At 41.3% G+C, this 55,805-nt stretch carries 61 protein-coding genes, 1 tRNA gene and 1 pseudogene (1 of these 63 running past the window's edge); 37 read left to right on the forward strand and 26 right to left on the reverse strand.

The features are described 5' to 3' along the window. Positions 1-697: transposase (locus ABWK04_06745; protein MEZ0361571.1), on the forward strand; the 697-nt coding region annotated here is incomplete at its 5' end. Here ABWK04_06745 and ABWK04_06750 read toward each other — a convergent pair. The 5 genes from ABWK04_06750 to ABWK04_06770 are packed head-to-tail and all read right to left on the reverse strand — an operon-like array spanning position 686 to position 5,030. Further along, a complete protein-coding gene (locus tag ABWK04_06750; protein MEZ0361572.1) occupies positions 686-1,678 on the reverse strand; it encodes a homocitrate synthase in 993 nt (330 codons plus the stop codon). The genes ABWK04_06745 and ABWK04_06750 overlap by 12 nt on opposite strands. Beyond that, the gene (locus tag ABWK04_06755; protein MEZ0361573.1) at positions 1,675-2,769 is read right to left on the reverse strand and encodes an aminotransferase class V-fold PLP-dependent enzyme; all 1,095 of its coding nucleotides are present in this window, start codon (positions 2,767-2,769) and stop codon (positions 1,675-1,677) included. Before ABWK04_06755 ends, ABWK04_06750 begins: the two co-directional genes overlap by 4 nt. Then, positions 2,759-4,555: an aldehyde ferredoxin oxidoreductase family protein gene (locus ABWK04_06760; GenBank protein MEZ0361574.1), complete on the reverse strand. Its 1,797-nt coding sequence runs from the start codon at positions 4,553-4,555 to the stop codon at positions 2,759-2,761. The genes ABWK04_06755 and ABWK04_06760 overlap by 11 nt, the downstream gene beginning before the upstream one ends. Further along, positions 4,552-4,773, reverse strand: coding sequence for a 4Fe-4S dicluster domain-containing protein (locus ABWK04_06765; protein ID MEZ0361575.1), 222 nt, complete (start codon positions 4,771-4,773; stop codon positions 4,552-4,554). Before ABWK04_06765 ends, ABWK04_06760 begins: the two co-directional genes overlap by 4 nt. 2 nt (positions 4,774-4,775) lie before the next feature. After that, complete coding sequence (locus tag ABWK04_06770; protein ID MEZ0361576.1) at positions 4,776-5,030, reverse strand: MoaD/ThiS family protein; 255 nt, start codon at positions 5,028-5,030, stop codon at positions 4,776-4,778. Between the two features lie 133 nt (positions 5,031-5,163). Here ABWK04_06770 and ABWK04_06775 point away from each other — a divergent pair, with 133 nt between their 5' ends. The 10 genes and pseudogenes from ABWK04_06775 (at position 5,164) to nifX (ending at position 15,994) form a co-directional block, all read left to right on the forward strand. Continuing rightward, the gene (locus tag ABWK04_06775; protein MEZ0361577.1) at positions 5,164-6,723 is read left to right on the forward strand and encodes a sigma 54-interacting transcriptional regulator; all 1,560 of its coding nucleotides are present in this window, start codon (positions 5,164-5,166) and stop codon (positions 6,721-6,723) included. A gap of 165 nt (positions 6,724-6,888) precedes the next feature. Continuing rightward, complete coding sequence (gene nifH, locus ABWK04_06780) at positions 6,889-7,728, forward strand: nitrogenase iron protein (GenBank protein MEZ0361578.1); 840 nt, start codon at positions 6,889-6,891, stop codon at positions 7,726-7,728. A gap of 11 nt (positions 7,729-7,739) precedes the next feature. Next, on the forward strand, positions 7,740-9,194 hold the full coding sequence (nifD, locus tag ABWK04_06785; protein MEZ0361579.1) for a nitrogenase molybdenum-iron protein alpha chain: 1,455 nt from the start codon (positions 7,740-7,742) through the stop codon (positions 9,192-9,194). A 3-nt stretch (positions 9,195-9,197) separates the two neighbouring features. Further along, positions 9,198-10,839 (forward strand): annotated as a pseudogene (locus ABWK04_06790) (DUF3364 domain-containing protein). Positions 10,840-10,845: 6 nt separating this feature from the next. After that, positions 10,846-11,424, forward strand: a complete 579-nt coding sequence (locus ABWK04_06795; GenBank protein MEZ0361580.1) for a Crp/Fnr family transcriptional regulator — start codon at positions 10,846-10,848, stop codon at positions 11,422-11,424. Next, positions 11,418-11,867, forward strand: coding sequence for a NifX-associated nitrogen fixation protein (locus ABWK04_06800; protein MEZ0361581.1), 450 nt, complete (start codon positions 11,418-11,420; stop codon positions 11,865-11,867). Before ABWK04_06795 ends, ABWK04_06800 begins: the two co-directional genes overlap by 7 nt. Continuing rightward, entirely contained in the window at positions 11,864-12,931 is a 1,068-nt protein-coding gene (locus ABWK04_06805) for a DegT/DnrJ/EryC1/StrS family aminotransferase (protein ID MEZ0361582.1), read from the forward strand. The genes ABWK04_06800 and ABWK04_06805 overlap by 4 nt, the downstream gene beginning before the upstream one ends. A 12-nt stretch (positions 12,932-12,943) precedes the next feature. After that, positions 12,944-14,293 (forward strand): nitrogenase iron-molybdenum cofactor biosynthesis protein NifE, encoded by a 1,350-nt coding sequence (gene nifE, locus ABWK04_06810; GenBank protein MEZ0361583.1) that lies wholly within the window; start codon positions 12,944-12,946, stop codon positions 14,291-14,293. After that, positions 14,287-15,651: a nitrogenase iron-molybdenum cofactor biosynthesis protein NifN gene (gene nifN, locus ABWK04_06815; GenBank protein ID MEZ0361584.1), complete on the forward strand. Its 1,365-nt coding sequence runs from the start codon at positions 14,287-14,289 to the stop codon at positions 15,649-15,651. Before nifE ends, nifN begins: the two co-directional genes overlap by 7 nt. Then, entirely contained in the window at positions 15,620-15,994 is a 375-nt protein-coding gene (nifX, locus tag ABWK04_06820) for a nitrogen fixation protein NifX (protein ID MEZ0361585.1), read from the forward strand. Before nifN ends, nifX begins: the two co-directional genes overlap by 32 nt. On the opposite strand, the gene ABWK04_06825 is transcribed toward nifX, so the two are convergent. Both ABWK04_06825 and ABWK04_06830 read right to left on the reverse strand, forming a co-directional pair. Further along, positions 15,991-16,596: a hypothetical protein gene (locus ABWK04_06825; protein ID MEZ0361586.1), complete on the reverse strand. Its 606-nt coding sequence runs from the start codon at positions 16,594-16,596 to the stop codon at positions 15,991-15,993. The genes nifX and ABWK04_06825 overlap by 4 nt on opposite strands. Next, on the reverse strand, positions 16,596-17,003 hold the full coding sequence (locus ABWK04_06830) for a cupredoxin domain-containing protein (protein MEZ0361587.1): 408 nt from the start codon (positions 17,001-17,003) through the stop codon (positions 16,596-16,598). The genes ABWK04_06825 and ABWK04_06830 overlap by 1 nt, the downstream gene beginning before the upstream one ends. Before the next feature lie 131 nt (positions 17,004-17,134). On the opposite strand from ABWK04_06830, the gene ABWK04_06835 reads away from it, so the two are divergent. Beyond that, positions 17,135-18,058 (forward strand): polyprenyl synthetase family protein, encoded by a 924-nt coding sequence (locus tag ABWK04_06835; protein ID MEZ0361588.1) that lies wholly within the window; start codon positions 17,135-17,137, stop codon positions 18,056-18,058. Here the strand turns inward: ABWK04_06835 and ABWK04_06840 are convergent, their stop codons facing one another. Genes ABWK04_06840 through ABWK04_06855 form a run of 4 tightly spaced genes read right to left on the reverse strand, consistent with a single transcriptional unit; the run spans position 18,059 to position 22,082 of the window. Further along, positions 18,059-18,442 (reverse strand): lytic transglycosylase domain-containing protein, encoded by a 384-nt coding sequence (locus ABWK04_06840; GenBank protein ID MEZ0361589.1) that lies wholly within the window; start codon positions 18,440-18,442, stop codon positions 18,059-18,061. Further along, positions 18,435-20,456 (reverse strand): S8 family serine peptidase, encoded by a 2,022-nt coding sequence (locus ABWK04_06845; protein ID MEZ0361590.1) that lies wholly within the window; start codon positions 20,454-20,456, stop codon positions 18,435-18,437. Before ABWK04_06845 ends, ABWK04_06840 begins: the two co-directional genes overlap by 8 nt. Before the next feature lie 34 nt (positions 20,457-20,490). Continuing rightward, positions 20,491-21,888, reverse strand: a complete 1,398-nt coding sequence (lpdA, locus tag ABWK04_06850; GenBank protein ID MEZ0361591.1) for a dihydrolipoyl dehydrogenase — start codon at positions 21,886-21,888, stop codon at positions 20,491-20,493. Beyond that, positions 21,885-22,082 (reverse strand): hypothetical protein, encoded by a 198-nt coding sequence (locus ABWK04_06855; GenBank protein ID MEZ0361592.1) that lies wholly within the window; start codon positions 22,080-22,082, stop codon positions 21,885-21,887. The genes lpdA and ABWK04_06855 overlap by 4 nt, the downstream gene beginning before the upstream one ends. Positions 22,083-22,176: 94 nt before the next feature. Between ABWK04_06855 and hfq the strand changes: the two genes are divergently transcribed. Genes hfq through ABWK04_06870 form a run of 3 tightly spaced genes read left to right on the forward strand, consistent with a single transcriptional unit; the run spans position 22,177 to position 24,799 of the window. After that, positions 22,177-22,389 (forward strand): RNA chaperone Hfq, encoded by a 213-nt coding sequence (gene hfq, locus ABWK04_06860; GenBank protein MEZ0361593.1) that lies wholly within the window; start codon positions 22,177-22,179, stop codon positions 22,387-22,389. Continuing rightward, on the forward strand, positions 22,389-23,501 hold the full coding sequence (gene hflX, locus ABWK04_06865; protein ID MEZ0361594.1) for a GTPase HflX: 1,113 nt from the start codon (positions 22,389-22,391) through the stop codon (positions 23,499-23,501). Before hfq ends, hflX begins: the two co-directional genes overlap by 1 nt. Then, the gene (locus ABWK04_06870; protein ID MEZ0361595.1) at positions 23,501-24,799 is read left to right on the forward strand and encodes an adenylosuccinate synthase; all 1,299 of its coding nucleotides are present in this window, start codon (positions 23,501-23,503) and stop codon (positions 24,797-24,799) included. The genes hflX and ABWK04_06870 overlap by 1 nt, the downstream gene beginning before the upstream one ends. Positions 24,800-24,814: 15 nt before the next feature. Here ABWK04_06870 and ABWK04_06875 read toward each other — a convergent pair whose 3' ends face one another. Genes ABWK04_06875 through ABWK04_06900 form a run of 6 tightly spaced genes read right to left on the reverse strand, consistent with a single transcriptional unit; the run spans position 24,815 to position 28,085 of the window. Then, positions 24,815-25,753 (reverse strand): dihydroorotate dehydrogenase, encoded by a 939-nt coding sequence (locus ABWK04_06875; GenBank protein ID MEZ0361596.1) that lies wholly within the window; start codon positions 25,751-25,753, stop codon positions 24,815-24,817. Further along, positions 25,750-26,691: an NAD-dependent epimerase/dehydratase family protein gene (locus ABWK04_06880; protein ID MEZ0361597.1), complete on the reverse strand. Its 942-nt coding sequence runs from the start codon at positions 26,689-26,691 to the stop codon at positions 25,750-25,752. Before ABWK04_06880 ends, ABWK04_06875 begins: the two co-directional genes overlap by 4 nt. Continuing rightward, positions 26,688-27,422: a twin-arginine translocase subunit TatC gene (tatC, locus tag ABWK04_06885; GenBank protein ID MEZ0361598.1), complete on the reverse strand. Its 735-nt coding sequence runs from the start codon at positions 27,420-27,422 to the stop codon at positions 26,688-26,690. Before tatC ends, ABWK04_06880 begins: the two co-directional genes overlap by 4 nt. Continuing rightward, positions 27,376-27,672 carry a twin-arginine translocase TatA/TatE family subunit gene (locus ABWK04_06890; GenBank protein ID MEZ0361599.1) on the reverse strand — a complete coding sequence of 99 codons (297 nt, stop codon included), beginning with the start codon at positions 27,670-27,672 and terminating at the stop codon, positions 27,376-27,378. The genes tatC and ABWK04_06890 overlap by 47 nt, the downstream gene beginning before the upstream one ends. 24 nt (positions 27,673-27,696) lie before the next feature. Further along, positions 27,697-27,906: a twin-arginine translocase TatA/TatE family subunit gene (locus ABWK04_06895; protein MEZ0361600.1), complete on the reverse strand. Its 210-nt coding sequence runs from the start codon at positions 27,904-27,906 to the stop codon at positions 27,697-27,699. A 2-nt stretch (positions 27,907-27,908) separates the two neighbouring features. Further along, a complete protein-coding gene (locus ABWK04_06900) occupies positions 27,909-28,085 on the reverse strand; it encodes a twin-arginine translocase TatA/TatE family subunit (protein ID MEZ0361601.1) in 177 nt (58 codons plus the stop codon). A 158-nt stretch (positions 28,086-28,243) separates the two neighbouring features. Here ABWK04_06900 and ABWK04_06905 point away from each other — a divergent pair, with 158 nt between their 5' ends. From ABWK04_06905 to ABWK04_06935, 7 genes are all read left to right on the forward strand, one after another. Continuing rightward, positions 28,244-28,453 (forward strand): cold-shock protein, encoded by a 210-nt coding sequence (locus ABWK04_06905; GenBank protein ID MEZ0361602.1) that lies wholly within the window; start codon positions 28,244-28,246, stop codon positions 28,451-28,453. Positions 28,454-28,491: 38 nt separating this feature from the next. Then, on the forward strand, positions 28,492-29,721 hold the full coding sequence (locus ABWK04_06910; GenBank protein ID MEZ0361603.1) for a folylpolyglutamate synthase/dihydrofolate synthase family protein: 1,230 nt from the start codon (positions 28,492-28,494) through the stop codon (positions 29,719-29,721). Then, positions 29,718-30,290 (forward strand): ribosome biogenesis GTP-binding protein YihA/YsxC, encoded by a 573-nt coding sequence (gene yihA, locus ABWK04_06915; protein MEZ0361604.1) that lies wholly within the window; start codon positions 29,718-29,720, stop codon positions 30,288-30,290. The genes ABWK04_06910 and yihA overlap by 4 nt, the downstream gene beginning before the upstream one ends. Continuing rightward, positions 30,277-30,951, forward strand: a complete 675-nt coding sequence (locus ABWK04_06920; protein ID MEZ0361605.1) for a Ni/Fe hydrogenase subunit delta — start codon at positions 30,277-30,279, stop codon at positions 30,949-30,951. The genes yihA and ABWK04_06920 overlap by 14 nt, the downstream gene beginning before the upstream one ends. Next, positions 30,942-32,213, forward strand: coding sequence for a Ni/Fe hydrogenase subunit alpha (locus ABWK04_06925; GenBank protein MEZ0361606.1), 1,272 nt, complete (start codon positions 30,942-30,944; stop codon positions 32,211-32,213). The genes ABWK04_06920 and ABWK04_06925 overlap by 10 nt, the downstream gene beginning before the upstream one ends. 108 nt (positions 32,214-32,321) lie before the next feature. Next, positions 32,322-32,957: a bacterio-opsin activator gene (locus ABWK04_06930; GenBank protein ID MEZ0361607.1), complete on the forward strand. Its 636-nt coding sequence runs from the start codon at positions 32,322-32,324 to the stop codon at positions 32,955-32,957. Positions 32,958-33,025: 68 nt separating this feature from the next. Next, positions 33,026-36,364 (forward strand): translocation/assembly module TamB domain-containing protein, encoded by a 3,339-nt coding sequence (locus ABWK04_06935; protein MEZ0361608.1) that lies wholly within the window; start codon positions 33,026-33,028, stop codon positions 36,362-36,364. Here the strand turns inward: ABWK04_06935 and ABWK04_06940 are convergent. The 4 genes from ABWK04_06940 to xth are packed head-to-tail and all read right to left on the reverse strand — an operon-like array spanning position 36,342 to position 39,412. Further along, positions 36,342-36,872 carry a CDP-alcohol phosphatidyltransferase family protein gene (locus tag ABWK04_06940; GenBank protein ID MEZ0361609.1) on the reverse strand — a complete coding sequence of 177 codons (531 nt, stop codon included), beginning with the start codon at positions 36,870-36,872 and terminating at the stop codon, positions 36,342-36,344. The genes ABWK04_06935 and ABWK04_06940 overlap by 23 nt on opposite strands. Beyond that, positions 36,853-38,187 (reverse strand): apolipoprotein N-acyltransferase, encoded by a 1,335-nt coding sequence (lnt, locus tag ABWK04_06945; protein MEZ0361610.1) that lies wholly within the window; start codon positions 38,185-38,187, stop codon positions 36,853-36,855. Before lnt ends, ABWK04_06940 begins: the two co-directional genes overlap by 20 nt. After that, complete coding sequence (locus ABWK04_06950) at positions 38,184-38,609, reverse strand: EamA family transporter (protein MEZ0361611.1); 426 nt, start codon at positions 38,607-38,609, stop codon at positions 38,184-38,186. The genes lnt and ABWK04_06950 overlap by 4 nt, the downstream gene beginning before the upstream one ends. Beyond that, a complete protein-coding gene (gene xth / locus ABWK04_06955) occupies positions 38,606-39,412 on the reverse strand; it encodes an exodeoxyribonuclease III (protein ID MEZ0361612.1) in 807 nt (268 codons plus the stop codon). The genes ABWK04_06950 and xth overlap by 4 nt, the downstream gene beginning before the upstream one ends. 61 nt (positions 39,413-39,473) lie before the next feature. Here xth and ABWK04_06960 point away from each other — a divergent pair, with 61 nt between their 5' ends. From ABWK04_06960 to gcvPB, 3 genes are all read left to right on the forward strand, one after another. Further along, positions 39,474-39,746, forward strand: a complete 273-nt coding sequence (locus ABWK04_06960) for an HU family DNA-binding protein (GenBank protein MEZ0361613.1) — start codon at positions 39,474-39,476, stop codon at positions 39,744-39,746. Positions 39,747-39,833: 87 nt separating this feature from the next. Further along, a tRNA-His gene (locus ABWK04_06965) sits at positions 39,834-39,909 on the forward strand. Between the two features lie 15 nt (positions 39,910-39,924). Next, positions 39,925-41,364, forward strand: coding sequence for an aminomethyl-transferring glycine dehydrogenase subunit GcvPB (gene gcvPB, locus ABWK04_06970; protein MEZ0361614.1), 1,440 nt, complete (start codon positions 39,925-39,927; stop codon positions 41,362-41,364). On the opposite strand, the gene dnaN is transcribed toward gcvPB, so the two are convergent. After that, a complete protein-coding gene (gene dnaN / locus ABWK04_06975; protein MEZ0361615.1) occupies positions 41,351-42,436 on the reverse strand; it encodes a DNA polymerase III subunit beta in 1,086 nt (361 codons plus the stop codon). The genes gcvPB and dnaN overlap by 14 nt on opposite strands. 16 nt (positions 42,437-42,452) lie before the next feature. Between dnaN and ABWK04_06980 the strand changes: the two genes are divergently transcribed. From ABWK04_06980 to ABWK04_07000, 5 genes are read left to right on the forward strand one after another with little or no spacing between them, the layout of a single operon-like run. Continuing rightward, positions 42,453-44,906: a CBS domain-containing protein gene (locus tag ABWK04_06980; protein MEZ0361616.1), complete on the forward strand. Its 2,454-nt coding sequence runs from the start codon at positions 42,453-42,455 to the stop codon at positions 44,904-44,906. 39 nt (positions 44,907-44,945) lie between these two features. Beyond that, the gene (locus tag ABWK04_06985) at positions 44,946-45,806 is read left to right on the forward strand and encodes a permease (protein MEZ0361617.1); all 861 of its coding nucleotides are present in this window, start codon (positions 44,946-44,948) and stop codon (positions 45,804-45,806) included. A 27-nt stretch (positions 45,807-45,833) separates the two neighbouring features. Then, entirely contained in the window at positions 45,834-46,187 is a 354-nt protein-coding gene (locus tag ABWK04_06990) for a roadblock/LC7 domain-containing protein (GenBank protein MEZ0361618.1), read from the forward strand. A 10-nt stretch (positions 46,188-46,197) separates the two neighbouring features. After that, positions 46,198-46,890, forward strand: coding sequence for a DUF4388 domain-containing protein (locus ABWK04_06995; protein MEZ0361619.1), 693 nt, complete (start codon positions 46,198-46,200; stop codon positions 46,888-46,890). Further along, a complete protein-coding gene (locus ABWK04_07000; protein MEZ0361620.1) occupies positions 46,890-47,438 on the forward strand; it encodes an ATP/GTP-binding protein in 549 nt (182 codons plus the stop codon). The genes ABWK04_06995 and ABWK04_07000 overlap by 1 nt, the downstream gene beginning before the upstream one ends. Here the strand turns inward: ABWK04_07000 and argC are convergent. Genes argC through rplM form a run of 3 tightly spaced genes read right to left on the reverse strand, consistent with a single transcriptional unit; the run spans position 47,435 to position 49,313 of the window. Continuing rightward, positions 47,435-48,457 (reverse strand): N-acetyl-gamma-glutamyl-phosphate reductase, encoded by a 1,023-nt coding sequence (gene argC, locus ABWK04_07005; protein ID MEZ0361621.1) that lies wholly within the window; start codon positions 48,455-48,457, stop codon positions 47,435-47,437. The two genes, ABWK04_07000 and argC, sit on opposite strands and share 4 nt — an antisense overlap. Continuing rightward, positions 48,442-48,882 carry a 30S ribosomal protein S9 gene (rpsI, locus tag ABWK04_07010; protein ID MEZ0361622.1) on the reverse strand — a complete coding sequence of 147 codons (441 nt, stop codon included), beginning with the start codon at positions 48,880-48,882 and terminating at the stop codon, positions 48,442-48,444. The genes argC and rpsI overlap by 16 nt, the downstream gene beginning before the upstream one ends. After that, the gene (gene rplM / locus ABWK04_07015) at positions 48,879-49,313 is read right to left on the reverse strand and encodes a 50S ribosomal protein L13 (protein MEZ0361623.1); all 435 of its coding nucleotides are present in this window, start codon (positions 49,311-49,313) and stop codon (positions 48,879-48,881) included. Before rplM ends, rpsI begins: the two co-directional genes overlap by 4 nt. Before the next feature lie 129 nt (positions 49,314-49,442). On the opposite strand from rplM, the gene ABWK04_07020 reads away from it, so the two are divergent. The 6 genes from ABWK04_07020 to lpxD all read left to right on the forward strand — a co-directional run bounded on the left by ABWK04_07020 (position 49,443) and on the right by lpxD (position 54,433). After that, the gene (locus ABWK04_07020) at positions 49,443-49,634 is read left to right on the forward strand and encodes an ArsR family transcriptional regulator (GenBank protein ID MEZ0361624.1); all 192 of its coding nucleotides are present in this window, start codon (positions 49,443-49,445) and stop codon (positions 49,632-49,634) included. A gap of 182 nt (positions 49,635-49,816) precedes the next feature. Next, complete coding sequence (gene tig, locus ABWK04_07025) at positions 49,817-51,106, forward strand: trigger factor (GenBank protein MEZ0361625.1); 1,290 nt, start codon at positions 49,817-49,819, stop codon at positions 51,104-51,106. Further along, on the forward strand, positions 51,090-51,689 hold the full coding sequence (clpP, locus tag ABWK04_07030; GenBank protein MEZ0361626.1) for an ATP-dependent Clp endopeptidase proteolytic subunit ClpP: 600 nt from the start codon (positions 51,090-51,092) through the stop codon (positions 51,687-51,689). Before tig ends, clpP begins: the two co-directional genes overlap by 17 nt. A 33-nt stretch (positions 51,690-51,722) precedes the next feature. Then, positions 51,723-52,958: an ATP-dependent Clp protease ATP-binding subunit ClpX gene (clpX, locus tag ABWK04_07035; GenBank protein MEZ0361627.1), complete on the forward strand. Its 1,236-nt coding sequence runs from the start codon at positions 51,723-51,725 to the stop codon at positions 52,956-52,958. Between the two features lie 18 nt (positions 52,959-52,976). Then, on the forward strand, positions 52,977-53,462 hold the full coding sequence (locus ABWK04_07040; protein ID MEZ0361628.1) for an OmpH family outer membrane protein: 486 nt from the start codon (positions 52,977-52,979) through the stop codon (positions 53,460-53,462). Next, positions 53,459-54,433, forward strand: a complete 975-nt coding sequence (gene lpxD, locus ABWK04_07045) for a UDP-3-O-(3-hydroxymyristoyl)glucosamine N-acyltransferase (protein MEZ0361629.1) — start codon at positions 53,459-53,461, stop codon at positions 54,431-54,433. Before ABWK04_07040 ends, lpxD begins: the two co-directional genes overlap by 4 nt. On the opposite strand, the gene ABWK04_07050 is transcribed toward lpxD, so the two are convergent. Beyond that, the gene (locus ABWK04_07050) at positions 54,430-55,524 is read right to left on the reverse strand and encodes a radical SAM protein (protein ID MEZ0361630.1); all 1,095 of its coding nucleotides are present in this window, start codon (positions 55,522-55,524) and stop codon (positions 54,430-54,432) included. The genes lpxD and ABWK04_07050 overlap by 4 nt on opposite strands. A gap of 103 nt (positions 55,525-55,627) precedes the next feature. Here ABWK04_07050 and ABWK04_07055 point away from each other — a divergent pair, with 103 nt between their 5' ends. Beyond that, positions 55,628-55,805: the beginning of an aconitate hydratase gene (locus tag ABWK04_07055; GenBank protein ID MEZ0361631.1), read on the forward strand. The gene runs 1,802 nt beyond the window's last position; the window shows 178 of its 1,980 coding nt (coding positions 1-178); it begins with the start codon at positions 55,628-55,630; the stop codon falls past the right edge of the window.

Below are 55,805 nucleotides of genomic sequence, written 5' to 3' on the forward strand. Positions count from 1 at the left end.
CTTTGTGCCGAGAGAGGAAAGAGCTATTTTAGAAAAACCTGTGGCAATAGACTTTGGAGTGAAAGACAAGCTAACACTTTCTAATGGTATAAAGATTGACTTTGAGGTGGCAGAAAGCAAAAGACTTAAAAGGCTACAGAGAGAGCTTGCAAAAAAGAAAAAAGGCTCAAAGAATAGAGAGAAGACAAGACAAAAACTGGCAAGAGAGTATGAGAGGATTGAAAACAGAAGAAAGGATGCTATAAACAAGATTATCGCTTTTTTAAAGCTCTACAGCATGGTAGTATTTCAGCAAGACAGCATCAGCTCATGGCATAAAGGCTGGTTTTCAAGAGCGGTTCAATACTCAGGGATAGGAAAGTTAAGGGAGAGGTTGAGTTCCAGCCTCCTGCCTGTCCTTGAGATTGACCGCTTTGAACCAACTTCAAGAGTATGCTGTGAGTGTGGGGCATATTTTGAAAATCTTAAGCTTTCTGACAGGACAGTTTTCTGTCCTGAGTGTGGCAACCAGATAGACAGAGACTTAAATGCGTGTCTTGTGATGCTTAGAAAGGTCTCACCCGCCTTAAGGGTGGTAGGGTTGGACCGACCCAAGCTTACGCCTGCGGAGAGGTCCGCCTCTGCACGAATACTGGGTTCTAACCCCTATATTCGTGTAAGCTACCTCGTTGAAGCAGGAAGCTCCTCAAGTTATTGAGGAGAGGAGGTCACAGAGTTTAGACCATTTTCCCGAATAGAGACCTAAGGATACTGTGGCTTCTTCACCTATAAGCGAGGGATCAAAAGGTAAGTAAGTGTCCTTTGCCTTTTTAAGCCCATCTATGTGTATGCTTGACTTGTTGGTAAAAGCGTTTTTTCCAAGAAGAGGTTTGTTTGGGTTTACATCAATGTTGCATAACTTTATAAAGTTCTTTATTATCTGGTAGAGGATGTCTGCTTTTATACCCGTGTCTATACCTTGAATAAGCTCAAGATAAAAGACCACTTCCTCAAGAGGAGTTATACCGCACCGTTCACCCAATCCAAGCAAAGAAGCGTTTATGTATTTAGCTCCGGCAAATACAGCGGTTATGGAATTTGCTGTTGCCATGCCAAAATCATTATGGAAATGCACTTCCACATCCGAAAGAGGAGACACTGCCCTAACAAGGTAAATAGTTTGTAAAGGGTTTAGTATTCCTACCGTATCCGAGAGTCTTACCCTGTCCGCTCCATCCCTTTTGACATAATCAACGAACCTTAGGACAAATCCTGTATCAGCGCGGGACACATCTTCAAGACCCACCGAGATATAAAGACCCTTGGATTTTATAAAAGGGATTATTTCTTCTGCAAGTCCCAGCACATAGTCCCTTGTCTTCCCAAATTTCTTTTCTATCATAATGTCGGAAGATGGGAAAGCTATTTCTACTCTTTTAGCACCGCATTCTAAAGACTTTTCCAAATCCTTTATATTTGCCCTGTTCCAAGCAATTACTTTATCGCCAAACTTACTATTTACCAATTCCTTTATGTAGCTCCTTTCCTCTTCACTGTGTGCAGGGACACCCACCTCTATTTCATGGATACCTGCTTGGGCAAGAAGGAAAAAAAGCTCTCTTCTTTGCTTGTAAGAAAGTTCAATGTTAGCGGATTGCATACCCTCCCTCAAGGTTGTGTCCGTTATAAAAATTCTCATAGTGTATGCTCCACACGTGCCAGTATGTTGCTTAGATGGTTTAAAAATGTACTTACTTCCTTTAAAGAAGTGAAGGGTGGAATTCTAAAAGAAAGTGCATCTTCAAAACCCGCCTTTTGTTTTATCCTTTTCTTTAAACCACTTACCATGCATGGAGAAGAATAGCCTAAGAAAATTCCACCTCTTTCCATAAAGGATGCAAGCACCTCCATACTTGTCTCTTTTAAACCATAAGAAAAAAGCCCGGGAGCTTTACATCCCTTTTTGAAGATGGGTGGTAGAAACATCCTTTCTTCCAAGTAATGGTCGTTTGTCTTGAGATTACTTTCTATGGCTTCCCTCCACTCTACCAAAACCTTTATGGATTGAGCTAAAGTGTATATGCCAAAAAGATTTTCCTCCCCAGCTCTCAATCCCCTTTCCTGAGTCCCACCTTCTATAAGAGGTTTTAGCCTGATGCCTTTTTTAATGTATAAGAATCCTACCCCTAAGGGTCCCAAAAGAGATAAACTATCAAAACTTGCCATATCAAGGTCCTTTATGTTTACGAGAGAGTCTGGATAATAAACGCCCCAGAAATCAAAATGGCAGAGAATGTCTGGCTTGCTTTCCTTAGCCACCTTCAATATTCCCTTTACATCCCTGAGGGTAGCAGTTTCCCTACATACCGCACCCATGGTAATGAGCAGTGTGTCATCATCCATATATTCCTTGACCTTCTGCGGTTCCACCCAACCACTGCTGTCCGTAGGAATATATATAACTCTAAACCCCTGTTTTTCTAAAGTTTTTAGTGGATGGATTATGGAAGAGTGTTCAAAATCTGTTGTGATAATGCTTCCTACTTTATCAAAAAGGCATCCCTTTATGGCAAGGTTGTTGCTTTCTGTAGAGCTTGAGGTGAAAATGACCTCTAAATTGGCACATCCCAGAAAGTCGGATATGATACCTCTTGACTTAACGAGTATTTCCTTTGACTTCATGGAAAGGGCGTGCAACCCTAATGGGTTTATAAAGAAGTATGGCAATTGGCGAGATATCCCTTTAATTACATTAGGAAATGGTGTTGAAGATAAGGGGTCAAACATCATCTGCAAATTCCTCTATGCCAAGTTTTATAAGCGTTTCCCTCTTTGGTATTCCTTCTCTATCCCAGCCGAATGCTTCGTAAAACTCATCAAGCATAGCATCCAGATCCTTCTGTGTAGTTCTTTGTCCCCTTTCTGTTGTCTCTTCCTTAATCCTTTTTGGTAGTGTGTCGTCCTTTCTTGAAAACCCTTCTCTTACATTGAAGAGCCTCTCAAGGGTGTAAATCCTTTCCCCTATCTTATAGAGGTCTTCTATATCTATATTCCAGTCCATAACTGCGTTTACCATTTCTAAAATTTTCTCGTTTAGTTTAAGCCCTACAACCCTTTCAGCGCTGAGGCAGTATATAATGCTATTTACTATACTTGTCCATACGGCAAGGTCTTTGCCGACTTTCCCCTTGCCTTTACACCTTCCTATGGGTATTATGTTGTTTTCTTCCATGCCCGGTCTTATATCGCAGTGAACAGGTCCTCGGTTTGATACTGCATAAGCAAGTGCTTGTGTCTTTATTGCTCTGGGAGAGTGTCCTGCTATCTCCATTCCCTTTACTGTCATCAGAAAGTCTTCACCCACACCCAATAACTCTGAAGCCCTTTGAGAACCCTCGGCAAGTATATCTCCTATACCTTCCCTAAAGGCTATTTTTTTGAGCAATTTCTTAACTGCATCTGTATTTCCAAAGTGAAGGTCAAGGTCATCAAGCTCCCTCTTACCAAGAAGCCCTTTTTCAAAGCATTCCATAACCCATGCCACTACACCACCGGCTTGAATTTGTCCAAGCCCAAGCTCATCGGTCAGCCGGTCAAGGCTTATAAGTTCCTCAATGTCCCCGTTGCCTATTATCGTCCCCATAGAAAAAACGCCTTCATATTCTGGTCCTACAGTAAAGGCGTCACCTCCCACCGTGTACTTTCCACAGGGAACTATACAACCAAAACAAGACACATCTTTGATCACCCTTTTCCTTAAGGCTTCACCACTGATGCTTTCAGCACGGTCAAAGGTTTCTCTCATCCAGTTATAGGAGGGTAAAGCACCAAGATGCTGAAGATGCATAACACCCGCCGATGTTCCAAACTTTATCAGGTTTTTAATGCCGGGATGATCGTAAACGGTCTTTTCAAAAGACTTTATAAAGTCCATCAGCTTGTAAGGATTTTTGGGTTTTACCAACTTAGTTCCTCTTACGCTTATCGCCTTTACCTTTTTAGAGCCTAAAACCGCACCAATACCTCCGGTACCCACCGCTCTTAAGTCCGATATAATGCAGGCATATTTTACAAGGTTTTCACCAGCAGGACCTATGACTAAGGTTTTTATATCTTCCCCATACCTCTCTTTTAAGATTTTTTGAGTTAGGCTCGTATAAACGCCTTTTAAGTCTTCCGCCTTCTTAAAGTAAACCTTATCATCCTCTATGTGTATGTGAGTCCATTCTTCACAAGCACCACATATGATTATGCCATCCCATCCTGCAAACTTTATTTCTTGACCGAACTTCCCTCCACAGAAACCCTTTGTAAAACCACCCGTCTGAGGTGATTTGGAAACCACGCAAAACTTAGAAGCCATGGGAACAAGAGTACCGTTGGCAGGTCCGGTATTTATAATTAATACATTATCTTCCGAAAATGGGTTTGAGCCTCTTTTACTTAATTTATAAAGTAGATAAGTCCCTACGCCGTTCCCGCCCAAGTATTTTTTGATCTTCTCCTCCTCTACATGGAAGTCTTCATACTTTCTTTCAGTAAGGTTTATGAAAAGATATCTTCCCCACCAGCTCATGTAATCACCTCTACGGCTTTAAGTATGCAGAAATCTACACAGTAAAACCCTTTACACTCACCGCATTCTCTTACTCTGTAAGCTACCGGCCTGTTGCTTATGTCTGTTATGACTTCTATGGAAGAAAGTCTTGGGTTAAAACCACCGCTTTTGTAAAAGGAACAGGCAAGCATGCATCTTTTGCAACCAGAGCATAGACTGAGGTCTATCTTCAACATACTTAGCCTCCAGCTGTTGGAAGGGTTATGATAAGCTCGTCGCCTTCGTGTACCTGCTTTTTAAAGTCTTCAACAACCTCCCCGTTTAGTATAATAAGCACGCCTTCCCAAAGTCCGTTTCCGCTGAAGATAATTCCTCCAGTATCCTTCATATCCGCAACCCTTTTTATAGCTTCTTCAACAGACCTGATACCCTTGACTTCTAAAACCTCTTCACCCATCACATAGGCCAGGTAGCCTAACAGCCTTATCCTCATCACCTTATTATTTAGCAATTTTTGTGCCAAGGCTTTGGACGCACCTTTTGTTATCTTCTGTGCAAAATTTGTAATGTTTCTTACAAAAGCTTACCTTTCTGTGAGGCATGAAAGTTGCATATATTATAGTGAGATGGATAGCGATGAAGTGCTAAGGAAATTTATGAGTGCTGAGCTTAAGCTTTTTTACAATCTCTCCAAGAAGCTCGTTGCAATGAATACACAGCCTGAACAGGTCATACTTGATGTGGTGCGTATGCTTGGAGAGCTTGAAGGAATAAAGAGAGTAGCCTTTTACATAGCGGAACAGGGTTCTTCAAAAATATCCTTAGTTTCCAGCATAGGCGTAGAAGAGAAAAACATAACGCTAAACAAAAAAGAGGGTGTGGTTGGTTTTATCTTTGATAAGGGTTATCCTGTAGTTATCAAGAGTTTGTCTGAAGAGCCTCTTTTCCTTAATAAAATAAAAAGAAACGACCTGAACGATGTGAGCTTCTTAGGTGTTCCTATAAAGTATAACGACAGCGTGGTTGGGGTTATAACCGTCGATTTGCGTAAAGATTACATAGCCACAGCACATCTCATTGACCTTCTGGTAATGCTATCTAACCTTATAGGAAATTACATATACACTTATGTCAAACTCAGGGAAAAGGAGGGGGTTTTAAAAGAAGAGATAGCAACACTAAAAAGGGAGCTGATAAAAAAATTCACAGTTGAGGGCTTTGTGGGTATCAGCAAAGCTTATCACAACGTTATAAAGCAGGTTATGAAGGTGGCAGAGCTTGATGTAACCGTTATGATGAGAGGAGAGTCCGGCACAGGGAAAACCACTTTAGCCAAGGTTATACATTATCTATCGCCGAGAAAGAACAGGCCTTTTGTTGAGGTCAACTGTTCTGCTATACCTACAGAGCTTCTTGAGGCAGAGCTTTTCGGCTATGAAAAGGGGGCGTTCACAGGCGCATATACCACCAAGATGGGAAAGGTGGAGGTAGCAAATGGAGGAACTTTATTCTTTGATGAGATAGGAGACCTGAGCCTCGCAGTTCAAGCCAAGCTTCTAAGGTTTATGCAGACTAAGGAGTTTGAAAGGTTGGGAAGCAATAAAACTCTGAGGTCAGATGTGCGGATAGTAGTAGCCACAAACAGAAACCTTGAGGAGATGGTGTCAAAGGGTGAGTTTAGGGAAGACCTTTATTACAGGATAGCGGTGTATCCCATATACATACCACCCTTGAGGGAGAGGAAAGAAGATATACCCGTTTTGGTGGAACATTACATAAAGCAGATAAGCAGTATGATGGGCAGGAGAATAAGAATGGACAGCGAAACCCTCAGGGTACTGGTCTCCTGTAGCTTTCCCGGGAATGTAAGGGAGCTGGTAAACTGCCTTACCCGTGCTGCCATAAGCTCTAACACAGGTGTTATAAAACCCCAAGACCTTTCCTGCATAGGCTCAGGTATGTGTTTTTCCCATATGGTAAAACAAACCAAAAATACAGAGACAAAGGAGGACTTAAAAGAGGGGAAGCCTGAGACAAGTCCACCGAAGGACGAGAGGACATTGATAATAGAGGCCCTTGAAAGGACGGGTTATGTTCAGGCAAAAGCTGCCAGACTGCTGGGTATGAGCGTAAGACAGTTAAACTATAGAATTAAAAAATACCGTATACAAATAAAAAAGATTTAACCCTTGCGTAGATTTTCCTACACACATTGTAAGATTAAGAACAAAACATAACACATACCGAAGGAAGGGAAAATCCTTGACACATCTGTTTTACACTTCAACAGGAGTTCTTGGCACGATACTTGCATATGTTGAAAGTGAAAACCTTTAAAAGGAGGTGCGGACATGAGACAGATAGCCATCTACGGAAAGGGTGGCATAGGAAAGTCCACTACAACGCAGAACACCGTTGCGGCACTTGCAGAAGCTGGTAGGAAGTGCTTCATAGTGGGGTGCGACCCAAAGGCCGATTCTACCAGGCTCATACTACACATAAAAGCTCAGGCAACAGTCATGCATCTTGCTGCGGAGCGGGGTTCTGTGGAGGACCTTGACCTTGATGAGGTCATGCTCGTTGGTTATGGAGGTATAAAGTGTGTAGAATCTGGAGGTCCAGAGCCGGGTGTGGGATGTGCCGGAAGAGGTGTGATAACCGCCATAAACTTCCTTGAGGAGAACGGGGCCTTTGATGATGACCTTGATTATGTCTTTTATGATGTCCTCGGGGACGTCGTATGTGGTGGCTTTGCTATGCCCATAAGGGAAGGCAAGGCTCAAGAGATATACATAGTCACCTCAGGAGAGATGATGGCTATGTACGCAGCAAACAACATATCCAAAGGTATACTGAAGTACGCACATAGCGGTGGTGTAAGGCTTGGCGGTCTCATATGCAACAGCAGAAATGTGGACAATGAAAGAGAGTTGATAACCGCCCTTGCGGAAAAGCTTGGCACCCAGATGATACACTTTCTACCAAGAAACAACATAGTTCAGGAGGCAGAGCTGAGAAGACAGACGGTCATAGAGTATGCACCAGACCATCCTATGGCTGATGAATACAGAAAGCTTGCAAGGAAGATAGAGGAAAACACAAAGCTTAGCATACCAGCGCCTCTCAGTATGGACGAGCTGGAACAGTTGCTTGTTGATTACGGCATAATGAAGCCGGAGGAAGTGGCTTAAGGAGGTTTACCATGGGTGTGGTAGTTGATAAAGAGACAGCGCTAAGATTGGTGGAGGAGATACTCAGTCAGTATCCCACAAAGGCAAAAAAGGACAGGTCAAAGCATATAGTGGTTGCGGATGTGGGAGAGGATAAATGCATACCTAAGTCTAATGTGAAGTCAAGACCTGGGGTTATGACTGTCAGAGGATGTGCTTATGCGGGTTCAAAAGGGGTGGTCTGGGGACCTATAAAGGACATGATACACATATCTCACGGTCCTGTAGGCTGTGGCTACTACTCAAGGGCAGGAAGAAGGAATTACTACATAGGGACCACAGGTGTAGATACCTTTGTAACACCTCACTTCACCACGGACTTTCAAGAAAGGGACATCGTCTTCGGTGGTGATAAAAAACTTACAAAGGCAATACACGAGCTTGTTGAGCTTTTCCCTCTTGTAAAGGGTATAACCATTCAGTCCGAGTGTCCCATAGGGCTTATAGGAGATGATATTGAGGCTGTTGCAAGACATACAGCCAAGGAAACGGGAAAGATAATTGTCCCTGTAAGGTGTGAAGGCTTTAGAGGCGTTTCCCAGTCGTTGGGACATCACATAGCCAATGACTCCATGAGAGATTGGATATACGAAAAGGGAGTAAAGGGTCAGGAAGTGGAGCCTTCACCTTACGATGTTGCCATATGGGGTGATTACAACATAGGTGGTGATGCTTGGGCTTCAAGGAAGATACTTGAAGATATGGGACTAAGGGTAGTTACCCAATGGTCTGGGGATGGTACCATAAGTGAAGTGGCAAATGCCGTTAGAGTAAAGTATCTCCTCGTCCACTGCTATAGGTCTTCTAATTACCTTGCAAGATACTTTGAAGAAAAGTTCGGCATACCTTGGATAGAGTATAACTTCTTTGGTCCTACACAGATATTTGCTTCCATGAGGAAGATAGCCAGTTTCTTTGATGAAAAGATACAGGAGAGAACAGAGGAGCTTATAGAAAAGGTCTATAAGCCAAGGCTTGACAAGGTTATAGAAAAGTACAGACCGAGGCTTGAGGGCAAAACAGTGCTTTTGTACGTGGGTGGTCTCAGACCAAGACACATAATAACCGCCTTTGAAGACCTTGGCATGAATGTGGTGGCAACTGGCTATGAATTTGCTCATCAGGATGATTATGAAAGGACCCTGCACTACATAGACAAGAATGCCACCATAATAGTGGACGATGCCACCGCCTACGAGATAGAAGAGCTTACCAGAAAGCTAAGACCCGATCTTGTGGCTTCTGGTATAAAGGAAAAGTACCAAGCTCAGAAGATGGGCGTTCCCTTTAGACAGATGCATTCTTGGGACTACTCAGGACCTTACCACGGCATAGAAGGCTTTGAGATATTTGCAAGAGACGTGGATATGGCGGTGAACGGCAATGTATGGAAATTTTTGAATGCTCCTTGGGATCAGGAGGTATAAGCCATGGGTATACATCACGAGCTTAACATAAAGGACCACCTTGAATGCTTTAGAAATGATGAGTTTAGAAAGATGATAGAGAACAAAAGGAAAAACTTTGAGAAATGGGTGGGGAAGGAAAAGGTAAAGGAAGTAGCCGAGTGGACAAAGAGCTGGGAGTACAGAGAGCTTAACTTCAAGAGAGAAGCTATATCCATAAATCCAGCCAAAGCATGTCAGCCTCTTGGGGCGCTTTTGTGCGCCCTCGGTTTTGAGAAGACCCTTCCCTTTTCTCATGGATCGCAGGGATGCGTGGCATACTTTAGGACGCATATGGCAAGACACTTTAAGGAACCAGTTCCAATGGTTTCCACATCCATGACGGAGGACGCTGCGGTTTTTGGTGGTCAAAACAATTTGCATGAAGGACTGCAAAACGCCATAAACCTTTACAGACCAAAGATGATAGCCGTAAATACCACATGTATGGCCGAGGTTATAGGCGATGACCTTGGTAGCTTTATAAGAAATGCAAAAGAGAAGGGTCTTATACCCGAGGATTTCCCCATAGTCTTTGCTCATACTCCTTCCTTTGTTGGTTCCCACATTACCGGTTATGACAATCAACTCAAAGCCATACTTCAGCACATGACCGATTACTTTGAAAAATACGGCACAGACCACACAGACAAATACGACAATGAGCATGGAGAATTTTATATGCAAGGTGGGCTTTTGGTATGGCTTGAAAGACAAAAAACACAGAGAGGTGAATAAAATGAGTACGCTTAACTTCATATTAGGCTTTCATACTTATTTGGAGGATTACAAGGAAGTAAGGAGAATAGTGGGAGAGTTTGGGGAGGAGTGTATAGTTCTTTCCGACCCCTCGGAGAACTTGGATTCAGGGCTTACGGGAGAATACAAGTTATACTATGGCGGGACACCTCTTAAGGATATATATAGAGCCAAGTTTTCCACAGCTACGATAGCCCTTCAAAGATACTCAACGGAAAAGACCAGAGAATACATAGAGAAGTCTTGGAAACAACCTGCATATGTGGTGAGACCTTACGGCATAAGAGGAACGGATGAATTTATACAGCTTATATCAAGACTCACGGGAAAGCCTGTACCAGAAAGCCTAAGAATGGAAAGGCAGAAACTCCTTGACGCCATGGCGGATTCATATTACTGGATACACGGCAAAAGGTTTGCTCTTTGGGGAGACCCAGACTTTGTTTATGGAATTACCTCCTTCCTTTTAGAGTTGGGTGCTGAGCCTGTGCATATACTCGCCACCAACGGAAACGAGGAATGGGAACAGGAAATAAAAGAACTGTGTTCTGGGTTTGATAACGGGAGATACGCTCAGGTTTTTCCAGGTAAAGACCTATGGCACATGAGAAGCCTGCTCTTTACCGAACCTGTAGACTATATGATAGGGACTTCGTACGGAAAGTTTCTTTGGAGGGATACGGGAACACCTCTCATAAGGATAGGCTACCCCATATTTGACAGGCATCATCTCCACAGATACGGCATACTTTTCTACAGAGGCGCATTAAACCTGCTCGTTTGGATAGTGAATACTATACTTGATGAGACAGACAGAAGAACCATAGATATAGCCGAAACAGACTACAGCTTTGACTTGATAAGGTAAAAAGCCATGTTCATAGTTCAACATCTCAAGAATTATCTCTTGGAAGGTTATGTGGAGGAGCGAAGCTACAGGGCGAAGGAAACAGTGTTTTCAAAAGCTTTGCGAGATAACGGTATTTTTGTGGTGGTAGATGGAGTTCTTGAGTTATATATTTTCAAAGGGCTGAAGAAGGGAACGGTTGACATTATGCTACCGGGTGATGTGTTCGGTTTTATGTCCGAAGAAAGTCTTATAAAGTATTATGTGATCAAGGCTATCACTGAGAGCCGTCTTTTCTACCTGACACTCGATAACCTCAAAAGGCTTGGTGGTGTAAACCCTGCTCTCGTGCTTGAGCTTTTCTCTTCTGTGCTTTCTAAACAATCTTACCTTTATGAGGTTTTCACCGCCATTTCCATGCGCAAAGCTAAGGATAGGATAAGCAAACTATTGAACCTTTTAGGATCGGTAGCCGAAGAAAGAAACCTTATACTTACTTTAAAGAAAAAGCAGATAGCAGACATCGTGGGGCTAAGTTACGAGGGTACCGTTAGAACGATGAAATTCGTAAAAAACCAAAAAAGTAGGAGGGTGAGGTTATGGTAAAAGAAGGGCTTGGAGAAGACTTTATAAAAGAAGTGGTTAAGCACATAAGAGCCTACGATACTTACCGCACATGGGAAAAAAGGAGCGATGAAGAAATACTAAAGGACTTTTTGAAGGGAGATAGTAAAAGGTCCCTCTCCTTCGCAGGACACTGTGAGACTGACCCAAAGGTAATACTTAGGATACATGCCTTTTTTAAAGCGGTTACCTCTATCATAGAAAAACTCTCTGGTTTTATAACCTCTGCAGTCATAAACATAGATGGAGAAGGAAATGGCATTGTGTTGATTTATGCAGGAAGGCTTATACTCATAAACAAAACAATAAGAGATGCTAACAGGTTTAGGTTTAAATCTCTTGACCATATAAGGTCTGAGGGTGAGAAACTCATAGAAAAAGCCCTTGATCTTCTTGAAAAATACCAAGAGGTGGCAAAAATATGATGGTATCCTTTAAGCCTTACGGATACTCAAAGGAAAGCATGGTTTCGGCGATTGAAGCCATGACGCATCCATATGCTTTTTCTGGTCTAAAAAGGCGAGAGTTTGAAGAATTCTTCTGTGATGCCACAGGAAGAAGATACGCCCTTGCGGTAAGAGAACTAATATCTCCCCTCCTTGTCCTTTTAAGATACTTAGGAATAACGGATAAATCTAAGGTTTTACTATCTCCCGTGTCTTATTTTAAACATTTTTCTCCTTACTTGAAACTTTTGGGTATAGAAGTTGTCTATGCAGATATAGAAAGGTGGTTTTTTAACATAGACGTAAAAAGGCTTTCACATGTGCTTTCTGACGAAATAAAAATTGCCGTAATCGGTAACTCTCTTGGAATACCCGCCGATTGGGATGCCATAAGGTCGTTTCTAAATAGTAAGAGCGTATTTATTATAGAAGACTCCAGAGAAACTATTTTCACCGAGTATAAGGGTAAGGTAGTGGGATCCTTTGGAGACGTGTCCTTACTCGGATTTTCCGAAAAATCTTTGATTACTGGATGCGGTGGTATTGTGCTGACAGATGAAGAAAAAATTTACAGGAAATTAGAAGGAGAAGTGGAACTTTTGGATGATATCATGTCCTCTATACTTATCTCCCAGGTAAAGCACTTAGAAGAAAAGTTGAAAATAAGACAATCTTTGGCACATTTCTATTCCGATCTTCTTACGGGCATAGAAGGATTAAAACCCCATTTTTATCCCAGATATGTTACGAAGATGTGCTGGAATTACTTTTGCGTACATCTTGGAAAGAGATACTCCGATAGTGCAAGAGGTATTATAAAAGACCTTTTGTTGGATGATGGAATAGAGGTTGATGAGTATCCTGCCTCTCAAGATATAAAGGAAGGTATGCCAATGAAACATCTTCATATAGCCCATGAGGTAAGTATGAGGGCTCTTCTCTTACCCTTTCATGAGGACATCACACAGGAAGATATTTACTTTGTGTGTGAGAGATTAAAGGAGCATGTTTTACAAATAGGAGCGGGAAGCGTTGACCATTAGGAGGTTTTTAAAATGAGAGACTTAAAGGATTTTTTCTTTGAACCCGCATGTGGTCTTAACAGGGAAAAGGACAAGAAGGAAAGGGAAAAGGGGTGCTCAAGACCAAAACCAGGAAGCGCTTCGGGTGGTTGTGCCTTTGATGGTGCGCAGATAACTCTACTCCCGATAGCTGATGCGGTACATATAGTCCACGGTCCTATAGCCTGTGCGGGCAACTCATGGGACAACAGAGGAACACGCTCTTCCATATCCGATTATTACAGGATGGGTTTTACGACGGATATCAGTGAGATAGATGTAGTATACGGTGGTGAAGGGAAGCTTTATGAAGCTATAAGGGAAGCGGTGGAAAAGTATAAGCCACCTGCAGTCTTTGTGTATCAGACATGCGTCCCAGCTATGATAGGGGATGATATAGTAAGCGTTTGTAAAAAAGCCTCTCAGGATCTTGGAATTCCCGTTATTCCTGTTGAATCTCCAGGTTTTGTAGGTAGCAAGAACCTTGGAAATAAGCTGGCGGGCGATGCGCTCTTTAGGTATGTTATAGGGACAAAAGAACCAGAATATACAACTCCTTATGATATTAACCTTCTTGGTGAGTATAACATCGCCGGGGAGCTTTGGCAGGTACTACCTCTTTTCCAAGAACTGGGTATAAGGTTGCTTGCCTGTATAACGGGGGATTCAAGATATCAAGATATTGCTTCTTGTCATAGAGCTAAGGTAAATATGGTTGTGTGTTCCAAAGCTCTTCTTAGCCTTGCAAGGAAGATGGAGGAAAAATATGGAGTACCTTACTTTGAAGGCTCTTTTTACGGTATTGAGAATACCAGCAATACCTTGAGAAATATAGCAAGGCTTTTGGGCGACAAGGAATTGATGGAAAGGACAGAAAGACTAATTGCCTTAAAAGAGGAAGAAGTAAAGAAGAAACTTGAGCCATATATTGAGAAGTTGAAGGGCAAAAGGGTACTAATAAACACAGGAGGGGTAAAGAGCTGGTCTATGGTCTCCCAAGTAAAAGAGCTTGGTATGATAGTTGTGGGAACAAGCTCCAAAAAAAGTACATCAGAAGATAAGAAAAGAATGCTTGAACTTGTGGGAGATGAAGGAATGCTCATCGATGAGCCTAACCCGAAAGAGCTTGTACGCCTTTTCAAAGACCTAAAAGTGGATGTACTTATGGCAGGTGGAAGGAGCAAGTTTGTAGCTCTTAAGGAGTACATTCCCTTCCTTGATACAAATCAGGAGAGGATGAAACCTTACGCTGGCTATGAGGGTATGCTTGTGCTTGCCGAAGAACTCATAAGGACATTATACAGTCCTGTGTTTGAGCTTTGCAAGGAGGAGTCACCATGGTAAACATAATAAAGTCAAACAAAGCTTGTTCGGTTTACCCATTAAAATTAAGCCAGCCTTTAGGAGCTGTTTATGCTTTTCTCGGCATTAAACGAACTATGCCTTTGATGCATGGATCTCAAGGATGCGGCGCTTTTGCTAAAACCTTTCTCACCAGACACTTTTCAGAAAATATCCCAATGCAGACAACCGCCCTTTCTGAGGTGGCGACCATCTTGGGTGGAGATGAAAACCTGCACACTGCATTGAAAAATATAATGGAGAAGAGCGATCCGGAAGTTATCGGTATTGTTTCTACAGGTGTTAGCGAAACAAGGGGGGATGATGTGGAAGGCTCTATAGAAAGGTTTAAGGAGCTTTATCCAGAATACGCATATAAAAAGTTTGTTTATGTATCAACACCGGACTACGAGGGTTCCTTTCATGACGGATACAGGAAGGCGCTTACATCCATAGTAAAAACCCTAGTAAAGAGGACTTACAGCAAAAATCCACGACAGGTAAACCTACTTTTGAGCTACCACCTCACAGCAAAGGATACAGACATGATAAAAGAGACCGTGGAAGGTTTTGGACTGAAGGCTATACTTCTTCCTGACCTTTCCAGTTCTATGGACGGAAGTGTTAGAGGTTTCTCTGGTATAACTGCTGGTGGAACGGATACGAAGGACATAGAGATGATGTCCGCATCGGCAGTAACCATAACGATAGGAGAAAGCACAAAGGAAGCAGGAGGATATTTAGAGGGGAAGTTTATGATACCTGCCTTTCATTTTGAAAGCCTTTACGGGCTTAAGAACTTTGACGAGTTTGTTAGATTTCTAATGAACTTGAGTGGTAGGAAGCCTCCTGAAGGATTAAAAAGATGGAGAAATAGACTAATTGACGCAATGCTGGATACTCATTTTTATCTTACAAACAGAAAGGTAGCCATTGCAGGTGAGCCAGATATCTTCTATGCGGTTGTTGACTTTTTGGTAAGAGAACTTGGTATGCATCTCTCCGCTGGCGTAGTGCCAACGATATCAGAAAGCATAAAAACCTTGCCCATTGATGAGATTATTGTGGGAGACCTTGAGGACATATTGAATAGTAGTGGTCTTGATATGGTCATAGGGAATACTAACATGAAGCATGTAGTCAGAAAGCTGAGTATACCTCATTATAGAATAGGTATCCCCATATTTGACAGGCTTGGGCATTTCTTGAAGGGCTATATAGGTTATGAGGGAACTACGAACTTCATATTTGAGCTTGCAAACCTTCTTATGGAGATGGACGAAGAGATTTCTTACAAAGTTCCTGAATACATAAAAGGAGGAGGACATTATGAGGGTTGCCTTTGCGACAAAAAGCCTTAATAAGGTGGATGACCACTTTGGGCATGCAAGGACTATGGCTATTTACGAGATAGATGAGACAGGCTATAGGTTTTTGGAGTACAGGCATTTTGAAGACATACCCGATGAGGAGTATGACAAGATAAACGACAAAATAGATAAATTAAAGGACTGCACCATAGTTTATGTAATCGCCATAGGTGCTACGGCAGCTGCAAGAATAGTAAAAGCTAAAATACATCCTGTAAAGGTAAACGAGCCTACTCCGATAAAAGAAGTCCTTGAAAGATTGATAAAGACATTAAACACAAACCCACCACCATGGTTAAAAAAAGCCTTAGTGGATAGCAAAGATAAGCTCTAACGGATCATGAATGTATCTTTTGAAAAGCCTGCATTTATTGATAAATCTTCAAAAAATACCTCCTCAATAAGTTCTCCATCCATATTGTAAGAAGCAGCATACTTCGGAAAAAGAGAGCCTTTTTCCAAAAGAAGGACAAACCTTGCTATATTTCCCCTCACCATAAAACCCCTTCCACCTTTTACGTCCATATAGTAACAGGATCCTCTATCTTCAATGATCATTTCCCCTTTATCTCTTAGCTCTTTAACAGTATTGAGTAAGGTTAATATATCTGATTCATCAATGCGATGCCCCTTAGAGCTTTTTATCATGGGATTGTCAGGAGAAAGCTTTAGGATGAGGCTTTTTATATTTTTGAAGGGGCGTACAAACACCTTATTTGTATTCGGATCATACACAAGTGTGGCACCTTTAAATGGTTCTATAATGTCCATCCTTACATAACCGGGTTTTGCATAAAAATATTTGAGTACGGTGCCATCACTAACTTTCATAATATATGAGTAATATTTGTATTCCTTTTCAAATCTGTGTATAGCTTCATCGAGGGGATTAGCGAAGGAGACATAGCTCATAAAGAGAAAAAGTAAAAGGAACATCACTTAATTATCTCTATTATCCCCCACATGCCTTTTTCTTTGTGGCTTGGGAAAAGTGGTAGTTTTTTATCGCAGTAAAACTCAAACTTACCAGTTTCAGTTGGGGTAAACCTTATTTTAGTTCCTTTCTTTGTGATGTCCTCTTTTATAAGTGTGCTATTTATCTTAAGAACAAAGTCATGAGGCGTTACTGCACTTTCTCTAACTATGATAAGCTCAGCAGGTATGTTTGCTTTAATAACTATATAATTTGGGTCAAAATAATAAGAACCTGCCTTTATATTGACCCTTTGAACCCCATCCGTATCAATATGTGCAATATACTTTTTTTCTACACGTTCGTGCTGTATAGCAAATACTGTATTTACAAAAATAAAAAGTAGTATAAGATGAAATTTCCTTCTCACGAAGGTTAATCTAATAGTCTATTAAAATGGTTATGATGATATAAATCATGATTTATTCAATAAAGTATTAGCGTTTCTTTTGTTTTAAGGAAATTCTTAACTTGGCTTATATTAAGTTTATACTTATAAAGATGCAGGTGATGGGATATATGGTGCATCTTTTAGAAGAAGAGCTTATTAAACACCTCGATCCAGAGGTGAGAGCTGTGTTAGATGTGGGTAACTACATAGTTGCCTCCGGTGGCAAGAGGATGAGACCCATATTGAGCTTGCTCACGTGTAAAGCTTTAGGTGGTGACGAAAAAAGGGTGCTACCTTTAGCTATAGGTATAGAGTATATACACGTCGCATCTTTGCTTCACGATGATGTGGTTGACGGAGCAGACAAAAGGAGGGGTAAACTGTCAGCCAATGTGGTGTTTGGAAACGATCTGTGCGTGCTTACAGGTGACTACATGTACGCTAAGGCTCTCTGGCTTTATTCCATTTACGGTAATCTAAAAAGCATAGAAATAGTGAGTAAAGCTGTTATGGATATGGCACAGGGACAGGTTCTTGAGCTAAAAAGCGTTGGGGATCTAATAGATGAGGATACATATTTTAGCATAATAGACAGGAAAACAGGGGTTCTTTTTGGAGCCAGTATGGCTGTAGGTGCCTTAGTTGCAGGTAGAGAAGATTACGAAGAGTTTTACCGTATAGGATTAAAAATAGGTAGGGCTTTTCAACTTGTTGATGATGCTCTTGATTATTCTGGATCTGAGGAAAAGCTCGGTAAACCTGTGGGTAACGATCTGAAGGAGGGCAAATGTACATATCCTCTTATAAGCGTGATCGAAAAGCTGAATTTTGAAGATGTAAAAAGATCCCTCAGAAGCGGGGAGATCCTCTGGCTAAGGGAGAAGGTTGTGGAGTTGGGTGGTGTAAAAAAAACTTACGAAAGGGCGCTCACGGAGGTACAGGACGCCTTAGAGGAACTCTACGGGATAGTTGGAAAAGATCTTGTACAACCTTTGGAAGCTTTAATAATCTCCGTGGTAAGAAGGGAGAGGTGATCACCTGTACGTATCAAGCACCTTGTAAACTCTCCACACATAATTGCTCAGATCCCTTGCCCTTCTTCCTTTGTTATAGCAGTCCACAGCTTTCCAATTCAAACCGTAACTTGCTATACACTCTCTGAGTATATATGCCCCCGCTCTTATGTTGGTGCATGTGTCCCAAAGATCCTCTTCCCTATTTATAATTCCCATCTTTTTCAACTTAGATATGTTGGATGAATTAACCTGCATAATGCCTATGTCATAAGTTCCGTTTGTGTTCCTGTTTAGTGCATCCCTTCTGAGTCCACTTTCCACATAAGCTATCACTACCAGAAGCTTTCTGTTTACTCCTGTTTCCCAAGAAGCCTTATCAAAGCATAGTGAAAGATCAAGCATAGCGCTTACGTATTTTCCACAGCTTTTTCATTAAAGGTATAAGGACAAAGAGAGAGTATATCAGTGTGTTTATCGGTGAGGATCTTCCCATGCTACATCCTCCACCTGAAGATGTTTGACTATTTTTCTCTTCTACATTAGTTGTTGTAGAAGTCTCTACCCACACAGCCTTACCGTATCCGTATGCTACATTGGGAGGTGTTCCCTCCGTATCGTAAAACGCATTATTTATGAGCCAATTTTTGACTTGCATCGGATCTGCAGAAGGATTACTTTGCAAGTACATAGCTACGAGTGAGACAACTACAGGCGCTGAAAAGGATGTACCTCCTATTGCAATGTAGTAAGTTCCACTGCCAGGCGGTCCGCAAAGGTTCGGATCAGTATTGCCAGAAAAGTTTGCATTTGCGGTGCATTGGAAAAAACCATCAGCTACAACATCCGGTTTTATTCTGCCGTCTCTGGTGGGTCCCCTCGAGGAGAAGTATGCTACCCGACCGTAATTGTCAAAACGTGACGTGCTTATGTAATTACTCCCTATGGCTCCTACGGTTATCACATTCTTTGCTGTACCAGGTGAGGAAACTGTGTAAGAAAAGCCTCCAAAACCGTCATCTACCTGACCATCAAGAAAGTTCCCGTCTCCACTCACCCACATATCCATTTTCCCACTTCCGCTGATTTTAGTTAATCTAATTGTAAGATAAGTTGGGTTAAGGCAGGAAATTTGCATATATACCTCCCCATCGCCGTTGAGCTGTGAAGATAGCGTCCTGTTGTCAATATATGCAAAGCAAGATGTGGTGTTTATCTGAGAGTTGGCAAGATTGCCAGGATTAGCTCCCACACAGTTTACTGTGGTTTGATCGCACACCTGTATATTGTAGGAGGATCCTTTCGTGTACCAGCCATCCACTTCCACGTTTGAAGAGACATATATATGAATATCCCCATTGTCTGAAGAGAGTCTCGCATGTATCCTCTCATTTCCTTCATTACCCGCTGATACCACTACTATAAAGCCAGGACCCGATAATTCATCCACATACCTGTCAAGGAGACTCGTACCATCGTGAGGGTCAAGTTGTCCACCTAAGGATAAGTTTACAACCGCAGGCATACTTAAGTTTTGTACCTTTGACTTAATGTAATCAAGTCCAGCCATAACGTCCGTATCGTATAAGTTGGTTTTATACACGATGAACTTAACATCCTTAGCTTGACTGTTGTACCTCGTCATAGACCAGTAACCACCTGCAATGCTTGCTACCGCTGTACCATGTCCCTCCCCGTCATAATTACAACTGCCCATCTTTATCATGTTATTTATCTGTGCCTCGCTGAGTTCTATTCCTGTGTAGTCTTTGTAAAAAAGTATTCTTGTGGTACCATCGGCATTTCTAAAAGCAGGATGGCAGAAGTTTATACCTGAATCCACTATGCCCACTACAACACCCTTACCGGTATTCGTGCTGATGCTCGATCTTGTGCCTACAAGGTATTTTCTGTCACCACCTTGTATATCCGAACCTTTTATATCCGGTGCAAAGAGTAAGAGTCTGTAGTCATTTAGCGCCGTAACATTTAGCTTTGTAGCTGAACTGCATTGGAAGAAAAGAGAGTTCTGGATACATCCTTCAGCACTCACACTCCCCCCAAAAATATATCCAAAAAAAGGTTTGTTGTAGTTTATATCTACTTGCTGAGTTCCATGACCCCACACTACGTAGGAGGAATTGGTACTAACATCGTCAAGCAGTTTGAGTTTTCTCGGTGCCTCTATGTATATAGCTGTAGGATCTTTTTCAAGATTCTCTAAATTCTTTTGAGACAAGCTTACAACCTCTACTTTGCCGTCCCTTCTCAATACCTTTACCTTGTCTATGTTAGTGTATGTATTCAAGGTTATTCCTCTTTCTCCATTGAGAATGCTTCTTCTCAATACGGGATCAAACTTTTCCCAATTTTGAGCAAAAGAGAGAGTTACAAAAGCAAGCACTAAAAGAAGTCTCATCCGCATCCCTCCTTTACATAAGTTTAACACATTTTCAATGCCTTTTTGCCCAGGTTAAAGATCCCCAATAAACTTCAGCGGCTGATTGACCTATTGCTTCTGAGAGCGAAGGGTGAGAGTATACCGACTTGGAGACAAAATCTACCTTTAGATCAGCTTTCATAAGGTGAACGATCTGGTGTATAAGCTCACCAGCATGAGGTCCGAGTATGTGGCATCCGAGCAGATCTCCGCTCTTTTTGTCAATAACGAGCCTTACAAAACCTTCATTTTCTCCATCATCCATAGCCTTAGGATTAGATACAAAGGAAACCACACCAACCTTAACATCGTAACCCATCTCCTCGGCTTGCTCTTCGGTCAATCCTATAGAGGCTATCTCGTATGCAGAATAAATGATCTTGGGCATAAGCCTATCATCCTTCCTAATATCTTTATCACCGAGTATGTGACTTACCGCCACCCTTCCTTCGTACATAGCTTTATGGGCAAGCATAAGCGGAGATGTTATATCACCGCATGCGTATATATTTTTTATGGATGTCTGACAAAACTCATTAACGACGACAAATCCCCTGTGATCCCTTTTGATATTTAGATGCTCAAGTCCTATACCATCCGTGTTGGGTTTTCTTCCTACACCGAGGAGTATAATGTCTACTGTGGGTTCGGATCCATCTGAAAGCCTAACTTTTAAGCCTTCTTCAGTTTTTTCCCAACTTTCCACTGATGTTTTGAGTTTTACATCAACGCCAAGTTTTTTCAGCTTTCTCGCTAGATATCTGGAAGACTCTTCTGGTATATCATCCGAAGGGAGGAGTCTATCTTTTATCTCAACCAAAAGCACTTCACATCCGTACATTCTGAAGATGTATGCAAATTCAACACCTACAGCCCCTCCTCCCACGATCAACACACTTTTAGGAAAGCGATCCAGATCCCATATCTGATCCGTATCATATATGTGTTTTCCATCGGGAACGATCCCACCCACGCTAACTGTGGATGAGCCTGTGGCAAGCAATATAAAGTCGGCTTTTACCTTCAGATCTTGACCTTCCACATAGACAGTTTCTTCATCCTTTAGAATACCCCTCCCGTAAAAGATAGGTACTTTGAGTTGGTTTGCGAACTTCTTAAAGCTCTCCCTTATAGTCAGTATAACCCTTTCCCTATTTTCCTTCAGCTTTTGCATATCAAGATCAAATCCATGTGGAATTATACCGTAGCTTGGCATCTTTTGGAATTTCTCGATAAGGTAAGCTCCGTGTCTCATATACTTGGATGGTATACATCCTCTGTTGAGGCAGTTTCCACCGACGCTTTCGGGAGACAGCTCTATAAGAGCTACTTTCATACCTCTTCTGTGAGCGTAAAGAGCTGCCTCATAACCACCGCTTCCTGCCCCCACTATTACAAGGTCAAACTTCATTTGTTTTTCCTCCGCTCTTTGTAAACTTCTTTTCTGCACTCTTTTATGACACGCTTGTATCTATAATAGACTGATGGGACTTTTATGGGAAGTCCGTAGTACTTCTCAAGCAAGAGCATGATATCCTCCGCGGTCATATACCTGTTGTTCCTTATAAGGGACTTTATGTATCTGACTATACGCGTATCTTTCATCAGAAGCTTTATTATCCTTCAGCTCGTACTTTTATGTCAACTGCAGTGTTGCACTTGCGGAAAAATACCCTATAATTAATAATGGAGGTAAGGTATGTACCCGATAGAAAAGAATAACAACATACAGGATGAGCTTATTGAGGAGTTTAAGAGAAAAGGTGCTACAATAACTGTCTTTTTGACTAGAGGAAACAGAATAACAGGGAAAGTGTTGGAACACGATAAGTACACTATACTGCTTGAGGTAGAAGGACAACCTAACCTCATATACAAGCACGCTATAAGCACCATAGTTCAAGGAGCTTAATGAGGGCATTACTGGTAGGTCTCTCATTCTCCGATCAGAAAAGAGAAGAAATAAGGGAATCCATAGAAGAACTTAAAGAACTCGTGAGAGCTTTAGACGGAAATGTTCTCGGATATATACTTCAAAAGAAGAATGTTCCAGATGCGCGTTTTTACATAGGGGCGGGTAAAGTAGAAGAAGTTAAACAAGTTGTAGAAGGGATATCCGCAGATACGGTGATATTTAATGCTTTTTTGAGTCCTTCTCAAATACACAATCTTGAAAGCACGCTAAAGGTAAAAGTCCTTGACAGAGCAGACCTCGTGCTTGAAATATTCTCAAGGAGAGTGAGGAGTAAAACCGCTAAGCTTCAAGTTGAGCTTGCTAAGCTTGAATTAGAACTGCCCAGACTCTACGGAAGGGGTAGAGAGCTTTCCAGACTTGGCGGTGGTGTAGGCACAAGGGGTCCTGGTGAACAGGAAGCAGAAGTAAGAAGAAGGTGGATAAAGAAGAGGATCCAGCAGATAAGACAAGAACTTGAAGAGGTCAAAAAACAGAGGAAAGAACAGAGAAAGAAAAGGGACAGGCTGTATAGAGATATGAAGGTAATCAAGGTAGCATTGGTAGGTTATACGAATGTGGGAAAATCAAGTCTGATGCGTGCGCTTACCGGTAGAGAGACTTTTGTAGCTGACATGCCTTTTGCCACCTTAGACACAAAAACTTCCGGAGTTTATCTTTCCAAAGACGTAAAGGTGCTTGTTACTGACACTGTAGGTTTTATAAGGGATCTGCCCCACGAACTTATTGAGTCCTTTAAAGCCACCCTTGAAGAGCTCCACGAAGCTGATCTTTTGCTACATGTTGTGGATATATCGGACGGAAAGTGGCTTGAGAAGATAAAGGTAGTTAAAAAGGTACTTGCAGAACTCAAAGCTGATGAAAAGCCTACCATTTACGTTTTTAACAAAGCTGATAAGATCGTAGAAAAAGAGGAGGATATGGAACTTCTCACTGAGCCGGCTTTCTTAGGTGAAAGAAGCGTTATAGTATCTGTCAAAAAAGGCTGGGGTATGAAAAAACTCTTTGCAGCTATAAAAGAGATAGCTCAGGAGCTTATAGAGGTAAGCTAATGAAAAAGGATCTTCTCGTTTTAGGTGCTCAATGGGGAGATGAAGGAAAGGGTAAGATAGTGGACCTTCTCTCCGCCAATTTTCAGCTCACGGTAAGGTATCAGGGAGGTAGTAACGCAGGACACACTGTCGTTGTGGGTGAAGAAAAGTTTATACTCCACCTTCTGCCAACAGGTATCCTTCACAGTCACACAAAAGGTATAGTTGCCCAAGGTATGGTGGTGGATCTGGAGCTTCTTAAAGTGGAAATAGAGCAATTGGAAAAAAGAGGCATAAGCGTAAGAGACAGACTTTTGATAAGTGACAGAGCCCATCTGGTTATGCCTTACCACAAACTCTTAGATGCACTTTTTGAAAGAAAGAGCAAGATAGGGACAACACTCAGAGGTATTGGACCGTCTTACATGTTTAAGTACGGGAGAAAAGGTATAAGAATTTGTGACCTTGAAGATAAAGATAGACTCTACAAACTCATGAAGGAGGATGGGGAATTTGTTAAAGACATATGCGAAAAGGTATACCGCGAAAAACACTCTGTGGACATAGATAAGGCTTACGAAGAGACACTTTCTTATTACGGGTATATAAAAGATTGCGTGGTGGATGTATCAAGGTTTCTTATGGAGAACAAAGATATGAGCATACTTTTTGAGGGTGCACAAGGTACCATGTTGGATGTGGATATGGGTACTTACCCTTACGTGACGTCTTCCAACGCATCGGCTCTTGGTCTTCCAAACGGTACAGGACTTTCTCCTAAATTCTTTGAAAACACCTTCTTCTTAGGTGTATCTAAGGCATACACTACAAGAGTGGGAGAAGGACCATTTCCCACAGAGCTTTTTGACCAAGATGGAGAAACGTTAAGAAACAGGGGGAAAGAGTACGGATCTACCACAGGAAGACCCAGAAGGTGTGGATGGCTTGATCTCGTCGCTCTTAAATACGCAGCGGATATAAATGGTCTTGACGGAATAGTAATTACTAAGCTTGACGTTCTGGACACCTTTGAGGAGATAAAAGTGTGTGTAGCTTACGAATGCGAAGGCAGACATGTAACACACTTTCCTGCAAGCCTGAGTATGTTAGAGAAGGTTAAACCTGTATACAAAGTCTTTAAGGGTTGGTTGAAGGACACAAAAGGAGCAAAGAGCTTAAGCGATCTTCCAGAAAGAGCTAAAGACTACATAAACTTTATAGAAAGCTACACTCAAGTACCTGTAGTGATGCTCTCCACAGGACCCGAAAGAGAAGAGTATCTTTGGCTGAAACCTATAATGCAAGAAGTGAAAGTTTGAAATATCCTCAGCATTTTATCGTTTACTGAATGTAAAACTCAGGTGAGCCTTTCCCACAAGTTGGGAAAAATGTTTGACCTGTTTTTCTTTCATATAGCCTTTTATTCCTTCCAAGATTTTTAGGGGAGCGTAAGGATCTGAGAAATTTGCAGTTCCTACTTGTATCGCACTTGCTCCAGCAAGAACATGCTGCATGGCTGAATCCGTATCGTAGATTCCACCTACACCTATTATAGAGATGCTGTCTCCAAATTGTTCATAAACTTCCCAAACCATACGTACCGCTATTGGCAGAATCGCAGGACCAGAGAGTCCACCTGTAACAGTCGACAGATCGGGTTTTTGTGCTTTAATATCTATCTTCATACCAATAAGCGTATTTATCAAAACTAAACCATCCGCACCTGCTTCTATGCAAACTTTTGCAAATTCCCTTACATCGCCAGTGTTGGGTGAAAGCTTCACAAGGACTGGCTTTTTTACTTTCGCTTTAATCCTCTCTACCAGTTTTGAGAGAATTATGGGGTCGTGTCCAAAAAACATGCCACCTTTCTTAACATTTGGGCAGGAGACATTTAGTTCATAAGCCACTATCTTTTGAGCTTCCTCCAAAGCAAGACATACCTCTATGTATTCTTCCTCTGTCTCCCCAAACACATTGGCAATAAAGTGGGTATCTATCTTCTCAATTTCAGGATAGATTTTCTTTAAAAAGCCCTCTACACCAGGGTTTTGAAGACCAATAGAGTTTAGCATTCCGCAAGGGGTCTCGGCTATCCTTTCTGGAGCGTTGCCCTCCCTTGGTCTTAAAGATATGCCCTTTGTAACTACCGCACCGAGCTTAGAAATATCGTATATTTCCATAGCCTCTATCCCATACCCAAAGGTGCCAGAGGCTACCCAAACAGGGTTTTTAAAGGTTATACCAAAAAGTTCAACAGATAATCCTATCATGACACCAGCCTCTTTTCAAACTCCTGCAAACTCCACCTTAAAGATTCTTCGTAATCTATAGGCTCCCTACCACATAGCTTTTTCACCCCTTCAGGCTCTACATCCTCATCAAGCCCGCATATATTGTCCCTCCACATCATAAGCATCTGGTCAGAGCTGAATGGCGGTGGCTCTATTATTCTCTCCATCAACAAACCGCCTACATACATGAAAGCTTTAGGCACAGGTAGTAAAAGGACCTTTCTTTGCCAGTAGCTAAAAATGTCCCTAAGTAACTCTTTAAAGCTCACTTTCTTGTTTCCGCAAACTTCGTAAATCCTTCCAGATACCTTCTGTTGTGTCAAAGCTTTTAAAAAGCAACAAGCCACGTCCCGAACATCTACTGGCTGAAATAGGTAATTTCCCAAACCCGGAATGGCTATGACACGGATGTAGCGAGTTATTCTCCACATATCAAAAAAGAGTCTCTGCTCTGGACCCAGTATTAGGGAGGGTCTGAAGATAACATAATCAATACCGATCTTTATTAGTTCCTGCTCTGCTCTATACTTAGTTTTGTGATAAGAAGATGGGGCATCCTTATGAGTTCCCAGCGTACTCATGTGAAGTATTTTCTTTACGCCAAACTCCCTCGCCACTTCGTAGAGGTTTCTTGAATATAGGTAATGTACTTTATGAAAGGTAATACCCTTGCTTTGCTCCTCGTACAGTATACCTATTAGATGGATTATATATTGAGGGTCAAAGTCTTCAAAAGCTTTCCTTATGGATGCCTTACTCTCAAAATCCACCTTATAACCTTTTACTTTATCACCGTAAAGCCTGCGAAGTTTATCAAGATCTCTTACTGGTGAGGCAATCTCAAAACCTTCACTCAATAAAGCGTTTACTATATACCTTCCCACAAAACCCGTGCTACCGGTGATCAGTACCTTCATTCCCGAGCTACCTCTATGGCTGTAGTCTTGTTTTTCCTTCTTGCGAGCTTTCCGAGAATTATGGAGATCTCGTAAAGTATAAGGAGAGGTAAAGCCATAAGTACCTGGGTAGTCACATCCGGTGCTATTAAAGCACCCACTGTGAAGGCTATAACTACAAAGTATTTTCTAAAACTTCTCAGCTGGTCCTCAGTAACTATCCCAGCCCTTTGCAAGAGGTAAAGTATTATAGGCATCTCAAAGGCTATACCAAATCCGACTATCATTTTGAGCAAAAAGGATACATATAAATTGACCGAAAGGAAAGGTGTAGCTTGAAGCTGTGAGAAACCTATACCTATGAGGAACTTAAGGGCTATGGGAAGAACTGCAAAATAAGCAAAGCAAGCACCGAGAAGGAAAAGTATTATGGAGAATAGCGTTACAGGTATAACGAGTCTTTTTTCGTTGGGATACATGGCGGGTTCCACAAACCTCCATATCTGGTAAAGTATCACAGGAGAAGCTATTATAAGACCAAACACCAGTGAGATCTTAAGCAAGATAAATAAAGGCTCTGTAGGGGAAAGGGTTATGAGCTGTACCTTAGGATAAGACCTTTTTACAGGTTCTTTAAGTAACTCAAAGATGTACTTGGCAAAGTAAAAGGCTGTAGCTGTACCTATAAGGAGAGCCAATATGGATTTAATTAACCTGCTTCTCAGTTCTCTCAGGTGTTCCGTCAGAGGCATCTTGGGCAGTTCTTGGGGTTGCATTTTCCTTCACCTCTTTATCGATCTCTTCCACACTTTGCGCCTCCTCCTGCTCCTCAAGCACTTTTTTGTTTATATTTTCCACATACATCTGGTATCTAAGCTCGTCCCATGTATCCCTTATTTTCCTCATAAACTCTCCCATTTTTGTGGCGAGTTCCATCATCTTTTCCGGTCCTAAAAATATAAAAGCCACAATAAGTATGAGTGCTATCTCTGGAAAATCCATAGGTAATAGTTTAACAGAAAAGGATTAAGCCTTCTTCTCTTCTTTTTCTAACTCTTCAGCCTTTATTTCCTTAGCCTTCTTTTCTTCCTCTATTTCCCCAGATAGAGCCTTTTTGAAATTTCTTATGCCTTCACCAAGAGCTTTTCCAGCTTCCGGTAGTCGTGAAGCACCAAAAAGCACAAATATTATGGCTAAAAGTACCAGCAGTTCCGGTAATGTAGGCATGTGAAACATGTTCAACCTCCTTCCTTTTCGGATACATTTTTCTGAGTTTCCTCTCCAGACAAAGCCTTTTTGAAGTTTCTTATACCTTCACCCAATCCTTTACCGAGTTCGGGTAACCTGCTCGCTCCGAATATCACGAACACTACCAAAAGTATGAGTATTAACTGCCACGGTAAGGGCAAATGCATATCTTCACCTCCTACTTCTTTATTATAGGCTCACCCTTGACAAAAACAAGTAGGTAAGTTATTATTATAACTCAGGAGTTTAAGTACGCAGAAGGGAGGGCGCCTTACCTTCGGTGCTTGAAGCTCCATAACTTAGTTTTAAGGAGGTTTTTAGTTCCATGGCACTTAAAGGTACTGTAAAATGGTTCAGTAAGGAGAAGGGTTATGGTTTCATAACCCGTGATGACAATCAGGGGGACGTTTTTGTCCATTTCTCAGCCATCCAACAGAGAGGTTTCAAAACCTTGGAACAAGGGCAGAGAGTAGAGTTCGAAATAGAGGAGGATAGTAAAGGACCAAGAGCGAAGAACGTAAGACTTCTCAGCTGATCCCAATGCCCCCTTTTGGGGGCATATAATTGTTCTTTATGCACCTGTATAACTTGTATAAGGATAGGGATTACCGTATAGTACCGACTCTTGAAAGGATACAAAAAGCTGTTGAGTTTTTAAAAGCGAAATCTCCTCCTTATATATCATTTCAGGTGGGAGGTACAAACGGAAAAGGATCCACTTGCGCCTTTTTAGAAAGAATCTTTAGAGAACACGGATACAAGACGGGTTGGTTTGTTTCCCCTCATCTTGTTGATGAGGAAGAGAGATGGAGGATAAACGGCGAAAAGATAAGCCCAGACAGGCTTGAGTATTATGTGAAAGAACTAAAAAATATCTTTGATAGGTTTGAGCTGACATACTTCGAAGCCTGTACCTTGATAGCTCTTGAGTATTTTAAAGATGAAAAAGTGGATGTAGCTATTTTTGAGGTAGGGATGGGTGGAAGGTGGGACGCAACCAAGGTCTGTAATCCCTCTGTATGTGTTATTACTAATGTGGAAAGGGATCACACAAAGTGGCTTGGCAGTGATGTGGAAAGTAGGGCGATCGAGAAGCTCGGCATCTACAAGAAAGGTTCACCTCTCATACTTGGAAGTATGAAGTTTCCACTTTACACGAAAGCTTTGGAGCTTTGTGACGAGAAGGATCTGATTGTAGGCGGACTTGACTTTTTCTCTTATGGTAAGGTAAACAAGGACGAGACGGTTATTGATGTATATGAATGGGAAGATGTTTATGTTGCGGATGCTACTCTTGGACTCTGGGGGAAGTGGCAGATAGGAAACGCAAGCTTAGCAATTACAGCCTCAGCCTGTCTTATAAAGCCTGATGTAAAAAAGTTAAAGGAAGCTCTACGGAAAACATACTGGGAAGGGAGAATGGAGATAGTTCGCAAAAATCCTCTTCTGATATTAGATGGGGCGCACAATACGGACAGCGTAAAAAAAATAGTGAAAGAGGTAAAAAGATACATAGGGAAACTTACACCCGTCTTTACGGGACTTAAAGAGAAGGAGTGGCGGGATAGTATGAGCTTTTTGAAAGATCTTTCGGACCGCATATATCTTGTTCAGATAAGACACCACAGAGGTGAAGAACTTCCCAATCTTGAAAGGCACGCAAAGGATATAGGTTTTAGGGAGGTTATAGCGCTTTCATCCTCAGAAGAAGTGCCTTATCTTGAGGAAGACATTATAGTGCTCGGTTCTCTTTATCTGGTAGGAGAGGTTAAAGAGGCTTTAGAAAGGGTGAAGAGGGAATGAAAGTGGAGTTTTTAGGCTCTTATACGGATAAAATTCCAGAAGATAACTTAAAAGAAGTTGTCTTTGTAGGTAGGTCAAATGTAGGTAAGTCCTCTTTGATAAATATGCTTGTGGGGAAACCTGTAGCAAGAGTAAGTAAGGAACCGGGCAGAACCAGGTCCATAAATATGTTTTTGCTTGGGAATTGTATAAAACTCGTTGATGTACCTGGATATGGTTTTGCTAAAGTTTCAAAGATTGAAAGGGAAAACTGGAAAGAGTTAATGGAGAAATACTTTAGAGAGAGAAGGAAACAAATAAAGTGTGTATTTGTGCTTTTAGACAGTAAAACGGGACCTACGGAGCTTGATGAGATAATGATAGAATGGATCAGACACTTAGAACTACCTTATAAAGTTGTACTTACAAAGGTTGATAAAGCTACACAAAAGGAACTTTCTAAAGTCCTAAAGCGTATTGAAAGATTTGGTACACAGCTTATAATTACATCAGCTAAGGAGGGGAAAGGGAAAAAAGAACTCTTCAAGAGTATTATGGAGGCTGTAAAAGTTGAAGGTGGGTGTTTTTAAGTTTTCCTCATGCGATGGCTGTCAGATCGCCTTTTTTGAGTTTAGAGAAATGCTCCAAGTTTTTGAAAGATTTGATGTGGTTTACTTCCTTGAAGCTCAAAGTGAGAATATTTACGAGGAGTTTGATCTTTCCTTTGTTGAAGGTTCAGTATCAAATGAGGAGGACAAAGAGAGAATCTTGGATATAAGGAAAAGATCAAAAATACTCGTAGCCATGGGGGCATGTGCCATCTCTGGAGGAGTCCAGAGCGCAGGTAATTTTGAAGGCATTCTAAAAACTGAGCCTCTTGATGTCTTTGTTGAAGTTGATTACGAGCTTCCCGGATGTCCAGTAAGTAGCGATCTTTTGGTGGACTTTCTTATGAGTATTTTGCATGGAAAGAGACCGCGTACAGCTGAATATCCTGTGTGTCTTGAGTGCAAGAGGAAAGGTAACATATGTGTTACTGTTTTAAAGGGAGAAGTTTGTCTCGGACCTGTTATCAGAGCAGGTTGTGGTGCCATATGCCCTTCTTTTGGAAGAGGATGTTACGGATGTTATGGACCAGTGCAAAAACCTAACCTGGAAAGCTTTTTGACACATTTCCCTCAAGCTCACGATGTACTAAAACTCAGTGCCAACGCTTACAATAAGGTTTATAAAGAAAAGCTATGGAGGTAAGGATAGAAGCTCTGACCAGAGTTGAAGGGGAAGGTGCGCTGGATATAGTATTTGAAAAAGATCAAATCAAGACTCTTAAGCTAAGAATATACGAACCTCCAAGATACTTTGAGGAGATCTTGAAAGGGAAATCTTACAGTTTCATTCCTGATGTAACTGCACGTATATGCGGTATATGTCCGGTAGCTTATCAGATGAGTGGCGTTCAAGCAATAGAGGATGTTTTTAAGGTTTGCTTGCCAACACAAATAATTAATTTGAGGAAGCTGATGTATTATGGGGAATGGATACAGAGCCACTCTATACACGTGTTTTTTCTGCACCTGCCAGATTTTTATCGTGTCTCATCCATCGTGGAGCTTGCAAAAATAGATAAAGAACTGGTACAAGATGGGCTAAAAATCAAAGAGATAGGATCAAAGATAATTCAATCCATAGGCGGAAGGGTATCTCATCCTGTCTCGGTTAGTGTAGGAGGTTTTCACTCACTACCGGAACGCCTTAGTATAACAGATAAGGATGTAGAAGATGCGATAGATGTATGTTACAGATTGCTCGGAAGATTAAAAAATTTAGAATTCCCAAACTTTGAGTTAAAAGATGCACTCTTTGTATCACTAACAAGCGATGATTATCCAATACTCAATGGGGATATACTCACAAGCGAAGGCAAAATTATTGATAAAAGCGAGTTCAAAGAGTACTTTAAGGAATATATAGTACCATACTCAACGGCTAAGCATGCAAAAACCAAGAAAGGGCAAACTTATATAGTGGGACCATTGGCACGTTTCAATAACAATTACGCAAAGCTCGGTTCTGTAGCTAATCATTATGCTCAGAAGTTACCCTTGAAAGTTCCGGAACTAAACCCTTACAAGAGTATTTTGGTGAGGATGGTGGAAATTGTACACAGTCTTGAAAAATCCTTACATATACTGAAAAACTACACAAAACCTGAGAGTTCAAAGGTAAACTATGAGGTGAGGGCAGGCACGGGTTTTGGCGTAAGTGAAGCACCAAGGGGTATACTTTGGCACAGTTATGAACTTGACACCGAAGGAAGGATATTAAAAGCTGATATCGTACCGCCTACTTCTCAGAATCAGGACATTATGGAGCTTTCCTTAAGAGATAGATTAAATCAGCTTGAGAAAAAGGAGGAGAGCTTTATAAGGGAAGAAGCAGAGAGACTAATAAGGAGTTTTGATCCCTGTATATCATGTGCTACGCACTTCCTGAAGATAAATATAATATACTAAGAAGACCGCTCCAATACCGCCAGCTGGGGAAGGAACGGTCTAATTTGGCGGGATACAAATGCCCCAGCCCGAAGCCATCACTTTTGGCTTCGGAGGAGAGGGAAAGAGATGATAGAGGTAAAACCTGTAGAGCAAGATATGGAAGCACTTGTGTCAAGGGTATTTTTGAAAGCCATTGATCTACTTGGAGGTTTTTCTAAACTCGTAGAGTACAGAACACTTACGTGGCTTCCATCTTTGGTAAGGGCTTGCTATACGGTTATCCTCAGGGAGGAGTATCTGAAAACAGAACAAGAGATAGCTGAGCGTGTAGGACTTACAGGACAAACTGTTAGAAATATACTCAGAGCTGACCCTACAGTTACTATGGAAAAGATAAAGAGGCTTGAAGACCTTGTTGAAGAAGAGAGGAAGGAGATGAAGGTGCATACAGCGGGAGGACTTGCCAAGCTCGCATACAAACTGATAAAGGAAGGTCATGAAGAATCAAAGGTCTTTATTGAATACTGCGAGAGGATCGCTCACGCTCTTGACATCCCTTGGGCATACATAACATTGAGAAGATTAAAAGGTGTGGACTTTCCCATAGGATCAGCCGAAGATATAAAGGAAAAATTGATGGGAGTATACATAAAGGGAAGACCCGCAGAGGAAGTGATCGCCGAGCTTGAGTATCCCGTTAAAAATCCGGCAGAACTCTTGCATAAAGTTAAGGAAAATCTCAAGATGCATGGCATTGAGTAAAGTTGAGATATGTAGGATACTTTCTCCTTTTGTTTCTGTTTCTTTATTTTTCCCTATTGAAACCGTATATGATTATAAGGGGAATACGTGTAGATGTAAAGGGATTTTACATTGACACGAAAAATAGAAAAATAGGAGCTGATAACCTACTCCTCTTTATACCCGATCTAAAGGGGAATTCTCTATTTGTAGATGTTTTATCTGTAAGTTTAAGTCCAAAGGGGATATACGCCGGTAGTGTTAGCGTAGTTGAAGTTACCAAAAAAGTATCAAGGGAGCCTTTTGATTACGATTTTACCCAGCTTATTAAGCTCGCTCAAAAACTAAACCTTCGTGTGGGAAGTGTATATGTTTCACTGAATACGCCACCCGAAGAGAGAAGCATTACCATTTTTATCAAAGATGCGAAACTCGTAGGTGGTGTAGTCACATCTAATGCATGGTCACGTACAGTTTACATGAAGGGTAATTCAATGCACGAACTGTACATATTTTTGAAAAAGGCTCATGCCAAAGCGGAGATCTTTTATGTAGATGAAGCTATTGTAACGAGCGATCTATACACTTTCTATGGTAGTGGAGAGTGGATAGGTAAGGAGGGCAAGTTTCAAGCTCAGGGCATCATAAAGGGGTACGAAAATACGGATCTCAAACTACCCTATCTGCATATGATCGCAAAAGGGAAATTAAACTACACATCATTAAACGTGATTTTTTCGGCAAAGGCGGACTACCTTGAAGTGAGAGGTAATAACATGGGCAAGCTAAGTGGGGAAGGGAAATTTTATTACATCTTTGGAAATACGGAAAAACTTACCGCAAATCTTAGTGTGGGAAGTATGTTTGTGAATTTAGATTACAGAATGTATCCTGAAGATACCCTCTATACAAACTTCAGGGGCATTCTCATAAATAATAAGCTTTTCAAAAGCGAGACACCTTTTAGTCTTAAACTTTCAGGATCAGCTACTTTGCTCTTTAAAAAAGGGGAGCTTTCCTTGAAGGGTTTTTCAGATAATGCCTTCTTTCTTGATAGAAACTTTAAAAATGTGGATATTGAATTATCTTACAACTACCAAAATCAAACTGGTAAGTTAGATTTTTCTGCTAACGACCCTGCAACAATAAATCTTTCTGGTACCCTTACAGAAGGAAACTTTGAGGGAGACGTGTATGTGTACATGCTTGAATACACTTACGATAATTTTTCCACTTATTTGAACTATATGGGAAGTATTCGCTACATGAAAGGTATCCTTTACACATCTGGTAGCGGAAAGCTTGTAAAACCTGTATATAGGAACGTATCCTTAGGAGATATCTCCTTTGATTTGGATCTTGGAGATGAAAACTACAGTATAGCTTTTTCCGGAACTGGTTTTGGTGGAGATGGAAAAGGTTCTATCAGGGATAGGAGTTTTTCCGGCAGGATACTTTTCAAAGGTTACTCTACTCAATATGCTGACGTGCTTGCAAACAATATAGTAGGTGAACTTTCTATAAAGGTTTCACCTTTAGAAATTCGTGTAAATGGTAATGTAGAGGGAAGGGTCTCAAAGGACGGTGCAACAGCTCGCATAATGGCTAATGCGGATCTGATAAAGAGGGTGGAATGGCAGGGCAATTTTTTCGTGCGTTTGGAAGATCTCAAAAAGGATGACTTTTACTTATCATATGCGGATGTAAGAGCAAGTATAGAAAAGGGTCTGTTGATAGCAGATTATTCTTCCGAATATGCAAAAGGGAAGATTGAATACAGCTTCGTGGATAGTACTTTTTTCTCTACAGGTAACCTAAAACTTGAAAAGGAAGGTATCTCCCTAAAGGGATCTTATCAGTTGCAAGGAAAAGGAGAGAGCTTTTCCGCTCAACTAATAGGTCAGGGTGGTTATTTGAGCTATAACTTTCCTATAAAGGCATTTTTCCAAAATACACAGCAAGGGTTAAAAGGTGTCTTAAGAGGATTTTCTTTGAAAATGGGAATCTTTCAGGTATCTTTGCAAGACAGTTATTTAGAAGGTTCTAAGGATAAAGGGACTTTAAAGCTCGGAGAAATTTCCATAAGTATAAACTCGGAAAGAGTTCTCAGGGTGCAAAGCTCTCAAGGACAGTGGGATATAAAAAAGGGGATACTTATCATTCCTAACATCTTTGCATCAGGAAGTTTAAGAGGTAAGGCTGAAGTTTATTACAGGAGCGGGGAATTTTCAATCACCTCACAGGGGATTTTGGATCTGGGTCAAGTCATGGGTCTGGTAAAGAGTAAGGTATTTACATATGCGGAAGGTGAGCTAAGTTATACCTTTGAAAAAAGTGGAAAGATCCTCAGACTCAGGATATTCTCTCCTAAGGATATAGAGCTTAGATCTCGCTTTCTGGCTTTACCACTTAGAGGGAGGGTGTATGCTTTGTACGATGGTAAGGTATGGGAAGGTTCTGTCAACTTCAAAGGTGACGATGCAGATTTTAAAGCTGATATTACTGGAGATGAAAAACTGATCGGTGTTAGGTTCAGTACGCAACATCTACCTGTACTTTTCAGATCCGAGAGTGTGAGATTCAACGGCTTTGCAAAGGCTAATGGCAGTATAACCACAGACTATAAAAGGATGAATATCAGGGCAAGCATTGATCTTGGTGGTAATATGAGTATCAAAAGTTTAGGTGGAAAAGTTTCTGAAAAGCCAAAAGCGTACAAATTTATCACCTTAGACGTAAAGCTTTCCACTTCTGAACCTCTCAGGATAAGCTTACCCGAAGGTCACATATACACCTATGCGGAAGGAGAGATAACGGGAAGTCTTTACGAACCTAAATACAATATAAAACTCGGTCTTATGGGTGGAAGCCTGGAATATTTTAATAAAGAGTTCCATATAAGGGAAGGTACGGTTCTTCTCACTTCCGAAAAGACGAATCTCGATGTTACCATGCTTACAGCTACACCCGACTACAGCATCATTGTAGATATAAAGGGTAATGCTAACAACCCTAAAGCTTTTGTGAGATCGGAACCACCTACAGACACAAGACAAGTGCTCACATCCCTCGTACTTGGTGGAGGCACTGGTGAAGGCTTATTTTCACTATCTTCGGCTCTTATAGCTCAATTTCCGGAACTCTCCAGGCTTATTGAAGGTGTGGAAAGGGCTGTAGGTACGGATGTAAAAGTAAACCTTTCACCAACTGTAAGTTCCAGCGGAGGGGCTGCTGTAAACACAAAAGTATCCAAGGATTTTACCAATAAGCTTAATGTGGAATACCAACAAAGCACGAGCAAAGACCCGAAAGAAACTTATGGAGGAGCCAACGTAAAGATAACGCCTAACACATCAGTAGGAGTTAGGATATACTCCAACAACTCCCAAGAGTATAAAGTGAGATTCAGAAAGAAGTTTGACTTTTGAGAGCTTTTAAACCCTTGACGGTATAGTCTATCCACGAAATAAGGACAAAAAACTGGGAAAGTACGTAGAGAAATAGATTGAGCGGATAAGAACTGTATATCATGCAGATGAACAAACTCAGAGATATTACCAAAGTGGTAATTTTACCCCAAAGGCTGGGCTTTGGTATACTCCTTAGTTTAAGGAGAAGCAACAAGCTCCCAAACAGAATAAATGAGTCTCTTGCGAGCAGGCTGAAAAATAATATAGGATTCAATAAATTAAGCTTAAAGACACATAAGAATAAGGCTGTGATCAAAAAAACCTTGTCCGCAAGAGGATCAAGAACTCTTCCCAGCTGTGTCTCTTTTTTTAAGCTTCTGGCTAAAAAGCCATCTAACGCATCCGTCAAAGCCAGAAATGAAAAAAGGTAAGGTAGAAAGCGCTGATCCATATACAGCATAAGCGGTGAAAGAAGAAGTCTGAGAAGTGATATGAAGTTAGGGAGATTATTGCAAAAGCTTAACATGATATATAAGGATATCTCTTTTCATGTAAGGTAGTTTCTCTACTACATTCCCGAAAGGATCTATGATCGCTGTATCTCCGGCGTTGTTTACCCACAACACAAATTTTTCGTTTTCTAATGCTCTGATCTTCGCCCAGACAAAATGCTGGTGACTACAATCGCTGTCATTGAACCACCCATCGTTAGTTAAAACAGCAATAAGGTTAGCATTTTTGGACAGTCTCTTCACAAGATCCCAATATGCTACCTCAAAACATATGGGAGTGGCTATCTTTATACCTTTGTAAGTTATTGGAAGTTCCCTATTTCCGTGTATGTAGTCAAGTCCACTTATCGCTGAAAAGATATCCTTTAAAAAAGCGAAGGGAAAGGGCATGTACTCACCTATGGGAAGGAGTCTCACTTTGTCGTAGTATCCATAAACCTGAGCGTCCTTTATTAGATAGGCTGAGTTGTACGGCTTCATACCATCCCTTATGTCTATAAGACCCACCAAAATAGGTGCTTGATAACTGAGTTCAAAGAGTTTTTCCCTCCCTTTATCATACTCGTCAGAAAAAAGGAAGGGAAAGGCGGATTCTGGAAGCAAAACGAGATCTGGCTTTTCTTTGAGAGCTTCGGAAACAAGCGAAAGTATTTCATCCGTGTGATTTCTGAAATTTTCTTCATTTAACTTTTCATGCTGAGGTACGGCTGTCTGCACAAGAGCTACCTTTATTGTATGCGCAAATTGAAGTTTTTTGATAATTTCGTTCTTCGCATAAAGCCCTACAAGTGAAGCAAAGGCTAAAAGGATAAGCAAGATAAAAAATCTTCTTTTAAAGGCGAGATAAATCAAATACCAAAGCAACATGCTGCCACCATAAACGGTAAAAAATCGTAGTGAATACTTTACAAGAGGAATGTACACTAATATCTCACCCACAATAAGCCATGGAAATCCACCGTAGGGTAGGTAAGACCTTAAAATCTCAAAAAGTGTGTAGAATATAGGTAATAACCAAAGCTTTCTGCTTCCCAACTTAGTCCACATGTAAAGGGGTAAGTTCATCTGATAAAGTGTTAGGAATAGAGAGAATACAGAGAACATAGCGTATGATAAAAAGGGATTTATGTTTCCGTATTCTATGCTCGCAATGTTTACACATCTCAGAGACAGAAAGAAGAAAATAAAACCAGTAAAAAAGTAGTGCCTTTGGCTGGGGTATTTGAGAAGCATGAAAAGACCCGGAAATAAAAGAAACCACAGGTCGTAGATTGAGAAGGGAAGATAGAGAAGTACGCCATTGAGTATGACAAGTAAGATCCACATCATCTTCTGAAAGACACAGAAAGGAGAGATATCCCGGCTATTATGAGGAGTATACCTGCAAACTTCGTAAAGCTGAGCTTTTCACCGAGAACTATATAAGCAAAGAGGGCGCTCCAAAGAGGTGATGTGGAAGCTATAGGTGATATTATAGAAACATCACCATGTCGCAAAGCGAGAAAGAAAAGGTAAAGTCCCAGAAAACCCGATAAGAAACCTCCGAGAAAGGCAAGCGAAAGTTGTTTGGGATTTAGGGTTAATCTCTCACCGAGAATTATGGTTATGAGTAATGCAATGATACAAGCTGAGAGGTTATGAAATATTAAAGCTACAGAAGGTGGAACACCCTCCTTGAGTACGAGTTTGAAAAGGGATGGAGCAAGACCCCAAACTAAGCTTGCGCTAAAAGCGAGGATCAAGGCTTTCATATCTCAAACACTCCTACCAAGGGTGCATGATCCGAAGGCTTAGGATTCCTTCTCTTTCTCGCCCACATATCTACGTAAACGTCCCTTAGGTAAGGAAGCATGGGTTTTGTGACAAGTACGTAATCTATTCTCATGCCCTGATCTTTCCATACCATACCACCTATATAATCCCACCAGGTAAACTGCCTCTTTTGAGGATAAAGATATCTAAAGGCGTCCACAAATCCCCACGAGAGAAGTCTCAAAAGTGCTTCTCTCTCTTCCTTCATGGTGCCTATCGTGTCCTTGAGAAGTATTGGATCGTAAACGTCAATGTCTTCCAAAGCTACATTCATATCACCTACAAGCACAATTTTTTCATCCGGACTGAAGCGTTCAGTCAAAAAAAGCAAAAATCTATCGTAAAACCTAAGTTTCCAGTAGAACTTTTTTTCTCCACGGCGATCACCGTGAGGAAAGTATACATTTATGATCCACACCTCTCCAAGCCTGCCACCTATGACTCTCTTTTCTTCATCGTATACGGGATCCCCAATGCCTTTGAATACGCTTTCTAAAGGCTGTCTGGAGCATATGGCTACACCGTTGTATGTCCTCTGCCCGTAAGTGTAACATTCGTAACCCTTTTTTAAAAAGTCATCTCTCGGGAAGTTTTCATCAGTAGTCTTAAGTTCTTGCATGCATAGAACATCAACCGGATCTCTCCCTAACCAAGATAGGACAAGCTCCTTTCTGGTATTTATTGAATTTACATTATAGGATGCAACCTTAAAACTTTTGTTGCTCTTATTTTCCTCTTGCATCATTTTAAAACCTGATGTATTATTATATTCCGAGTAAAACTTCTGTAAGGAGGGATTGACCATGACAAAAGCTGAGCTTGTTTCCGCTGTTGCGAAGGGAGCGGGTATAACCAAGAAGCAGGCTGATGCTGCCCTAAAATCAGCTATATCCGCTATAGCCGGATCCCTTAAGAAAGGGGAAAGGGTTGCCATACCCGGCTTTGGTATATTTACCGTAAGAAAAAGGGCGGCAAGGAAGGGGAGAAATCCCAGAACAGGTGCTGTCATCAACATTCCTGCCAGGAAAGTAGTAACCTTCAGACCAGCCAAGGATCTCAGAGAATCTATAAAGTAACATCCCGCTTTTTTCTTTTGGGGGATCCCCTTCCCCCTTCGACTTATTGTTGTAGTTTTTACATCTTGGAGTATAATTAAACAGCAGGAGGGTGTAGCTCAGTTGGTAGAGCAGTGGACTGTGGATCCACGGGTCGCGGGTTCGAGTCCCGTCACCCTCCCCACTAAGAGGAAGGCTAATGGAACTCATTTTTGAGCTTTCAAAAAGCGGAAGGAAAGGTTACTCCCTCCCTACTTTAGATGTTCCTGAGGCTAATCTAAAAGAATATCTCGGTGAATACTTCAGAAAGGAGATTAACTTTCCAGAAGTTTCGGAGCTTGATGTGGTAAGACACTATACCAGACTTTCACAGCTGAACTACTCGGTTGATACAAATTTCTATCCTCTGGGTTCTTGCAGTATGAAGTACAATCCGAGAATAGGTGAAGAACTTTCTAAGTGGGAAGAGTTTACAAATGTACATCCTATGACACCTGAGGATTACGTGCAGGGTAGCCTTGAGGTAATGTATTTACTTAAGGAACTTCTCAGAGAGTTGGGAGGGTTTTCTGAAGTCAGCCTTCAGCCAGCGGCAGGTGCTCACGGCGAGCTTCTGGGGCTTATCCTCATGCGTTCCTATCACAAAGATAGGGGGAATGAAGGCAAGAGAAAGATACTCATACCGGATTCCGCACATGGCACAAATCCGGCATCAGCTTCTATATGCGGTTTTGAAGTGGTTACTGTAAAGAGCGATGCTAACGGTGAACTTGACTGGAAAGACTTTTCCAATAAGCTGGGAGACGATGTGGCAGGGCTTATGATAACCAACCCAAATACGCTCGGTATTTTTGAAAGGCAAATAAAACAGATAGCCGACGCTTTACACGAAAGGGATGCTTTGCTGTACATGGATGGTGCCAACTTTAATGCCATTGTAGGACGAGCAAAACCAGGTCTTTGGGGTGTGGACGTTATGCATTTTAATCTTCACAAGACTTTTGGAACCCCTCATGGTGGAGGAGGTCCAGGAGGAGGTGCCGTGGGCGTTTCTGAAAAACTAAAACCTTACTTGCCCGTACCTCAGGTGGATTTTGATGGAGAAAGGTATTTTTTAAACTGGGAAAATCCCAAAAGCGTTGGAAAGATTCTTACTTTTTACGGACATTTCGGTGTATTTTTAAAAGCTCTCGCTTACATACTTAGCTACGGACAGAGTATAAATAAGGTTTCTGGGTATGCTGTTTTAAATGCAAGATATCTCAGATACCTTTTGAAAGATCATCTTTTTGATCCATATAAGCACGTACCTTGCATGCACGAATTCGTTTTGTCCGCCGTAAATCTTGCCGAGTACGATGTAAAGGCAATAGATATTGCAAAAGCCCTTTTGGATAGAGGTTTTTACGCGCCGACCGTTTATTTCCCTCTCGTGGTAAAAGAGGCACTCATGATAGAACCTACAGAAACCGAGAGTATAGACACGCTCATATCTTTTGCGGAGGCTTTAAAAGATATAATCAGGGAAGCTAAGGAGAATCCTAAGATCGTAAAGGCATCTCCACAAAAAACACCGGTAAAGAGAATAAAGGAGGCTGAAGCTAACAGAAAACCAATACTGCGCTTTAGATCCTCATAGGCATAATAAGACAGAGGTAAGGATCTTCTTTTGGGTCTTCGCTTTCTATTACTACAGCTGTATCTGCATCCACGATTTTCAATAGCACCTTATCCGTATCAAAACTTTCTAAAGCTTCTATCAGATACTTACCATTGAAACCGAGCTCTATAGGTTCTTGAGTGTAATCTACTTCCATCTCGTCCTTACCTTCACCGTACTCAGGTTCTGATATCTCAAAGATGGCAAGGTTATCCTGAAGACTGATCTTTACGGGAAAGGCAGAACCTTCCGCTATAGCAGATAAACGCTTCAGCGAGTTTAAAAATTCGGCTCTATCTATTAGAACTTCGGAATTAAAGCTTTCCGGAATAACGGAGAGATAATCAGGATATTCACCCTCAAGGAGCCTCACCGAAAGACTAAAGTAATCACCCTTTATGTGGGCAAAAGATTCGTCTCTGCCAGCGGTAAGCTCACCCACGTAATCGCGAAGAAGCTTTTCTATTATCTTAAGACTCTTTCTCGGGATCAGAAGCTCAAGGGGGAAGGATGACTGAGTGTAGTATAAAGCGAGTCTGTGACCATCAGAACCTACAAAGTGAGTTCTATCCTTGTACTGATGAACGTACATACCCTGAAGGGCATATCTTGTGTCTTCCTTTGATATGGCATATTCTACCTTATCTATGGCTTTGAGTAGATCGCTTGCAGGTATCTCAGCGCTAAGCTTGATTTCTGGAAACTCGGGAAAATCTTCTGGATCAATAGCCGTGAGATTAAACTTGCTCCTACCACCTGTTAAAGATAACTTACCTTCCTTTAATTCCGCATACAAAGTGGTGGAGGGTATAGACTTTACAACATTCGTGAGTTTGTCGGCATTCACTGCCAGAGATCCCTCTGCGGAGATCTCAGCTTTTATTGTAAAAGTGAGAAAATTCTCAAGGTCTGTAGCTCTAACAGTAAGCAAACCTCTTTCGGCATAAAGCAAGAAGTTGTTAAGTACGGGAAGAGCCGATCTTTTTTCCGTTGCGCTCTTTGCTTTTTGAAGTACCTCGAGAAATTCCTCCCTATCTATTGAAAACCTCATAACTTAAGATTATAGCATGGAAAAAGTGATAGTTTTGGAAGAAGGAGCCGATCTTGATGCGCTGTCTTCGGCTTACGGATTACTCCTTATTTATCCAGAAAGTAAACTTCTCAAACCGAGGTGGCTTTCAAGAAAGGCGAGCGAGGTTTTCAAGGACTTTATGCACCTTTTTAGGTTAACGCAAGATCCTCCTCAGGAGTTTGAGCTTATACTTACGGATACGCAAAATTACCAAATATACCTGGAAGAGTTCAAAGACAGGGTAAAAGATGTGATTATTTATGACCACCACCCGACCCGCATAGATGGTGTAAAAGGGAAGTTAGAGCAAGTAGGGAGCGCAACGACCCTTGTGGTTGAAGAGCTAATGGCTAAAGATATGGATATTTCTCCGGAGTCTGCGACGCTTCTCAGCTTTGGAATATACGAAGACACTGGCTTTTTAAGTTACGAGGGTACAACTGCGAGGGATGCCAGGGCTCTCGCTTGGTTACTTGAAAAGGGTGTAAACCTCAGGCTTGTTCGTAAATATCTTTCCGATACGCTCAGTAAGGAGCAGATAGATATTCTCTCCAAGCACTTACAATCTATAGAATCCCTTTTTCTCAACGGTAAAAAGGTTATTATAGCCTCGGTCAAATCGGAAGAATATCAACCTGACGTACTGCGTATCCTGTATGAACTCAAGGAAGTTAAAGAAGCTTCTGCACTCTTCGTTATAGTATCGGCTGGTCATAAAACTTATGTTTTCGGAAGGAGCATAAAGGAAGAGTTTGATGTAAGTAAGGTACTTGAATATATAGGTGGTGGTGGACATGCCTTTGCGAGCGCTACCAAATTGGAAGGTGTGGATGCGGAAAGGATCAAATCCATATTAACATCCCTGCTTGAAGGTAAAAAGGTGATGCTGAAGGTAAAAGATGTGATGACGTCTCCAGCTTTCGTATTGCATCAGGGTACGCTCATATCAGATGCCATACTTGAACTTTCTCAGAGAAACTTTGCTGGCGCTCCGGTCGTGGATGATACTGGCAAGCTCGTGGGCATAGTTTATAAGAAAAATCTGTTGAGAGCGGTAAAACATTATCCTGACAAGCCTGTAAAAGACTTTATGGTAGAAGAGTTTCACACACTGACACCCGAAGATTTTATATGGAAGGCTGAAGAGATACTTTCCCGATACGGAGAGAAGCTCATACCTGTGGTTGACAAAGATAGGCTTGTTGGGGTAGTAACGAGGCTTGATCTCCTTTACAGTATGAGACAGCAAACGGAAAGGTTAAAAGCATACGAGCGAAAGGTGGAACTTCCCTTTAAGGTGGCGCAGATAAGTAGAGAAGTAGGTCTTATAGCGGGAACCTTCGGATTTAAAGCGTATCTGGTGGGTGGTGCGGTAAGGGATATACTCTTAAAAAAAGATGTTTGGGATGTTGATTTTGTAATTGAAGGAGACGCTATCAAAGTGGCTCAAGTGTTAGCACAAAAGTACGGACTTACCTTTCATCCTTTCCCTGAGTTCGGTACAGCTCACATAAAATTGAAAGATTTAAAGCTTGAGTTTGCGACTACAAGAAGGGAAACCTATCCCCACCCTGGTGCGTACCCTTTAGTAGAGTATGCATCCCTTAGAGAAGATCTTTTGCGCAGAGATTTTACCATAAACGCCATGGCTATATCCGTAAACTCAGAGGATTTTGGCACTCTTATAGATTACTTTGGGGGTTTGAAGGACCTCAAGGACAGGCTCATAAGGGTTCTTCACCCCCTGAGTTTTGTAGAAGATCCCGTAAGAATTCTCAGAGCTTTACGATTTGCAGGAAGACTCGGATTTAAGCTTTCAAAGAGCACAGAAAGATTGCTTAAAAACGCTGTTCTTTTGGGACTCATATCTTCAGCTCCAAAAGGTAGGATAATGAACGAGGTCAGGTTAGCCTTGAGGGAAGAGAGAATACTTGAGATACTTGAGCTTTACAGAAAGTACGGAGTACTGGAGCAAGTATTTAAGGGGATAAAGTGGTCTTCAAAGCTTGAAGAAAGGCTTATGAATCTGCGAAATGTGATCGCATGGCATAAAATACAATTCCCTAAAGAAGTTATAGATTACGGATGGGTTTATCTTCTTGTCTTACTTAAGGATACGGATGTGCAAGAAGGTAGAGCCTTTTTGACGGAAATAAGTGCGCCAGCGTGGGTCAGGGAAACTTACGAACAAATAAAAATGCACTATAAAGATGTGACGAAAAAACTTTTTACTGCAAGGAAGAATTCGGAAATATACCTTTCCCTAAAGGATAAACCATTGCCTTTCATACTGCTTCTCATGACTGAAGATAGCTTAAAAGAGAAGGTCAAACTGTACCTTGAGAAGCTGAGATCTGTAAAGGTTGATGTAGAAAAATTCAAAGGATTAACAGGAAGGAATCTCGGAGAAGCTATAGAAAAGGAGAAAATGAGAGTAATGGATGAATAAGATAGGTAAGGCTTACCAGTGTTATATTTTAATACTACTATGGAATATTTAGGTTTACTCTTAAGTACCTTTTATGATTACAGCGTTGATATATTACCTTACTACCTACTTGCCACACTTATTACCTCCCTGATCCAAACATACGCAAAACTCAGTTGGCTGAAGAATTTTATAACGAAAAGGAAAATTGCCCCATTTTTAACCGCATCTTTTGGTGGTTTTCTGCCTTTGTGCTCGTGTTCTATGATACCTATCGCACATCTCATAAATAGCCTATCTAAGAGCTACTCTAGTGTGATAGCCTTCTTGATAGTTGCACCGGTAGTTTCACCTATTACGGTTATCCTGACTTATGGCTTTTTTGGTCTTAAAGCGGCTGTGCTGAGAACCTTTGGTACACTTGCCTTTGCTATTGCGGTAGCCTACACTGTAGACGCACTATTCAAAAAGGGAGGGAGCATACCTCTATTGGCAGATTTCAAGCGAGAAAACACGGAAAGAAAAACGGTTATACTTTTCAAATCCCTTAAATACCATATCCTTTTTACAGGAAGATACATACTGATTGGTATAGTTATAGCTTCACTCATTAAAACATTCGTGCCAACTAAAGCGGTAAGCTACATTGCTGGCAGTCCCCTTTCCTATCCTCTCATATCTCTCGTATCCATACCCATATACGTGTGTTCAGGTGAAGATGTTCTTATAGCTAAGGCTCTAACACAGGTGGGTTTTACTTACGGTAATGCCTTTACCTTCATGCTTGCAAGTAGCGGTATATGCCTACCTACCATATTTGCGGTCAAGAGCTTCCTACCCTTAAGGGTGGTTTTGGTGTACACAGTTTCATGGTTTTTTCTCTCAACTTTACTGGGTTTTATGCTTGATGTATTATTTTAGTGATATACTTATAAACAGGAGGGAAAAATGGATAAGTACATGCAGGTGCTTCAAGAACTTATAAAGAATACGGGATTAGAAGGAGCATCCCTTGTGTCTGCGGATGGGCTTCCCATATCTTCGGTATTAAAACCCGGTCTTGAGGAGGATAGAATAGCTGCTATGAGCGCTGCTATACTTTCCTTAGGTGAAAGAGTATCCGAAGAACTTGCAAAGGGAGGGCTTGAGCAAATAACCATAAAGGGGGATAACGGGTATGTCATACTGACAGGTGTGGGTCAGGATGCAGTAATGGTGGTACTTGCAGACAACAACGCCAAGCTGGGTCTCCTGCTCATGGAGATAAAAAAGGCTCAGGAAAAGTTGAAGGCACTTATTTAAAAGGAGAGTTATGGCACTAACGGGGGACTTAAGCACCTTTAGCTTTGTAGATATATTTCAAATACTCGCAAAAGATAAAAGAAGCGGTATACTGCTTGTTGAGTGGCAAGACATGACAGTGGCATATTATGTGAAGGATGGGGAGATAGTTTTTGCAAGACCAGTTGACAGGGTTTTCAGGGTTTATGCGGATAGAGATTTTGATAATCTGATAGACAAGCTTAGGATATCAAGGGAGAATCTTCCAAAAACTGTGGAGAGGTTCCTGATTACAAAGCTCGGTAGTAAGGAAGGCATTTTTTCCTTTACGCCTGGCTTTATAAGGTACAATTCGGATATGCCTGTTCATTATCCCATAGAGAAGCTTATAATGATAGCATCAAGAATGCTGACACCTGAAGAGGTGGAGAGAAAAATATCGGATGAATTCCTAACTTTTGAGAGATCCCAGGATTATGTGGAGAAGGTAAGGAAAGCTGAGCTTACGAGGGACGAGGAGAGGATCCTCATGCTTGTTGACGGTGAAAGAAGCGTCATGGATATAAGACGCGAATCTGGGCTTGATAATCTGAGCGTAGATAGAACGCTGTATGGACTTTTGGCACTCAGCGCAATAAAGAGGAAGAAGAGGGAGAAAAGACATAAGCCTTCCATAACTTTAGAACTCCTTGCAAGGATCATAGAGAGGATAAAGGAGTTGTGATGAAGCCCATAAAGAAGATAAAAATAGTGGTTGCTGGTCCTTTCGCAGCTGGAAAAACACAGTTTATAAACACAGTCAGCGAGATAAAGACAGTAAAAACGGAAAGAAAAACCAGGGCTTTGGGAGAGAGGAACGTAAAGGATTACACCACTGTCGCTATGGATTTTGGGAAGATAAGGATAGATGACGAACACGAACTTTACCTTTTTGGTACACCTGGACAGTCAAGATTTGATTTTATGTGGGACATACTCGGCGAGGGTGCCTTAGGGATAATTCTTCTCGTTGACAGTACAGATCCTTCCACTTTTCATGAGGCTAGGCGGATCATAAACTTCTTTCAGTCAAGGTTTCCAGTACCTATGGTGGTAGGTGCTAACAAACAGGATCTTCCCAATGCGTGGAGACCTGAAGATGTAAGAACTGCACTTGATATAGATGAAGATGAAGGTATCCCTGTTCTTCCCGTTTCGGCGATTGATAAAGAGAGTGTAAAAAACACTTTACTTACACTCTTGAACATAATAAAGGAAGAACTTCTCAGTTAAGGAAAGAGTGCGAGAGTTTCTATACCGGTACTTTCCTCAAACCCCAGCATTAGGTTCATATTTTGGACAGCCTGAGAGGATGCCCCTTTCCCGAGATTATCAATGACGCTTACTATAACAGCTATCTGTGTTCTCTCATCGTAATAAGGATAAAGCAAGCACATGTTAGTCCCTATAACATATTTTGTAGTAGGAGGATCTTTTACAACCTTTACAAATCTCTCCTCTTTGTAAGTTTCCCAAAATAGTTCCTCTACATGCTTTTCCTCAGTATGCAGATAAATGGTGGCGAGCATACCTCGTGATGTTGGAACTACCTTTGGAGTAAACCTCACTTTTACGTGCTTGCCAGATATTCTCTTTATGATATCCTCCATTTCGGGAGTATGCCTGTGTTTGTGTACAGAGTAAGCTATTATGCTCTGTTCCATTTCAGGGTAGTGAAAGTGTTGTGTGGTTTTTCTGCCTGCTCCTGATACACCAGAAATAGCATCAACTATGACTTTATCAAAGCTTACGCCTTCTTTGAGGAAAGGATATAGCCCAAGGAGTACTGCTGTTGGATAGCAACCCGGATTTGCAACGAACCTCCCCCTTTTTATGATCTCTCTGAATATCTCGGGAAGACCATATACCGCATGCTGTAAAAGTTCCCTATGCGTGTGTTCAAAGCCGTAAAACTCAGGGTAAAGATTGGGATCGCTTATCCTGTAAGCTCCCGAAAGGTCTACGACGAGCTTACCCTTTTCAAGAAGTGAAGGTGCGGTGCTTAATGATACGTCGTGAGGAAGACACAGAAAAGCTAAGTCAAAGTCTTCCTGCGGTTCCTCTGTCAGCATCAGCTTAGATAGGTAAAAATGGGAAAAGTACGGCAGGAGATCAGATATGTATCTTCCTGCGTAAGTTTTTGATACAGCGCTTACCACCCTTACGTGAGGATGATTGGTAAGATAGCGCAGAAGCTCAATACCTGTATAGCCTGTAGCACCATATACGCATACCTTTAACGTTTGCTCCATCTGTAGCCTTTTCTTGCTTTCATAAGTCCGTACTTCTTTCTTTCCTTTTCCCTTGAATCCCTTTTGAGCAGTCCGGCCTTTTTGAGGGTCTGTCTTAGATCCGGGTTATATTTGAGTAGAGCTTTCGCAACACCGTACATGATGGCTTCAGCCTGTCCGGATATGCCTCCTCCCTCCACCGTAGCGTAAATGCCGAACTTACCATCAAGTCCCGCCAGCTTTATAGGATAAAGTACCTTACTGAAAAGACTGTCGCGCTGTAGATAATCCTTCATAGGAAATTCCTTACAACTGTCCTTTGCCTTGATCACCATTTTATCGGTGTTTCTCAAAAGCCACACTCTCGCTATGCTTTCCTTTCTCCTGCCTGTGCCATAATACGCATTGTCAAAGCCTATACGAAAGTCTTTCAGTTTGGTTATCATGCTTTTACCTCCAGAAGTTGAGTCTTTTGCGCTTGATGAGGATGCTCTGAGCCTGCATAAACTTTTAATCTCTTTAGCATCCTGTGTCCAAGTTTGTTTTTGGGAAGCATCCTCTTGACGGCAAGCGTTATAACTTCTTCAGGTTTATTCTCTAACATCCACCCGAGTGACCGCTCCTTTATACCACCCGGATAGTTAGTGTGAAAGGCGTAAATCTTCTGCTTAGGTTTTTTACCTGTGACTTTTATCTTTCCTGCGTTTAATACAACCACGAAATCTCCGCAATCTACATCAGGTTGGTAATAAGGTTTGTGCTTTCCCATTAGTATCTTAGCTATGTGTGAGGCAAGTCTTCCCAAGGTTTTCCCTTGAGCATCTACCACCCACCAAGTTCTCTCTACATTCTCAGGTTTTACCCTGTATGTCTTCATCTCTCGGCTCCTTTTAACTTATTTGGGAATGTTATATTATAACCTTATCTTGGTAAAAAGGCAACAAAAAAATCCATTTGACATAGCGGTTTACCTGCTCTAAGTTTCTCCTTATAAGGAGGTGTTAAAATGATGGAGCCAGAAAGAATAAGTCCAGATCTTGCGCGCAAGAAGGTACTTTCTGGAGAAGCGTTACTCGTGTGTGCATACAGTGACGAGAGATGCAGGAGTCTAAAGCTTGAAGGGGCTATATTCCTGAGCCAGCTTGAAGCCCAACCATCGTTAGCACAAGGTAAAGAGATCATCTTTTACTGTGCGTGACCTCATGAAGCGACTTCTGCCCGTGTGGCAGCAACATATTTAGAGAGGGGTTACGAAAAGGTTAAGGTATTAAGTGGCGGTGTAGAAGGCTGGAAAAGAGCAGGCTATCCCTTAGAAACTTCCACTTGAACCTTTTGTGTGTTAAACTTATACAGATTTAGCTTTTAAGAAGGAGGCAATGAATGAAAGTTTCTGTAAAAGAGAGAGAAGGGCTTTTTAAAGAGCTGAGCGTTGAAGTGGAAGGTGATATAGTCAAGTCTGCCCTTGAGGAAGTTTATAAACATTTAAAAGAGAGTGTAAGTATAGAGGGCTTTAGGAAAGGCGCTGTACCACTATGGATAATAAAAGCAAGGTACAGGGATCACATTCAAGAAGAGGTGGGAAAGATAATAGCCAACGAAACGCTCCGATCAGCTATAGAAGAGAGCAAACTAAAACCAGTAGCGGATATATTCTTGGAGGAGGTAAAACTTGAGGAGTCAATACCTAAACTAACATACAGGGTTGCCTTTGAAACACCCCCAGAGTTTGAACTCAAAGATCTGGAAGGTATAGAGGTGGAAGTTAGAAAAGTGGAGTTTGATGAAGAACTAGTTAAAAAAAGGATAGAACAGCTAAGAGAAGAGCATGCAATCTGGCAACCTACAGACAGAGAGATAAAAGATGGGGATCTCGTATCGGTTGAATACAACATAGAGCAAATAGGTAGTGGAGAAAGTACACATGGGGAAACCTCAGGAATAGTTGGGCAGAGAATGTTCAGAGAGGAGATAGATACCGCTCTCGTGAGCAAGAGAGAGGGGGATGAGCTTATCTTTGAAGAGCTTACCCTTTACGATACTGAAGGAAAGGAAGCGGGCAAGGCGAGGGTAAAGCTATTTATAAAGAGCGTAAAAGAAAAAGTGCTTCCTGAGGTAAGCGACGACTTTGCAAAAGAGTTAGGTCTGGGTCAAACTTGGCAGGAAGCTGAAGAAAAAATAAGACAAGAGGTCAAAGAGGGTATAGAGCGTATGAAGAGGGCTATGATCGAGGAAGCTGTAGCTAAGAAGCTCGTTGAGATGTTTGATTTCAATATTCCCCAAACTCTCTTATCGCGTGAGATCTCCCATCTTGTAGAAAGGAGAGTACAGGAACTTTCTCAGTACGGTATAGATACAAGATACCTCAACTATAAAGCTATGGCTGAAGAGTTTACACCGCAGGCTGTGTTTAACGTAAAACTGAGGTATATCCTCGAAAAATATGCTAAAGAAAAAGGTTTGCAGGTTAGTGAAGGAGATCTGGAAAAGAAGTACGAAGATCTTGCACGTCAGTATGGAAGGAGCGTTGAAGAGATGAAGAATTACTTTAGGCAAGAAAATATTGAAAGCGTACTTCTTGAAGACATACTAAGGGAAAAAGCGTTCAGTGATATAATAAGTAAAGCTGTTATAAAGGAAAGAGAGGAGAAGAGCGATGAAGGAAATAATTGATCAACTCGTCCCCATAGTTATAGAGCAAACGCCAAGGGGTGAAAGAGCTTACGACATATACTCAAGACTCCTTCAAGATAGAATAGTTCTTTTAGGTTATCCCATAGATGATCACATAGCCAATCTCATAGTGGCTCAACTACTCTTTTTGGAAGCCCAAGATCCTGAGAAAGACATATACATGTACATAAACTCTCCCGGTGGTTCGGTTACCGCAGGCATGGCAATATACGATACTATGCAGTACATAAAACCTGATATAGTAACTATATGCATAGGACAGGCGGCATCTATGGGAGCGGTGCTTCTCGCTGCTGGTTCTCCGGGCAAAAGGTACGCTTTACCGCACTCGCGCATAATGATACATCAACCTATAGGAGGCATAACAGGGCAGGCAACGGACATCATAATACATGCAGAGGAAATAAAGAGAATAAAGCACATGCTTAACGAGATACTTTCAAAACATACGGGACAACCACTTGAACGCATAGAAAGGGATGTAGAAAGGGATTACTTCATGTCAGCTCAAGAGGCGAGAGAGTATGGACTTGTAGACAGGGTAATTGAAAAAAGGCAGTGATGGAAATATATTTTTTAGGAGAAATCAGGTAGCATGAAGACATATGCAAAAAACCGCTGTTCCTTTTGTGGAAGATCACAGGACGAGGTCTTAGTTCTCATAGCTGGACCTAACGACACCTTTATATGTGACAGATGCGTAGAGGCATGCAGTTCTGTTATAAAAGAGCAGAAAAAACAACAGACATATCGTGGACTCACAAGTATACCAACACCTGAGCAGATAAAGAAATTTCTTGATGATTACGTGATAGGTCAGGAAAAAGCAAAAAAGATACTTTCTGTAGCTGTTTACAATCACTACAAAAGGGTAAAGGCAAAAGAGTTGGGTACGGGATTTGGAGACGTTGAAGTGGAAAAGAGTAACATACTTCTCATAGGTCCAACAGGTTCTGGTAAAACGCTCCTTGCCAAGACTTTAGCCAAACTCTTGAATGTACCCTTCGCCATAGCTGATGCTACGAGTCTTACAGAAGCGGGTTATGTAGGTGAAGATGTGGAGAATGTTCTCACCAGGCTATTGCAAAATTGTGGATACGATGTTAAGCTTGCTCAAATAGGTATAGTATACATAGACGAGATAGACAAGATAGCCAAAAAATCGGGCATAAACCCATCCATAACCAGAGATGTATCTGGTGAAGGAGTACAACAGGCACTTTTGAAAATTATGGAGGGAACAGTCGCCAACGTTCCACCGCAAGGTGGAAGAAAACATCCCCATCAAGAATTTATACAGGTTGATACCACCGACATTCTCTTTATATGCGGAGGTGCTTTTGTAGGTCTTGAAGATATAATAAAGCGGAGGCTTGGGAAATCAAGTATAGGCTTTGAATCCCAGGTGAAGGGAGTTTTTAAAGAAAAGAACGTACTTGATTTTGTGGAGCCTGACGACCTTATACATTTCGGTCTCATCCCCGAGTTTATAGGAAGATTGCCTGTTATTGCTGTACTTGAAGAACTTGATGAGGATGATCTCGTGAGAATACTAACAGAACCCAAAAACTCACTCATAAAGCAGTACAAGAAACTTTTTGAAATGGATGGTGTGGATCTTGAGTTCACAGATGAAGCTATCAGAGAAATAGCCAAAGAAAGCATTAAGAGAAAAACAGGTGCCAGAGGTTTGAGAGCTATAATGGAAGAGATCATGACGGAGGTGATGTTTGAAATTCCGTCTATGAAAGGAGTGAAGAAAGTAGTTGTAGACGAAAAGGTGGTAAAAAACAAAGTAAAACCCAGATATGTTTACAAGGAAGCTGTATAATAAAAAAAGGAGGATAATATGAAAAAGCTCATCCTTTCAAGCCTACTTCTTAGCAGTTTTTCCTTAGCGGAGCAAAAATTTGCGTGCGTGGACCCAAACAGAATTCTCTCCGAGTCCAAGTCAGTCTCTCAAGCACAGGAACAGCTCAAAAAAAAGGTTCAGGACTATCAAAAACAGTTGGACGAAAAACAGAAAAAACTTGACGAACTGAAGAAACAGATAGAAAGCAAGGGCATCAGTCAAAAAGCAAAAGAAGAGAAGATAAAAGAGTATCAGAAAGTTGAAGCGGAAGGCATGGAACTCCAACAAAAAGCTCAGAAAGACATTATGGAGTTAAAAAGCAAATTAGAGGAAGACATACTCAACAAAGTCAGAGGTATAGCCGAGGGTATAGCTAAGAAAAACGGCTATACGGGAATATTGGATTGTAGTGCCTTTGTATATAAACAACCGGATATAGACATAACGGATGCTATAATAAAAAGCTTAGATCAAGGTAAATGAGGCTTATACATGTTGCACATTTAGTGGGTGGCAAGCTTTACGGTAGTGAAGACTTTGAAGTGATTGGCATATCTTCCCCGGAAGATCCAAAACCTCACACTATCGTATTTTGTCAAGAAAAAAGTGAAGTTGAAAAAGTAAAAAATTTTGAACTTGCCATAGTGGTAAAAGAACCTATAGAGCATTCCAATTATATTCTCGTTGAAGATGTGAAGCACGCTATGGCTCTATTTTTAAAAAGCTTCTATCCGGAGAGACACCCATCTGGCATTTCAGAAAGAGCATACATAGGCAAAGATGTTTTCGTTGGAGAGGAAGTATACATTGCTCCCTTTGCTTATGTGGGTGACGGTGTAGAGATCGGAAATAGGGTAAAGATATATCCTTTTTCCTACATAGGCGATAATTGTGTGATAGGTGATGATACCATTATATTCAGCGGTGTGCATATATATCCGGGATGTATCATAGGCAAAAGGGTCAGAATCCACAGCGGAACGGTTATAGGTGCTGATGGTTTTGGCTATCATGTAGGCAGGGAGGGTATAACTAAACTCCATCACGTAGGTAAGGTAGTTGTGGAGGACGATGTGGAGATAGGTGCAAATACCACCATAGACAGAGCTTTAATAGACAGAACACTTATAGGCAAGGGTACAAAAATTGATAACCTTGTGATGATAGGACACAACTGCAGGATCGGAGAGAACAATTTGATAGTTTCACAGGTAGGTTTATCTGGAAGTGTAAAGACAGGCAAGAATGTCATACTCGCAGGTCAGGTGGGTGTAGCTGATCATGTATGCATAGGTGATAATGTCAAGATAGCCGCAAAATCGGGTGTAGCGAACGATCTTGAACCTAACCGCACCTACGGTGCAAACCTTCCAGCTATAGAATGGACAAGGTGGAAGAGAATATACTTATACCTTCTCAAGCTCCCGGAACTTTTTAAAAAAGGTCAGATCTAAAGATATATTGATAACTTGCTTCCGTAGTAGCGTCCGTTCAGAGTTGTATAGTTGAGTATCTTTTTGATATTTCTTATGCCTTTTAAGTCTTGAGGAGAGCTTAACCTTTTTCCCCTACGCCTTTTGATTATCTCCTTTGCAGTCTCTATGCCTATACCCGGTACTCTGATGAGAAGATTATAGTCCGCTGTATTTAGTTCAACGGGAAAAAGATCCGGATGCGCTTGAGCCCAAGCTTCCTTCGGGTCTTTATTGAGAGGTAAATTTCCTTTTACGAGTATACTCTTTATGTCCTCAAGATCAAAGCCGTAATCCCTTATGAGAAAATCCAATTGATACAGCCTGTATTCTCGTAAAGGATTTTCTGGGGGTCTATTTTCCAAGGGAGTATCTTTTACCGGAAAGAAGGCGCTAAAATACACCCTACTGATTTTGTAACGTCTGTTTAGAAAGTGTATAGCACTTATTATCTCTTCGTCCGTTTCTCCATCTACACCTACCATCATTTGAGTTATCTGGCTTTTACCTTTATATTTTGGCAGTAGTTTGTCTACTGTTTCTATTTTGGGAAGTATATCTCTTAAAATACTTTTACCTTTGGCTATCTTTTTAAGTCTTTCCTCTTTACAAGTTTCCATATTTATGGAGACTCTGTTTGCAACCTTCAGAGCTTCTTCAACCGTCTGGATAGATACACCGGGCATAAGTTTTAGATGCACGTAACCATTAAAGGCATACTTGCCGCGTAGGATCTTCACTGTATCTATCATCTTTTCCATGATAAATTCAGGATGTCCAAAAATACCGGAAGAAAGGAAAAGACCTCTTACCATTCCGCTCCTGTACATATCCATAAAAGATTTTGCGAGTTTCTCAGACGGTATGTAAAGCCTCGGTGTGCTATCCCTATCCCTTCTAAAAACGCAGTAAGTACAGTTTCTGTCGCACATGGTTGTTTGCATAACTTTGAGTATAGGGACTTTCCCCTTAGGTGTAGAGGTCAAGTAAATACAGCTCTCTAAATTTATTTCTCCATCCCTTTCAAAAGTGGTCAGTTTGGAAAGTATCCTGAACTTTTGCTTATCATCCATAAGTTTAATAAATATACAACAATCACATGATTATGAGGAATTCCTCACTTGGCGTATAAAAAGTCTATAATATATATCATTACTTTTTGCACAGGAGGTTTTCATGGCAAAAGGTACGGTAGCTTACAAGATATTGCAAAGTCATTTGGTAAGCGGAAAGCTAAATACAGGTGAGGAAATAGCTATAAAGATAGATCAAACGCTGACACAAGATGCGACAGGAACTATGGCTTACCTTCAATTTGAAGCCATGGGAGTGGATAGAGTAAAAACTGAGCTTT

The sequence above is a fragment of the Hydrogenobacter sp. genome, assembly GCA_041287335.1.
In the GTDB taxonomy this organism is placed as follows: domain Bacteria; phylum Aquificota; class Aquificia; order Aquificales; family Aquificaceae; genus Hydrogenobacter.

Bases quoted from the DNA above. Each gene is read 5' to 3' on its own strand.
- rplM (MEZ0361623.1), bottom strand. From the start codon at position 49,313: ATGAAGACATACAGGGTAAAACCTGAGAATGTAGAGAGAACTTGGTGG.
- gcvPB (MEZ0361614.1), top strand. From the start codon at position 39,925: ATGGAACTCATTTTTGAGCTTTCAAAAAGCGGAAGGAAAGGTTACTCC.
- ABWK04_06840 (MEZ0361589.1), bottom strand. From the start codon at position 18,442: ATGCTTGATCTTTCACTATGCTTTGATAAGGCTTCTTGGGAAACAGGA.
- ABWK04_07040 (MEZ0361628.1), top strand. From the start codon at position 52,977: ATGAAAAAGCTCATCCTTTCAAGCCTACTTCTTAGCAGTTTTTCCTTA.
- ABWK04_06880 (MEZ0361597.1), bottom strand. From the start codon at position 26,691: ATGAAGGTACTGATCACCGGTAGCACGGGTTTTGTGGGAAGGTATATA.
- ABWK04_06985 (MEZ0361617.1), top strand. From the start codon at position 44,946: ATGGAATATTTAGGTTTACTCTTAAGTACCTTTTATGATTACAGCGTT.
- lpdA (MEZ0361591.1), bottom strand. From the start codon at position 21,888: ATGAAGTTTGACCTTGTAATAGTGGGGGCAGGAAGCGGTGGTTATGAG.
- dnaN (MEZ0361615.1), bottom strand. From the start codon at position 42,436: ATGAGGTTTTCAATAGATAGGGAGGAATTTCTCGAGGTACTTCAAAAA.
- ABWK04_06750 (MEZ0361572.1), bottom strand. From the start codon at position 1,678: ATGAGAATTTTTATAACGGACACAACCTTGAGGGAGGGTATGCAATCC.
- ABWK04_06890 (MEZ0361599.1), bottom strand. From the start codon at position 27,672: ATGGATTTTCCAGAGATAGCACTCATACTTATTGTGGCTTTTATATTT.
- ABWK04_06990 (MEZ0361618.1), top strand. From the start codon at position 45,834: ATGGATAAGTACATGCAGGTGCTTCAAGAACTTATAAAGAATACGGGA.
- ABWK04_06770 (MEZ0361576.1), bottom strand. From the start codon at position 5,030: ATGAGGATAAGGCTGTTAGGCTACCTGGCCTATGTGATGGGTGAAGAG.
- nifD (MEZ0361579.1), top strand. From the start codon at position 7,740: ATGGGTGTGGTAGTTGATAAAGAGACAGCGCTAAGATTGGTGGAGGAG.
- nifH (MEZ0361578.1), top strand. From the start codon at position 6,889: ATGAGACAGATAGCCATCTACGGAAAGGGTGGCATAGGAAAGTCCACT.
- hflX (MEZ0361594.1), top strand. From the start codon at position 22,389: ATGAGGGCATTACTGGTAGGTCTCTCATTCTCCGATCAGAAAAGAGAA.
- ABWK04_06925 (MEZ0361606.1), top strand. From the start codon at position 30,942: ATGGAGGTAAGGATAGAAGCTCTGACCAGAGTTGAAGGGGAAGGTGCG.
- nifE (MEZ0361583.1), top strand. From the start codon at position 12,944: ATGAGAGACTTAAAGGATTTTTTCTTTGAACCCGCATGTGGTCTTAAC.
- ABWK04_06960 (MEZ0361613.1), top strand. From the start codon at position 39,474: ATGACAAAAGCTGAGCTTGTTTCCGCTGTTGCGAAGGGAGCGGGTATA.
- ABWK04_06935 (MEZ0361608.1), top strand. From the start codon at position 33,026: ATGATTATAAGGGGAATACGTGTAGATGTAAAGGGATTTTACATTGAC.
- ABWK04_06870 (MEZ0361595.1), top strand. From the start codon at position 23,501: ATGAAAAAGGATCTTCTCGTTTTAGGTGCTCAATGGGGAGATGAAGGA.
- ABWK04_07050 (MEZ0361630.1), bottom strand. From the start codon at position 55,524: ATGGATGATAAGCAAAAGTTCAGGATACTTTCCAAACTGACCACTTTT.
- yihA (MEZ0361604.1), top strand. From the start codon at position 29,718: ATGAAAGTGGAGTTTTTAGGCTCTTATACGGATAAAATTCCAGAAGAT.
- xth (MEZ0361612.1), bottom strand. From the start codon at position 39,412: ATGCAAGAGGAAAATAAGAGCAACAAAAGTTTTAAGGTTGCATCCTAT.
- ABWK04_06900 (MEZ0361601.1), bottom strand. From the start codon at position 28,085: ATGCATTTGCCCTTACCGTGGCAGTTAATACTCATACTTTTGGTAGTG.
- hfq (MEZ0361593.1), top strand. From the start codon at position 22,177: ATGTACCCGATAGAAAAGAATAACAACATACAGGATGAGCTTATTGAG.
- ABWK04_06910 (MEZ0361603.1), top strand. From the start codon at position 28,492: ATGCACCTGTATAACTTGTATAAGGATAGGGATTACCGTATAGTACCG.
- ABWK04_06930 (MEZ0361607.1), top strand. From the start codon at position 32,322: ATGATAGAGGTAAAACCTGTAGAGCAAGATATGGAAGCACTTGTGTCA.
- ABWK04_06795 (MEZ0361580.1), top strand. From the start codon at position 10,846: ATGTTCATAGTTCAACATCTCAAGAATTATCTCTTGGAAGGTTATGTG.
- ABWK04_07000 (MEZ0361620.1), top strand. From the start codon at position 46,890: ATGAAGCCCATAAAGAAGATAAAAATAGTGGTTGCTGGTCCTTTCGCA.
- ABWK04_06755 (MEZ0361573.1), bottom strand. From the start codon at position 2,769: ATGATGTTTGACCCCTTATCTTCAACACCATTTCCTAATGTAATTAAA.
- tatC (MEZ0361598.1), bottom strand. From the start codon at position 27,422: ATGCCTCTGACGGAACACCTGAGAGAACTGAGAAGCAGGTTAATTAAA.
- ABWK04_06805 (MEZ0361582.1), top strand. From the start codon at position 11,864: ATGATGGTATCCTTTAAGCCTTACGGATACTCAAAGGAAAGCATGGTT.
- ABWK04_06835 (MEZ0361588.1), top strand. From the start codon at position 17,135: ATGCAGGTGATGGGATATATGGTGCATCTTTTAGAAGAAGAGCTTATT.
- ABWK04_06980 (MEZ0361616.1), top strand. From the start codon at position 42,453: ATGGAAAAAGTGATAGTTTTGGAAGAAGGAGCCGATCTTGATGCGCTG.
- ABWK04_06765 (MEZ0361575.1), bottom strand. From the start codon at position 4,773: ATGTTGAAGATAGACCTCAGTCTATGCTCTGGTTGCAAAAGATGCATG.
- ABWK04_06905 (MEZ0361602.1), top strand. From the start codon at position 28,244: ATGGCACTTAAAGGTACTGTAAAATGGTTCAGTAAGGAGAAGGGTTAT.
- argC (MEZ0361621.1), bottom strand. From the start codon at position 48,457: ATGGAGCAAACGTTAAAGGTATGCGTATATGGTGCTACAGGCTATACA.
- ABWK04_06895 (MEZ0361600.1), bottom strand. From the start codon at position 27,906: ATGTTTCACATGCCTACATTACCGGAACTGCTGGTACTTTTAGCCATA.
- ABWK04_06950 (MEZ0361611.1), bottom strand. From the start codon at position 38,609: ATGAAAGCCTTGATCCTCGCTTTTAGCGCAAGCTTAGTTTGGGGTCTT.
- ABWK04_06855 (MEZ0361592.1), bottom strand. From the start codon at position 22,082: ATGAAAGATACGCGTATAGTCAGATACATAAAGTCCCTTATAAGGAAC.
- lpxD (MEZ0361629.1), top strand. From the start codon at position 53,459: ATGAGGCTTATACATGTTGCACATTTAGTGGGTGGCAAGCTTTACGGT.
- ABWK04_06940 (MEZ0361609.1), bottom strand. From the start codon at position 36,872: ATGTTAAGCTTTTGCAATAATCTCCCTAACTTCATATCACTTCTCAGA.
- ABWK04_06825 (MEZ0361586.1), bottom strand. From the start codon at position 16,596: ATGTTCCTTTTACTTTTTCTCTTTATGAGCTATGTCTCCTTCGCTAAT.
- ABWK04_06875 (MEZ0361596.1), bottom strand. From the start codon at position 25,753: ATGATAGGATTATCTGTTGAACTTTTTGGTATAACCTTTAAAAACCCT.
- nifX (MEZ0361585.1), top strand. From the start codon at position 15,620: ATGAGGGTTGCCTTTGCGACAAAAAGCCTTAATAAGGTGGATGACCAC.
- rpsI (MEZ0361622.1), bottom strand. From the start codon at position 48,882: ATGATAACCAAACTGAAAGACTTTCGTATAGGCTTTGACAATGCGTAT.
- ABWK04_06775 (MEZ0361577.1), top strand. From the start codon at position 5,164: ATGGATAGCGATGAAGTGCTAAGGAAATTTATGAGTGCTGAGCTTAAG.
- ABWK04_06800 (MEZ0361581.1), top strand. From the start codon at position 11,418: ATGGTAAAAGAAGGGCTTGGAGAAGACTTTATAAAAGAAGTGGTTAAG.
- tig (MEZ0361625.1), top strand. From the start codon at position 49,817: ATGAAAGTTTCTGTAAAAGAGAGAGAAGGGCTTTTTAAAGAGCTGAGC.
- nifN (MEZ0361584.1), top strand. From the start codon at position 14,287: ATGGTAAACATAATAAAGTCAAACAAAGCTTGTTCGGTTTACCCATTA.
- ABWK04_06845 (MEZ0361590.1), bottom strand. From the start codon at position 20,456: ATGAGACTTCTTTTAGTGCTTGCTTTTGTAACTCTCTCTTTTGCTCAA.
- lnt (MEZ0361610.1), bottom strand. From the start codon at position 38,187: ATGATGTGGATCTTACTTGTCATACTCAATGGCGTACTTCTCTATCTT.
- ABWK04_06760 (MEZ0361574.1), bottom strand. From the start codon at position 4,555: ATGAGCTGGTGGGGAAGATATCTTTTCATAAACCTTACTGAAAGAAAG.
- clpP (MEZ0361626.1), top strand. From the start codon at position 51,090: ATGAAGGAAATAATTGATCAACTCGTCCCCATAGTTATAGAGCAAACG.
- clpX (MEZ0361627.1), top strand. From the start codon at position 51,723: ATGAAGACATATGCAAAAAACCGCTGTTCCTTTTGTGGAAGATCACAG.
- ABWK04_06995 (MEZ0361619.1), top strand. From the start codon at position 46,198: ATGGCACTAACGGGGGACTTAAGCACCTTTAGCTTTGTAGATATATTT.
- ABWK04_07020 (MEZ0361624.1), top strand. From the start codon at position 49,443: ATGATGGAGCCAGAAAGAATAAGTCCAGATCTTGCGCGCAAGAAGGTA.